This is a genomic window from Nocardioides xinjiangensis (assembly GCF_017916455.1).
Classification (GTDB): Bacteria; Actinomycetota; Actinomycetes; order Propionibacteriales; family Nocardioidaceae; genus Nocardioides; species Nocardioides xinjiangensis.
The window spans coordinates 223,782-280,512 of the sequence record NZ_JAFMSY010000003.1 but is presented as its reverse complement, the minus strand read 5'-3'; the positions used below and the strand labels follow the sequence as shown (position 1 = coordinate 280,512).

The 56,731-nt window shown below is 72.9% G+C and carries 51 protein-coding genes and 1 tRNA gene (2 of these 52 only partly in view); 19 read left to right on the top strand and 33 right to left on the bottom strand.

The annotated features are described in order from the left end of the window. The 4 genes from ybeY to J3P38_RS14805 form a co-directional block, all read right to left on the bottom strand. Positions 1-224, bottom strand: partial view of an rRNA maturation RNase YbeY gene (ybeY, locus tag J3P38_RS14820; RefSeq protein WP_210440519.1) — the start only. Its footprint begins 238 nt before the window's first position; the window shows 224 of its 462 coding nt (coding positions 1-224); its start codon is at positions 222-224; its stop codon lies beyond the left edge, outside the window. Next, positions 221-1,273, bottom strand: coding sequence for a PhoH family protein (locus J3P38_RS14815; protein WP_210440518.1), 1,053 nt, complete (start codon positions 1,271-1,273; stop codon positions 221-223). Before J3P38_RS14815 ends, ybeY begins: the two co-directional genes overlap by 4 nt. A 275-nt stretch (positions 1,274-1,548) precedes the next feature. Continuing rightward, positions 1,549-2,802, bottom strand: a complete 1,254-nt coding sequence (locus J3P38_RS14810; RefSeq protein ID WP_210504210.1) for a hypothetical protein — start codon at positions 2,800-2,802, stop codon at positions 1,549-1,551. 5 nt (positions 2,803-2,807) lie between these two features. Then, entirely contained in the window at positions 2,808-3,161 is a 354-nt protein-coding gene (locus J3P38_RS14805; RefSeq protein ID WP_210504209.1) for an HIT domain-containing protein, read from the bottom strand. Positions 3,162-3,236: 75 nt separating this feature from the next. Here J3P38_RS14805 and J3P38_RS14800 point away from each other — a divergent pair, with 75 nt between their 5' ends. After that, positions 3,237-4,226, top strand: coding sequence for a Gmad2 immunoglobulin-like domain-containing protein (locus J3P38_RS14800; protein ID WP_210504208.1), 990 nt, complete (start codon positions 3,237-3,239; stop codon positions 4,224-4,226). A 15-nt stretch (positions 4,227-4,241) separates the two neighbouring features. Here J3P38_RS14800 and J3P38_RS14795 read toward each other — a convergent pair whose 3' ends face one another. The 3 genes from J3P38_RS14795 to hrcA are packed head-to-tail and all read right to left on the bottom strand — an operon-like array spanning position 4,242 to position 7,180. After that, on the bottom strand, positions 4,242-4,982 hold the full coding sequence (locus J3P38_RS14795; RefSeq protein ID WP_210504207.1) for a 16S rRNA (uracil(1498)-N(3))-methyltransferase: 741 nt from the start codon (positions 4,980-4,982) through the stop codon (positions 4,242-4,244). Between the two features lie 3 nt (positions 4,983-4,985). Further along, positions 4,986-6,161: a molecular chaperone DnaJ gene (dnaJ, locus tag J3P38_RS14790; RefSeq protein ID WP_210504206.1), complete on the bottom strand. Its 1,176-nt coding sequence runs from the start codon at positions 6,159-6,161 to the stop codon at positions 4,986-4,988. After that, entirely contained in the window at positions 6,158-7,180 is a 1,023-nt protein-coding gene (gene hrcA / locus J3P38_RS14785) for a heat-inducible transcriptional repressor HrcA (protein ID WP_210504205.1), read from the bottom strand. The genes dnaJ and hrcA overlap by 4 nt, the downstream gene beginning before the upstream one ends. Positions 7,181-7,259: 79 nt before the next feature. Between hrcA and J3P38_RS14780 the strand changes: the two genes are divergently transcribed. The 4 genes from J3P38_RS14780 (at position 7,260) to J3P38_RS14765 (ending at position 10,217) form a co-directional block, all read left to right on the top strand. Beyond that, positions 7,260-8,123 carry an MBL fold metallo-hydrolase gene (locus J3P38_RS14780; RefSeq protein ID WP_210504204.1) on the top strand — a complete coding sequence of 288 codons (864 nt, stop codon included), beginning with the start codon at positions 7,260-7,262 and terminating at the stop codon, positions 8,121-8,123. A gap of 80 nt (positions 8,124-8,203) precedes the next feature. Further along, the gene (locus J3P38_RS14775; protein WP_210504203.1) at positions 8,204-8,887 is read left to right on the top strand and encodes a hypothetical protein; all 684 of its coding nucleotides are present in this window, start codon (positions 8,204-8,206) and stop codon (positions 8,885-8,887) included. A 74-nt stretch (positions 8,888-8,961) separates the two neighbouring features. Next, positions 8,962-9,288: a hypothetical protein gene (locus J3P38_RS14770; protein WP_210440509.1), complete on the top strand. Its 327-nt coding sequence runs from the start codon at positions 8,962-8,964 to the stop codon at positions 9,286-9,288. A gap of 80 nt (positions 9,289-9,368) precedes the next feature. Continuing rightward, positions 9,369-10,217 (top strand): DUF3097 domain-containing protein, encoded by an 849-nt coding sequence (locus J3P38_RS14765; RefSeq protein ID WP_210504202.1) that lies wholly within the window; start codon positions 9,369-9,371, stop codon positions 10,215-10,217. A 57-nt stretch (positions 10,218-10,274) separates the two neighbouring features. Here J3P38_RS14765 and hemW read toward each other — a convergent pair whose 3' ends face one another. The 5 genes from hemW to lepA all read right to left on the bottom strand — a co-directional run bounded on the left by hemW (position 10,275) and on the right by lepA (position 17,053). Continuing rightward, on the bottom strand, positions 10,275-11,492 hold the full coding sequence (hemW, locus tag J3P38_RS14760; protein ID WP_210504201.1) for a radical SAM family heme chaperone HemW: 1,218 nt from the start codon (positions 11,490-11,492) through the stop codon (positions 10,275-10,277). A 303-nt stretch (positions 11,493-11,795) separates the two neighbouring features. Then, entirely contained in the window at positions 11,796-13,616 is a 1,821-nt protein-coding gene (locus J3P38_RS14755; RefSeq protein ID WP_210440506.1) for an AMP-dependent synthetase/ligase, read from the bottom strand. Positions 13,617-13,762: 146 nt separating this feature from the next. Continuing rightward, entirely contained in the window at positions 13,763-14,695 is a 933-nt protein-coding gene (locus J3P38_RS14750; RefSeq protein WP_210504200.1) for an aminoglycoside phosphotransferase family protein, read from the bottom strand. 43 nt (positions 14,696-14,738) lie between these two features. After that, positions 14,739-15,179 (bottom strand): HutD family protein, encoded by a 441-nt coding sequence (locus tag J3P38_RS14745; RefSeq protein WP_210504199.1) that lies wholly within the window; start codon positions 15,177-15,179, stop codon positions 14,739-14,741. Next, positions 15,179-17,053, bottom strand: a complete 1,875-nt coding sequence (gene lepA / locus J3P38_RS14740; protein WP_210504198.1) for a translation elongation factor 4 — start codon at positions 17,051-17,053, stop codon at positions 15,179-15,181. Before lepA ends, J3P38_RS14745 begins: the two co-directional genes overlap by 1 nt. A 107-nt stretch (positions 17,054-17,160) precedes the next feature. On the opposite strand from lepA, the gene J3P38_RS18460 reads away from it, so the two are divergent. Next, positions 17,161-18,066 (top strand): DMT family transporter, encoded by a 906-nt coding sequence (locus J3P38_RS18460; RefSeq protein WP_210504197.1) that lies wholly within the window; start codon positions 17,161-17,163, stop codon positions 18,064-18,066. Positions 18,067-18,170: 104 nt separating this feature from the next. Here the strand turns inward: J3P38_RS18460 and J3P38_RS14730 are convergent, their stop codons facing one another. Next, positions 18,171-18,701, bottom strand: a complete 531-nt coding sequence (locus J3P38_RS14730; RefSeq protein ID WP_307807933.1) for a GNAT family N-acetyltransferase — start codon at positions 18,699-18,701, stop codon at positions 18,171-18,173. Positions 18,702-18,784: 83 nt separating this feature from the next. Between J3P38_RS14730 and J3P38_RS14725 the strand changes: the two genes are divergently transcribed. The 3 genes from J3P38_RS14725 (at position 18,785) to rpsT (ending at position 20,407) form a co-directional block, all read left to right on the top strand. Then, positions 18,785-19,744, top strand: a complete 960-nt coding sequence (locus J3P38_RS14725; RefSeq protein ID WP_210504196.1) for a phosphotransferase family protein — start codon at positions 18,785-18,787, stop codon at positions 19,742-19,744. Positions 19,745-19,778: 34 nt separating this feature from the next. Continuing rightward, complete coding sequence (locus J3P38_RS14720) at positions 19,779-19,949, top strand: hypothetical protein (RefSeq protein ID WP_210504195.1); 171 nt, start codon at positions 19,779-19,781, stop codon at positions 19,947-19,949. Positions 19,950-20,146: 197 nt separating this feature from the next. After that, positions 20,147-20,407 (top strand): 30S ribosomal protein S20, encoded by a 261-nt coding sequence (gene rpsT, locus J3P38_RS14715; RefSeq protein ID WP_210440499.1) that lies wholly within the window; start codon positions 20,147-20,149, stop codon positions 20,405-20,407. Between the two features lie 85 nt (positions 20,408-20,492). On the opposite strand, the gene holA is transcribed toward rpsT, so the two are convergent. The 6 genes from holA to J3P38_RS14685 form a co-directional block, all read right to left on the bottom strand. Continuing rightward, on the bottom strand, positions 20,493-21,479 hold the full coding sequence (holA, locus tag J3P38_RS14710) for a DNA polymerase III subunit delta (protein WP_210504194.1): 987 nt from the start codon (positions 21,477-21,479) through the stop codon (positions 20,493-20,495). 12 nt (positions 21,480-21,491) lie between these two features. Then, positions 21,492-23,759: a ComEC/Rec2 family competence protein gene (locus tag J3P38_RS14705; RefSeq protein WP_307807932.1), complete on the bottom strand. Its 2,268-nt coding sequence runs from the start codon at positions 23,757-23,759 to the stop codon at positions 21,492-21,494. A 20-nt stretch (positions 23,760-23,779) separates the two neighbouring features. Next, complete coding sequence (locus J3P38_RS14700; protein WP_246856259.1) at positions 23,780-24,598, bottom strand: ComEA family DNA-binding protein; 819 nt, start codon at positions 24,596-24,598, stop codon at positions 23,780-23,782. A 78-nt stretch (positions 24,599-24,676) separates the two neighbouring features. Continuing rightward, entirely contained in the window at positions 24,677-25,534 is an 858-nt protein-coding gene (locus J3P38_RS14695) for a DegV family protein (RefSeq protein WP_210504193.1), read from the bottom strand. 10 nt (positions 25,535-25,544) lie between these two features. Next, positions 25,545-28,046: a leucine--tRNA ligase gene (gene leuS / locus J3P38_RS14690; protein ID WP_210504192.1), complete on the bottom strand. Its 2,502-nt coding sequence runs from the start codon at positions 28,044-28,046 to the stop codon at positions 25,545-25,547. A 263-nt stretch (positions 28,047-28,309) separates the two neighbouring features. Next, positions 28,310-28,753, bottom strand: a complete 444-nt coding sequence (locus tag J3P38_RS14685) for a DUF4870 domain-containing protein (RefSeq protein ID WP_210440494.1) — start codon at positions 28,751-28,753, stop codon at positions 28,310-28,312. 285 nt (positions 28,754-29,038) lie between these two features. Here J3P38_RS14685 and J3P38_RS14680 point away from each other — a divergent pair, with 285 nt between their 5' ends. Genes J3P38_RS14680 through J3P38_RS14670 form a run of 3 tightly spaced genes read left to right on the top strand, consistent with a single transcriptional unit; the run spans position 29,039 to position 31,623 of the window. Further along, complete coding sequence (locus tag J3P38_RS14680; RefSeq protein ID WP_210504191.1) at positions 29,039-29,605, top strand: winged helix-turn-helix domain-containing protein; 567 nt, start codon at positions 29,039-29,041, stop codon at positions 29,603-29,605. Then, entirely contained in the window at positions 29,602-30,852 is a 1,251-nt protein-coding gene (locus tag J3P38_RS14675; protein ID WP_210504190.1) for an MFS transporter, read from the top strand. The genes J3P38_RS14680 and J3P38_RS14675 overlap by 4 nt, the downstream gene beginning before the upstream one ends. 9 nt (positions 30,853-30,861) lie before the next feature. Beyond that, a complete protein-coding gene (locus J3P38_RS14670; protein WP_210504189.1) occupies positions 30,862-31,623 on the top strand; it encodes an SDR family NAD(P)-dependent oxidoreductase in 762 nt (253 codons plus the stop codon). 22 nt (positions 31,624-31,645) lie between these two features. On the opposite strand, the gene rocD is transcribed toward J3P38_RS14670, so the two are convergent. The 11 genes from rocD to J3P38_RS14615 form a co-directional block, all read right to left on the bottom strand. After that, positions 31,646-32,884 carry an ornithine--oxo-acid transaminase gene (gene rocD / locus J3P38_RS14665; RefSeq protein ID WP_210504188.1) on the bottom strand — a complete coding sequence of 413 codons (1,239 nt, stop codon included), beginning with the start codon at positions 32,882-32,884 and terminating at the stop codon, positions 31,646-31,648. Between the two features lie 118 nt (positions 32,885-33,002). Then, a tRNA-Ala gene (locus tag J3P38_RS14660) sits at positions 33,003-33,075 on the bottom strand. A gap of 54 nt (positions 33,076-33,129) precedes the next feature. Further along, complete coding sequence (locus J3P38_RS14655; protein WP_210504187.1) at positions 33,130-33,756, bottom strand: histidine phosphatase family protein; 627 nt, start codon at positions 33,754-33,756, stop codon at positions 33,130-33,132. A 7-nt stretch (positions 33,757-33,763) separates the two neighbouring features. After that, positions 33,764-34,123: a ribosome silencing factor gene (gene rsfS, locus J3P38_RS14650; protein WP_210440488.1), complete on the bottom strand. Its 360-nt coding sequence runs from the start codon at positions 34,121-34,123 to the stop codon at positions 33,764-33,766. Further along, positions 34,120-34,812 carry a nicotinate-nucleotide adenylyltransferase gene (gene nadD, locus J3P38_RS14645; protein WP_307807931.1) on the bottom strand — a complete coding sequence of 231 codons (693 nt, stop codon included), beginning with the start codon at positions 34,810-34,812 and terminating at the stop codon, positions 34,120-34,122. Before nadD ends, rsfS begins: the two co-directional genes overlap by 4 nt. Before the next feature lie 16 nt (positions 34,813-34,828). Further along, positions 34,829-34,978, bottom strand: a complete 150-nt coding sequence (locus tag J3P38_RS14640; protein ID WP_210440487.1) for a hypothetical protein — start codon at positions 34,976-34,978, stop codon at positions 34,829-34,831. Positions 34,979-35,011: 33 nt separating this feature from the next. Then, positions 35,012-36,262 carry a glutamate-5-semialdehyde dehydrogenase gene (locus tag J3P38_RS14635; protein ID WP_210504186.1) on the bottom strand — a complete coding sequence of 417 codons (1,251 nt, stop codon included), beginning with the start codon at positions 36,260-36,262 and terminating at the stop codon, positions 35,012-35,014. A 166-nt stretch (positions 36,263-36,428) separates the two neighbouring features. Continuing rightward, complete coding sequence (locus tag J3P38_RS14630; protein WP_210504185.1) at positions 36,429-37,406, bottom strand: electron transfer flavoprotein subunit alpha/FixB family protein; 978 nt, start codon at positions 37,404-37,406, stop codon at positions 36,429-36,431. A gap of 25 nt (positions 37,407-37,431) precedes the next feature. Then, positions 37,432-38,214 carry an electron transfer flavoprotein subunit beta/FixA family protein gene (locus J3P38_RS14625; protein ID WP_307807930.1) on the bottom strand — a complete coding sequence of 261 codons (783 nt, stop codon included), beginning with the start codon at positions 38,212-38,214 and terminating at the stop codon, positions 37,432-37,434. A gap of 235 nt (positions 38,215-38,449) precedes the next feature. Continuing rightward, positions 38,450-38,752 carry a hypothetical protein gene (locus J3P38_RS14620; RefSeq protein ID WP_210440483.1) on the bottom strand — a complete coding sequence of 101 codons (303 nt, stop codon included), beginning with the start codon at positions 38,750-38,752 and terminating at the stop codon, positions 38,450-38,452. A 34-nt stretch (positions 38,753-38,786) separates the two neighbouring features. Beyond that, on the bottom strand, positions 38,787-39,563 hold the full coding sequence (locus tag J3P38_RS14615) for an enoyl-CoA hydratase/isomerase family protein (protein ID WP_210504184.1): 777 nt from the start codon (positions 39,561-39,563) through the stop codon (positions 38,787-38,789). Between the two features lie 114 nt (positions 39,564-39,677). On the opposite strand from J3P38_RS14615, the gene glgX reads away from it, so the two are divergent. Next, positions 39,678-41,858 (top strand): glycogen debranching protein GlgX, encoded by a 2,181-nt coding sequence (gene glgX / locus J3P38_RS14610; protein WP_307807929.1) that lies wholly within the window; start codon positions 39,678-39,680, stop codon positions 41,856-41,858. A 6-nt stretch (positions 41,859-41,864) separates the two neighbouring features. On the opposite strand, the gene J3P38_RS14605 is transcribed toward glgX, so the two are convergent. After that, a complete protein-coding gene (locus J3P38_RS14605; RefSeq protein WP_210504183.1) occupies positions 41,865-42,356 on the bottom strand; it encodes a MarR family winged helix-turn-helix transcriptional regulator in 492 nt (163 codons plus the stop codon). Between the two features lie 54 nt (positions 42,357-42,410). On the opposite strand from J3P38_RS14605, the gene J3P38_RS14600 reads away from it, so the two are divergent. After that, on the top strand, positions 42,411-42,779 hold the full coding sequence (locus J3P38_RS14600; protein ID WP_210504182.1) for a hypothetical protein: 369 nt from the start codon (positions 42,411-42,413) through the stop codon (positions 42,777-42,779). Positions 42,780-42,852: 73 nt separating this feature from the next. Here J3P38_RS14600 and glgP read toward each other — a convergent pair whose 3' ends face one another. Beyond that, the gene (gene glgP, locus J3P38_RS14595; RefSeq protein ID WP_210504181.1) at positions 42,853-45,435 is read right to left on the bottom strand and encodes an alpha-glucan family phosphorylase; all 2,583 of its coding nucleotides are present in this window, start codon (positions 45,433-45,435) and stop codon (positions 42,853-42,855) included. 151 nt (positions 45,436-45,586) lie between these two features. On the opposite strand from glgP, the gene J3P38_RS14590 reads away from it, so the two are divergent. The 5 genes from J3P38_RS14590 to glgB all read left to right on the top strand — a co-directional run bounded on the left by J3P38_RS14590 (position 45,587) and on the right by glgB (position 56,644). Beyond that, entirely contained in the window at positions 45,587-49,393 is a 3,807-nt protein-coding gene (locus J3P38_RS14590) for a M36 family metallopeptidase (RefSeq protein ID WP_210504180.1), read from the top strand. 105 nt (positions 49,394-49,498) lie between these two features. Then, positions 49,499-51,457, top strand: coding sequence for an alpha-1,4-glucan--maltose-1-phosphate maltosyltransferase (locus J3P38_RS14585; RefSeq protein WP_246850128.1), 1,959 nt, complete (start codon positions 49,499-49,501; stop codon positions 51,455-51,457). Between the two features lie 23 nt (positions 51,458-51,480). After that, positions 51,481-53,223: a maltose alpha-D-glucosyltransferase gene (gene treS, locus J3P38_RS14580; protein ID WP_210440830.1), complete on the top strand. Its 1,743-nt coding sequence runs from the start codon at positions 51,481-51,483 to the stop codon at positions 53,221-53,223. Then, positions 53,220-54,644 carry a maltokinase N-terminal cap-like domain-containing protein gene (locus J3P38_RS14575; RefSeq protein ID WP_210504179.1) on the top strand — a complete coding sequence of 475 codons (1,425 nt, stop codon included), beginning with the start codon at positions 53,220-53,222 and terminating at the stop codon, positions 54,642-54,644. Before treS ends, J3P38_RS14575 begins: the two co-directional genes overlap by 4 nt. A 155-nt stretch (positions 54,645-54,799) precedes the next feature. Then, on the top strand, positions 54,800-56,644 hold the full coding sequence (glgB, locus tag J3P38_RS14570; protein ID WP_374222619.1) for a 1,4-alpha-glucan branching protein GlgB: 1,845 nt from the start codon (positions 54,800-54,802) through the stop codon (positions 56,642-56,644). A 25-nt stretch (positions 56,645-56,669) separates the two neighbouring features. Here the strand turns inward: glgB and J3P38_RS14565 are convergent, their stop codons facing one another. Further along, positions 56,670-56,731 carry the 3' portion of a hypothetical protein gene (locus tag J3P38_RS14565; protein ID WP_210504177.1) on the bottom strand. It continues 817 nt past the right edge of the window, so the window shows 62 of its 879 coding nt (coding positions 818-879); its start codon lies off the right edge, out of view; the stop codon is at positions 56,670-56,672.

The following is a 56,731-nucleotide window of genomic DNA, read 5'->3' as shown; positions in this document are numbered from 1 at the left end:
TTGCCCGGGCGCAGCTCGTCCATCGGGAAGGCCAGCACGTCGGTCGGGCCCTCCTTCTCCATCCACTGCTCGTTGAGCTCGGCGATGGTCTCCTCGTCGACGGCCTTGATGCACAGCTCGGCCTGCGGGTGGACCCGCATCTGCTCCATCACGAAGCGCGCCAGGTGCGACAGCCGGCGTACGTCGAGCTCGAGGCCCGACTCGTTGAGGACCTCGATGCTCATCGCGGGCCCCGCGGCCGGTCGCGCTCGGCCTTCGCCACCTTGGACTTGGGGCGGCTGGCCTCGCGCTCGGCGTCGAAGACCTCGTAGGCCTCGACGATGCGACCGACCAGGCGGTGCCGGACGACGTCGGTGCCGGTCAGGCGGCAGAAGGTGATGTCGTCCACGCCCTCGAGGATGCCCTCGACGACCCGGAGGCCGGACTGGGTGCCTGACGGCAGGTCGACCTGGCTGGTGTCGCCGGTGACGACGATGCGCGAGCCGAAGCCGAGGCGGGTGAGGAACATCTTCATCTGCTCCGGCGTGGTGTTCTGCGCCTCGTCGAGGATGATGAAGGAGTCGTTGAGCGAGCGACCACGCAGGAACGCCAGCGGCGCCACCTCGATGGTGCCGGCCGACAGCAGCTTGGGGATCGTCTCGGGGTCGACCATGTCGTGCAGCGCGTCGTACAGCGGCCGCAGGTAGGGGTCGATCTTCTCGCTCAGGGTGCCGGGCAGGAAGCCCAGCCGCTCGCCCGCCTCGACGGCCGGCCGGCTCAGGATGATCCGGTTGACCTCCTTGGCCTGCAGCGCCTGCACCGCCTTCGCCATCGCGAGGTACGTCTTGCCCGTGCCGGCGGGCCCGATGCCGAAGGTGATGGTGCTCTTGTCGATGGCCTCGACGTAGCGCTTCTGGTTGACCGTCTTGGGCCGGATGGTGCGGCCGCGGTTGGACAGGATGTTGAGGCTCAGCACGTCGGCCGGCCGCTCCTGCGTCTCCGTGCGGAGCATCTGGATGATCCGCTCGACGGTCTCGGCGGTGACGCCCTGGCCGGTGCGGACGAGCGTGACGACCTCGTCGAGGAGGCGCTCGGCCATCGCGACCTCGGCGGACTCGCCGGCCAGGGTGATCCGGTTGCCCCGGACGTGGACGCTGGCCTCGAAGGCCCGCTCGATGAGGCGGAGGTGCTCGTCGCCCGGACCCAGGACCGAGACCATGTCGATGCTGTTGGGGACGACGACGGTGTGCGTCGGACGGTCCTGCGAGGAACCTGCGTGGTTGGTCTCAGTCATGATGCCCGGGTCGGGCGGCCTTCCCATCGGTGTCAGAGGCCCTCCATGCTACCGACCGGCCGGCGCGCGGCCCACCTGAATCGGGGTGACCCGTGCCGCCCCCCGTTCGCCGTTGCGGCCGCGCGGTCCCCCGCCGCGCCCCCCGTCCCCGGGTAACGCCACCACGTACGCGCTCCCGCCCCCGCCGGTGGGGGCGGGAGTGCACCTTCGGTGGCGTTGCCCGGAGTGCCGCGACCGCCGGTGGACGGGGCGAGCGGGCCGGCGGTCAGGGGCGGTCAGGGGCGGGTGACCTGCAGCATGCCGAGGCACATCTCGTCGGTGGTGCCCTCGCCCCACACGACGTAGCGGTCGGGCTGGCCCTCGAAGGCGGGCAGCCTGTCGCGCAGCCACTGGACGTGGCGGCAGGTGACCTCCACCTGCTGGAACGGCTCGAGGTGCACCGGCTCGATCGACCGGCTGCCCTGGTCGTCGAAGTCCCACACCGGGATGTCGAGGATGGTGCGCGCCCGGGGGGTGCCCGGGTCGACCTCGATCCGCAGCGACCGGCCGAGCAGGTGCATGTGGCCGGCGACCCCGTGGATCGTGATCGGCTCGCCGAGCGTGCGGACGCACGACTGCACCTCGCTGGCTCGCGGCTCGCCGCCGCACAGCAGGTGGAGCAGGTCGGCGGTGCTGCCCTCGGCGCCGAAGCGCTCCTTGACGTCCGCCACGGCCGCCGGCCGGTCGCACAGCGGGCTGTCGGAGTGCTTCGGCCGGCACGGCAGCTCGACCGGCGCCGGCAGCAGCATCGTGCTGAGCGCCTGGTAGTCCCGGCTGCCCGGGGCGAGCCGGAGCTGGGCCGCCGAGGTGTCGGGCGGCTGGCCCGCCAGCAGGTTGTAGTGGACCTGCATGACGATGCGGCTGCCCTCGGCGAGGCGTACGCCGAACCCCGCCTTGGTCACCGACTCGGTGCCGCCCGGTGCCCAGGCGCCGATCCACGACGACCGGTCGACGTCCTGGAACCGGTCGAGGCCGGTGCCGCCGAAGCAGGTCCAGCCCTCGTCCTCCTCGGCGGCGTCCTTGGCCTCGGCCGCGGCGACCTGCTCCGGCGGGACCTGGAAGAGGATCACGTGGTGGACCACGTCCGGGTTCCCCGGGAGCACCTGGGTGCCGGTGAGCCAGGTGTCGCGGTCCAGCCCGGGGTCGAGCAGGAAGCAGCGGTAGTCGTCGGTGCCGGTGCCGTAGGGGGCGGACGGCGTGTAGCTGCCCGGCATCGCGACGGTCGTCCGGCTCTCGCCCGCGCGCAGCGGCTTCGACCGGGCCGGCTCGGCGTGGTGGCCGCCGTGGCCGGCACCGTCCCCCCCGGCGTCCGCGCTCGCCCCGTCGTCGGACGCAGCGGCGGCACCGCCCCCGCCCTGCGCGTCGGGCTCGGTCGTGCCGGTCCCGGAGCCGGCGGACCGGGCGGCGCCGTCACCGCCGCAGGCCGACAGGGCCAGCAGCGCGGCGGCGAGGAGCGCCGCGGGGGCGGAGCGCGAGCGGGCGCGGCGCATGCCGCTCAGACCAGCGTCTCGGTCATGCTCGACGAGCCGCCCAGCACGTGCAGGTGCGTGTGGAAGACCGTCTGGCCGGCACCGGCGCCGGTGTTGGCGACGAGCCGGTAGTCCTCGTTGCCGGACGCCTTGGCCACCTCGTCGGCGAGCGTGACCAGGTGGCCGATGATCGCCGGGTCGGCGGCAGCGGACGCGGCGGCGTCCTCGTGGTGCTCGAGCGGCACGACCAGGGCGTGGAACGGTGCCTGCGGAGCGAGGTCGGCGAAGGCGATGGCGTGGTCGTTGCGGCCCAGCACGTCGGCGGGGATCTCGCCCGCGACGATCTTGCAGAAGACGCAGTCGTGCGACGTGGCGCTCATCGCGTCATCGTACGGCCCGTACGAGGCGGCGTGTGCGCGGATCCGCGGACGCCGGCTGGCCGTACGGTGGCGACCATGACGCTCCTTGCTTCCCCGACCCGACGGGTACGACGCCGGGCGGGCGCCGCCGCCGTGGTCGTGGCCGGTGCGCTCGCGCTGGGCGCGTGCAGCGCCGGAGACCAGGCGCCGGTGTCCGACCCGACCGGGCAGGAGACCGCGACCCCCGAGCCGGGCGGCGAGCCGAGCGAGCCGGAGCCGACGGACCCGACGGACCCGACGGGGACCTCCGAGACGCCGGGGACGTCGCCCGGGACCGACGCGCCGACCGACGGCGCGGCCGGCACCGCGGTGCCGGTCTACTTCGCCGGCGACGGGCCTGGCGGGCGCACCGTGCTGTTCCGGGAGTTCCACCGGGTCGAGGGCGACCCGCTGACGGAGGCCGCGAGGCTGGTGGCCGGCGGCGGGCAGCCCGACGACCCCGACTACCGGACGCTCTGGCCGGCCGTCGACATCGCGGCCGTCACCGCCACCGACGGCGTGCTGCTCGTCGAGGTCCCGACCGACGCCTTCACCGAGGCGCCGGACGGCATGTCGAGGCGGGAGGCCAGGCTGGCGCTGCAGCAGCTGGTCTACACGCTGCAGGGCGTGCAGCAGGACCGCGTCCCGGTGGTGGTCGAGCGCACCGACGCCCCGCCGCGCCTCTTCGGGCTGCCGACCGACGCCCCGTTCGAGGCGGCGCGAGCGCTGCGCACGCTGAACCTCGTCAGCATCACCTCTCCCGCAGAGGGCGACACCGTCAGCGGCGACGCGCTGGCGATCACCGGGGTGGCCAACTCGGTCGAGGCCTCGGGTCCGTGCCGGATCCTCCGCGGCCGCGAGGAGCTCGCCGCGGGCGGCTACCAGGCGGAGGCCTGGATGGGGAACCGGCTCTTCCCCTTCGAGGCCGAGCTGCCGCTCGACGGCATCACCGGCGAGGTGACGCTGCGCTGCGAGACCGACGACCCCAGCGGTGGCACGGAGGGCCCCGGACCGGCCGTCGACACCAAGACCATCACCGTGCGGTAGGCGACCTGACGCCGCTCAGGACCAGCGCGGCGTACGGGCCAGCAGCGCGGCCACCGCCACGACGCCGGCGGTGGAGGTGCGCAGCACCTCCGCGCCCAGACGTACGACGTGGGCGCCCGCGTCGGTGAGCGTGGCGAGCTCGTCGTCGGCGATGCCGCCCTCCGGGCCGACCACGACGACCACCCGACCGGAGGCCGGCACGTCGAGCGCGGCCAGGGGCACGTCGGCGTCCTCGTGGAGGACGACGGCCAGGTCGGCGGCCGCGACGACATCGGCGGCCTCGGCCGTCGACGCTAGCGGCGCGACGGTCGGCAGCCACGAACGCCGTGACTGCTTGGCGGCCTCGCGCGCCGTCGCCTGCCACTTGGCGTGCGACCTGGCGGCCCGCTCGCCCTTCCAGACGGCGACGGAGCGGGACGCCGCCCACGGCACGATGCGGTCCGCCCCCACCTCGGTGAGCACCTCGACCGCGAGCTCCCCGCGGTCGCCCTTCGGCAGGGCCTGCACCACCGTGATCGCCGGCGACGGCCGCTCCTCGAGCGCCACGGCGTCGACGGACACGGTGAGCACCCGCTTGCCGGTCGAGGCGACGGTGCCCGTGACGGAGGTCCCGAGGCCGTCGGTCAGCACCAGCCGCTCCCCCTCGCGCAGCCGGCGCACGGCGACGGCGTGGTGCGCCTCGTCGCCGGACACCTCGACCACCGCACCGGCGGCGACCCCCGCCAGCGACGGCACGAGGTGGACCGGGAGCGACACGCCTCAGCCCTGGAACGCGTCGCGCAGCCGGCCGAACATCGACCTGTGCGGGGCCTCGTTCTTGCCGTCGGGCTGCTCCTCGCCGCGGATCGCCGCCAGCTCGCGCATGAGCTCCTCCTGGCGCGCGTCGAGCCGGGTCGGCGTCTCCACGACGATGCTGACGACCAGGTCGCCGCGCCCGCCGCGCAGGCTGGGCACCCCGAAGCCGCGGATCACCTGCTCGCTGCCCGACTGGGTGCCGGGATGCACCTCGAGGTCGTAGGTCGTCGTGGTGCCGGCGTCGCCCGACTGCGTCTCCGAGCGCGGCAGGTCGGCCTCGAGCAGCGGCAGCGTGAGCCGGGTGCCGAGCGCCGCCGCCGTCATCGGCAGGGACACCGTGGTGTGGAGGTCGTTGCCGTGCCGGGTGAACGTCTTGTGCGGCTCCACGTGGATCTCGACGTAGAGGTCACCGGCCGGCCCGCCGCCGGGACCGACCTCGCCCTGGCCGGTGAGCTGCACCCGGGTGCCGTGGTCGACGCCTGCCGGGATCTTCACGGTCAGCGTGCGACGCGAGCGCACCCGGCCGTCGCCGGAGCACTCCCGGCACGGGTCGGGGATGATCGAGCCGTAGCCGCGGCACGCCGCGCACGGGCGCAGGGTGCGGATCTCGCCGAGGAACGAGCGCTGCACGACGGCGACCTCGCCCTGGCCGTGGCAGGTCTCGCAGGTGACCGGCGACGTGCCGGGCGCGGTGCCCTCGCCCGCGCACGCCTCGCAGCGCAGCGCGGTGTCGACCTTGATGTCGCGGGTGACGCCGAAGGCCGCCTCGGCCAGCTCGACGTCGAGGCGGATCAGCGCGTCCTGCCCGCGCCGGGCACGCGAGCGGGGCCCGCGCGTCTGCGCGCCGCCGGGGGCACCGCCGCCGAAGAACGCGTCCATGATGTCGGTGAAGCTGAAGCCCTGGCCGGCGCCGCCGAAGCCCTGGCTGAACGCGTCGCCGCCACGGTCGTACGCCGCGCGCTTGCCCGGGTCGCTCAGCACCTCGTAGGCGCGGGAGACGTCCTTGAACCGCTCCTGGGTCTCCGGGTCGGGGTTGACGTCGGGGTGGAGCTGCCGCGCGAGCTTGCGATAGGCCTTCTTGATCTCGTCCGCGCTGGCGTCGCGCGAGACGCCGAGGATCTCGTAGGGGTCCTGGGTCACTGGTTTCCTTCATCGAGGATCCGGGAGACGTAGCGCGCGACGGCACGCACGGCTGCCATGGATCCGGGGTAGTCCATCCGGGTCGGTCCCACCACGCCGAGGGATCCGAGGTGGAGCTCCTGCGGGCCGTAGCCGGTGGCCACGACGCTCGTGGCGGCGAGCTCGGAGTAGGGGCCTTCGTGCCCGATGCGCACCGTGAGCGCATCGACGCCCGACTCCCCCAGCAGCTTGAGCAGCACCACGTGCTCCTCCAGCGCCTCGAGCAGCGGGCGGACGGCGGTGTCGAAGTCGCCGTAGCGAGCCAGGTTCGCGGTGCCGCCGACGGCGACGCGCTCGTCGCTGCGGTGGTCGGACATCGCCTCGGTCAGCACCCCGACGATCGCCCGGGCGGAGTCCGCCTGGCCGGGGCGCACGTTCTCGGGCAGCGCGCCGAGGGCGGCGGCCGCCTCGGCGATCCGCACCCCGGCGGTGACCTGGTTGACCGAGACCCGCAGCTCGGCGAGGTCGGCGTCGACGACCGCCTCGTCGAGCTCGACGAGGCGCTGCTCCACGCGGCCGGTGCTCAGGATGAGGATCACGAGAATGCGGGTCGGCGTCAGCGCGACGAGCTCGACGTGGCGGACGGTGGAGCGCGAGAGCGTCGGGTACTGCACGATCGCGACCTGGCGGGTCAGCTGGCTCAGCAGCCGCACGGACCGCTGCACCACGTCGTCGAGGTCGACGGCCCCGTCGAGCAGCGTCGCGATCGCCCGGCGCTCGGCGGCGCTCATCGGCTTGAGCGTGGCGAGCTTGTCGACGAAGAGCCGGTAGCCCTTGTCGGTCGGCACGCGCCCGGCGCTGGTGTGGGGCTGGTGGATGTAGCCCTCGTCCTCGAGCGCGGCCATGTCGTTGCGGACGGTCGCGGGCGAGACCCCCAGGCCGTGCCGCTCGACCAGCGCCTTGGAGCCCACGGGCTCCTCGGTGGCGACGTAGTCCTCGACGATCGCGCGCAGCACGTCGAGCTTGCGGTCGTCGACCATGAGCCCTCCTTGCTGCTCGTGTGCTGGCACTCCTTCGTCCTGAGTGCCAACTCTACTAGGGAACCGTAGGCTCGTGGACATGCCCGACGACAGCGCCCGGTTCACCGAGGTGGCACCGCGCGTGTGGGTGGCCCACTACGACTGGATGCACGTCAACATCACGCTGGTCGGCGGCTCCGACGGCCTCCTCATGGTCGACACCCACGGCTCCGCGGCGCAGGCGCGACTCGTCGCCGACGACGTACGCCGCCTCGGCGCGGGACCGCTCACCGGGCTGGTCAACACCCACGAGCACTGGGACCACCACTTCGGCAACGCCACCATGGTCGAGCAGTTCGGCGACATGCCGATCCACGCCACCGAGTGGGCGCGCGACCACGTGCAGAAGTCCGCGCGGCACACGTTCGAGCAGTACGAGCGCGACACCGCCGACCCCCGGCGCGACGAGGTCCTGGCGACCACCGTGCGCCCGCCCACCCACACCTTCTCCTCGGCCGTGCAGCTCGACCTGGGCGACCGTGCCGTCGAGCTCGTCCATCCGGGCCGGGGCCACACGGCGGGCGACCTCGTCGTCCGGGTGCCGGACGCCGACGTGCTGCTCGGCGGCGACCTCGTCGAGGAGTCCGACCCGCCCTTCATCGGCGACGACTCGTGGCCGCTGGAGTGGCCGACGACGCTGGACCTGGTGCTGGGCCTGATGACCGACCGCACGGTCGTGGTGCCCGGGCACGGCCGGGTCGTCGACAAGTCGTTCGTCCAGGACCAGCGGGTGGACCTGGGCGTGATCGCGGAGGCCGTGCGCGACCTCGCCTCGCGCGGCGTGCCGCAGTCGGAGGCCCTCGCCCAGGGTGAGTGGCCCTGGGACCCCGCCCTGCTGGAGAGCGCGGTCCGCCGGGGCTACGAGCACCTCCCGCGCGCCCAGAGGCGACTCCCCCTGGTCTGACCCGTCCCGGACGAGGTGACCCGTCTGGCCCGGCGGGCGCGTCAGGGTTAGGGTTGCCTTACCTGATCCGTGGAGGCGCCATGACCCCGGCAGCTGCAGCCCTGATCGCACGCAGCGTCCTGTCGTGCCCGAGCGCGGTCACGCTCCGCGTCGACGGCGCCGACCCGGCCGTCGAGCACGACGGCTGCGAGGTGACGACCGACGTCCACGGCGTACCCGTCTTCGCCACCGCGCCGGGATCGGCGCTCGTCGCGGGCGCCGAGCACGGCCGAGGCGCGGTGGTCGAGGTCAGCAGCGGCCTGGGAGCCCCCGCCACGCGCGAGCGTGGGCTGCGCCTCGTCATGCGGGGCCGGCTGGGCCGGCGCGAGGCCGGCTGCCGGTGCTGCGCCGACGACCGCGCGCTCGTCGCGGTCGAGCTGGAGGCGGTCATGTTGCTGCGCGGGTCGCTGGCGGTCCCGGTGGACCTGCACGAGTTCCGCGACCGGCGCCACGTGCTGAACGAGGGCTACCTCCAGCGCACCGCCGAGCACGCCAACGAGGCGCACGAGCCCGAGCTGCGCACGGCCACGGCGGCCGCGCTCGGGCTGCCGGTGCGCACGCTCCTGGCCGCGGGCCTGCGGCGGGTCGACCCGGGCGGCGTGGAGGTCGCCTGGGTGGACGAGGCCGGCGCGCACACGCGGCGCCTCGAGTTCGTCCAGCCGGTCACCACCCCGCAGGAGCTCGACGCGGCGCTGCGCTCACGCCTGCACGCCGGCCTCTGCTGAGCGCGGCGCCTCGCGGCGCCGCCCACCCGGAGGGGGCTGGACCGGTGGTCGCCCGGCTCGGTAGGACTGGGGGCATGACCGACAACGAGTCCCAGCAGGACCCCGGCGAGACCCCCGAGGCAACGAGCGGCACGAGCCCGGCGGACTCCGACCACTCCGGCGACACGGCCTCGCCCTCCGAGGCGACCCTCGGCGGCATCTCCGACGACCAGCTTCCCGAGGACCTCCAGCCCGGCGAGGACAACCCGCTCGCCCAGCCGCTGGACCCCGACGACGAGGCGACCAAGAGCCGCGAGGAGCTCGAGATGGACGCCACGCAGGAGGAGGACGAGCGGATCGCCACCGGCGGGGGCGCCAACAGCGGCGAGGGCGCCGAGGGCGACGGCCTCGCCGAGGGCTGATCCGCCGCCCCGTCGCCCGGATCGTCGGGGCACGGCGTGCCACCACCAGTTGGGGGCGCCGGTGCGCCTACCGTGTGCCGGTGCCTGCTGATCGCTACGGAACCGACGTCCTCTCCGGTGACTGGAGGGCCCCGAGGAACGGCCGCGCCGTGGAGGTCCCGACGGAGCTCGGGATGGTCGTCGAGGAGGTCACCACCGACTGGTGCGGCGAGGTCGTCGCCGTCGACCGCGACATCGACACGCTGACGCTGGAGGACCGGCGCGGCAAGCGGCGCACGTTCCCGCTCGGCCCGGGGTTCCTCCTCGAGGGCCGGCCGGTCGTCCTGACCCGGCCGGTCCGCGGCGGGGCGCCCGCCGCCCCCGCGCGCACGGCTTCCGGCTCGGTCGCGGTGCCCAACGCCCGGGCTCGCGTGGCGCGGGCCAGCCGCATCTTCGTCGAGGGCCGCCACGACGCCGAGCTCGTCGAGAAGGTCTGGGGCGACGACCTGCGGATCGAGGGCGTCGTCGTGGAGTACCTCGGCGGCGTCGACGACCTCGCCGACCACCTGCGCGACTTCAGGCCGGGGCCGGAGCGCCGCGTCGGCGTGCTGGTCGACCACCTCGTCGCCGGGTCGAAGGAGGCCCGGATCGCGCAGGGCATCGCCCGCTCCCCCATCGGCAAGCACGTGCTGGTGGTCGGGCACCCGTTCATCGACATCTGGCAGGCCGTGAAGCCCGACCGCCTCGGCATCCCGCGCTGGCCGTCGGTCCCCAAGGGCATCGACTGGAAGACCGGGACCTGCCAGCAGCTCGGGTGGCCCCACCGCGACCAGGCCGACATCGCCCGCGCGTGGAAGCACATCCTCGGCCGGGTCTCCTCCTACGCCGACCTCGAGCCCGCCCTGCTGGGCCGGGTCGAGGAGCTCATCGACTTCACGACCCAGCCCTGACCGACCCAGACCTGACCGGCCCAACCCTGGCCGGCCCGGTCCCGACCGGCCCCGGGCTCAGTCCACGAGGTCGCGGACGACCGCGTCCGCGAGCAGGCGCCCGCGCTGGGTGAGCACCAGCCGCTCGGCGACGAGCTCGACGAGGCCGTCGGCGACGAGGCGGGCGACGTGGGAGCGTCCGGTGGCCTCGAGCGCGGTGACCGGGAGTCCCTCGACCAGGCGGACCTCGAGCAGGATCCGCTCGACGCGCTGGTCGTGGTAGCCGAGCACCTCGCGGGCCAGGGCGGGTGACACGCCGCGCGCCAGCCGGCCGGCGTACGCCGCGGGGTGCTTGACGTTCCACCAGCGGACCCCGCCCACGTGCGAGTGCGCACCGGGGCCGACGCCCCACCAGTGGCCGCCGGTCCAGTAGAGCAGGTTGTGGCGGCACCAGTGATCGGGTGAGGTGGCCCAATTGGACACCTCGTACCAGCTCATGCCGGCGGCCGACAGCTTCTCGTCGACGAGGTGGTACTTGTCGGCGAGGTCGTCCTCGTCGGGCATCGGCAGCTCGCCGCGGGCGACCTGGCGCGCCATCGCGGTGCCGTCCTCGACGATGAGGGAGTACGCCGAGACGTGGTCGGGCCGGCACTCGAGCGCCGCGTCGACGGACGTCTCCCAGTCGGCGAGCGACTCCCCCGGCGTGCCGTAGATGAGGTCGAGGCTGATGTCGTCGAAGCCGGCCTGCCGCGCCCACTCGACCGCCGCCGGCACCCGCAGGGGGTCGTGGGTGCGGTCGAGCGTGCGCAGGACGTGGTCGACGGCCGACTGCATGCCGAAGCTGATGCGGTTGAAGCCGGCCGTGCGCAGCTCCTCGAGGTCCCACGCCGCGACGCTGTCGGGGTTGGCCTCCGTGGTGATCTCGATGTCGTCGGCGAGGCCGAACTCGGCCGCCGCGCTCGCCACGATGGCGCCGAGGTCGGCCGGCTTCAGCAGCGTCGGGGTGCCCCCTCCGAAGAAGATCGTCTCGATCGGCACGTCACGGTGGCCCAGCACGTGGCGGGCGAAGCGGATCTCGCGGATCGCGGCCTCGGCGTACGACGCGCGGCTGGCGCCGACCTCGTCGCCGAGCTCCGGGGCGGTGTAGGTGTTGAAGTCGCAGTAGCCGCAGCGCACGGAGCAGAACGGCACGTGCACGTAGAGCCCGAACGGTCGGGTGCCGAACTCCGCCCACGCCTCGTCGGGCAGCAGGCCGTCCTCGGGGGCGGAGTCGCCGTCGGGTTGAGCGGGAGGCACGTCAGGTATCCAACCACGGGATCCCCCGCTCCCCAGATCGGCACGGTGAGCGTCGCGGTGCAGCCGGCGGCCACCGAGCCCAACATGTCGGCCATCTGCAGCGAGGGGCCGTCGCCGACGACGCCGTCGGAGTCCAGGGAGACGCCGTGGGGAGACGACGGATGGGTGCCAGTGGTCTCTCCCTGGCACCCATCCGACCGGCTCGTCCTGTGCACCGGCAGTGCGCAGCCTCGGCCCCCGCCCTGACCGGGCGCACCTGAGCGGGCGCACGCCGACAAGGCGTACCCGACCAGGCGTACCCGACTAGGCGTACATCGCCTCGATCAGGGCCTTGTGGTTCTGCTCGACGACGTTGCGCTTGACCTTCATGGAGGGGGTGAGCTCACCCGACTCGATCGTCAGGTCGTGGTCGAGGACCTGCCACTTCTTGATGGTCTCCCAGCGGTTGAGGTGGCTGTTGAGCTCGTCGATGTAGCCGCCGACCATCTTCTGCACCTCGTCGGAGCGGACGATCTCGGTGTAGGACTTCCCGCCCATGCCGTTCTCCTCGGCCCACGCGGCCATCGCGTCCGGGTCGAGGGTGACGAGCGCGACGCAGAAGTTGCGCTCGTCGCCGAAGACCATGAACTGGCTGGCGTAGGGGCACACGGCCTTGAACTTCGACTCGATCGCCGGCGGCGCGATGTACTTGCCCCCGGAGGTCTTGAAGAGCTCCTTGAGGCGTCCGGTGATGACGAGGTGCCCGTCCTCGTCGAGGGCGCCCTTGTCGCCGGTGTGGAGCCAGCCGTCGGCGGTGAGCGTGCGCGCGGTCTCCTCGGGGAGGTTGTGGTAGCCGTCCATCACGCCGGGGCCCTTGATGAGGATCTCGTCGTTCTCGCCGAGCTTGACCTCGCTGCCCGGGAAGACCGGCCCCACGGTGCCGAACTTGTTCTGGTCGGGGTGGTTGACGAAGGAGCCGGCCGAGGTCTCGGTGAGCCCGTAGCCCTCGAGGATCGTGATGCCGGCTGCACCGAACCACTCCGCGATGTCGCGGTTGAGGGCGGCGGCGCCGGAGATGAAGAAGCGCACGTTGCCGCCGAACCGGTCGCGGATCTTCGAGAACACCAGCTTGTCGAAGAGCCCGTGCTGCACCTTCAGTCCCAGCGGGACGGACTTGCCCTCGCGCTTGAGCCGCTCGACCTCGAGGCCGACCTCGAACGCCTTCTTGAAGATCTTCTCCTTGGCGCCACCCTCGGCGGCCTGCATGGTGACGATGCGGCCGTGCGCCTTCTCGAAGATGCGCGGTGCGGCCCCCATGAACGTCGGCTTCACCACGCCCAGGTTGTCGACGATCTTCTCGACGCGGCCGTCGATGGCGGCGGCGAAGCCGCACGCCATCTGCGTCGACATCAGCACCTTGCCGAACGAGTGGGCCATCGGCAGCCAGCGGAACTCGAGGTCGTCGGGCCCGAGGATGCCCTGCGCGCGGATCGCCTCGCCCTCGTAGACCCACGACGAATGGCGCAGGCGCACGCCCTTGGGGCGACCGGTCGTGCCGGAGGTGTAGATCAGGGTGGCGAGCTGGTCGGGGCGGATGGCCTGCGAGGTGGTCCGCACGACGTCGGGCTGCTCGGCGAGCCGCTTCGCGCCGAGCTCGGCGAGGTCGTCGAGGCTGATCACCCAGTCCCCGTCGGCCCTGCCCTCGAACGTGACGACCTTCATCACGTGCGGCAGCTCCGCGCGGTGCGCGGTGAGCTTGGCCAGCTGCTCGTCGTCCTCGGCGAACACGACCCGGCTCTCGGAGTCACCGAGGATGTAGACGGTGTCCTCGGCGTTGGTGGTGGGGTACACCGTGGTGGTGGCCCCGGCGGCGCACATGATCGCGAGGTCGGCGAGGATCCACTCGTAGCGGGTGCCGGACGCGATGCCGACGCGCTGCTCCGGCTCGACGCCCAGCACGATCAGGCCGGCGGCGAGGGCCTCGACCTTGTCCCCGGCCTGCTTCCAGGTGACGGACTCCCACGCCTCGCCGCGCGGGAAGCGGAACGCCTCGCTGTCGGGAGACGCGGCGACGCGCTCGAAGAACTGGACGGCCACGTTGGCCGGCATGGTGTCCAGGAAGGACGTGTCGGCGGTGATCGGCATGGATTACCTACAATCGTCGGAGCGTGGCGGTACGCGCCACACAGCGGGCTGGCTGCTGACTTGGCTGTAACCTAGATCACCGCCTTTACCCAGCGGTAGCGAACCGCCGCAATTGTCCGGTGACCGCACCTGGATCGGTCCTCGCCTCAGTCCTGCACCGCCTTGGTGATCGCCACGCACCGGGTGATCCACTCCTGCTCGTCGGCGGTGAGCCGGCGTCCCGCACGGCGGGCGTCCTGCACCGACCAGCCGGCGTTGAGGACGGTGCGGACCACGACCCAGTCGCGGGCCCGTGCCTCGTCGAGCCCGGCCGCGTCGACGAGGGCGTGGAAGCGCCGGCGCAGCCCCTCGCGCACCGACCCGACCGCCAGCGGACCGCTCAGCTCGTCCATGCGGTTCCACAGCATCGGCGCCGGCTCGTAGTGCGGGTCGCCGGCCATCGGCTTCGGGTCGATCGCGCGCCACTGCCCCGACGCGTCCGCCAGGACGTTGGCGTAGTGCAGGTCGCCGTGCACGACCACGGAGCCGCTGTCGTCCGCGACCAGGTCGGGACCGAGGGCGAGCGCCTGCTCGACGTACCTGCGCGGGACCGGCAGGTCGCGTCCGAGCTCCTCGAGGTCCCGCAGCCAGCGCTCGACGTACGACGCCACGCTCGCCAGCTGCGGCAGGGCGGGGATGTGCAGCTGCCGGTGGAGGTCGCCGACCACCTCGCACGCCTCGACGTCCCAGGCGTCAGCGAGGTCCGGCCCCGGCAGCCAGTCGAGCAGGAGCGCGCGCCGGCGCGGGTCGGCGCGCACCAGGCGTACGGCGCCGCGACCGCCCCAGTGCTGCAGCGCGAGGGCCTCGTGGCGGGACTCCTCGTCCCCGTCGAAGCCGATCTTGAGGGCGCGGGGTGCGCCGTCGGCGTCGGTCACCGGGACGAGCAGCGAGCAGCGGCCGTGCAGCGGCTCCTCGGTCGCGCGGAGCCGCCACTCGGCGAGCAGGTCGGCGCAGAGCCGCGGCAGCCGGTCGCGCCACCGCGCCCAGTCCGGTCCTCGTCCGCCCTGCGACGACAGGCCCTGCGGGATGGTGACGGGCATGCCCCGAGCCTAGGCTCCGCGCCGCGGGCACGGACGCGTGCGGTCAGCCGATCGGCTCGAGGGTGACCACGGCGACGGTGCACCGCCCGGCGACCTCGCCGGGGCCGCGAACCAGGGTGCGGGCGTCGCCGCCGGTGAGGACGTACGCCGCCTGGTCGCCGGCCAGCGGGAGCGTCGACGACCGGCCCAGCTCGAGGACGGTGACGAACGGCGAGACGGCCGCCGGGTCGACGACCACCTCGAGCGCGCGCACGGCGCCCTCCGGCACCGACGCCACCACCGCGGCGTCGGCGGGGACGGCGTACGGGCGGTGCGGCTCCACGACCGCGCTCTGACCGTCGACCTCGAGGCCGAGCACCGGACCGTCGACCACGGTGAGCAGCCGGGCGCGGCCCGGAGCGGCGGGCAGCGGTCCGTCGGCGGCGACCGCGAGCAGGCTGATCCGCCAGCTGTGGTCGTCGGCGCGTGCGAGCTCGCGGTCCACTACTTCTTGCCGGACTTCTCCGCCGGCTGCGTGGTGGACAGCGCGGCGACGAACGCCTCCGGCGGCACCTCGACCGAGCCGATGTTCTTCATCCGCTTCTTGCCCGCCTTCTGCTTCTCCAGCAGCTTCCGCTTGCGGCTGATGTCACCGCCGTAGCACTTGGCCAGCACGTCCTTGCGGATGGCGCGGATGGTCTCGCGGGCGATCACGCGGGCGCCGATCGCGGCCTGGATGGGCACCTCGAACTGCTGGCGCGGGATGAGGTCCTTGAGCTTCGACGCCATCATCACGCCGTAGGAGTAGGCGGCCTCGCGGTGCACGATCGCGCTGAACGCGTCGACCGGCTCGCCCTGGAGCAGGATGTCGACCTTCACCAGGTCGGCGGCCTGGTCGCCGGAGCGCTCGTAGTCGAGCGAGGCGTAGCCCTTCGTGCGCGACTTCAGCTGGTCGAAGAAGTCGAAGACGATCTCGCCCATCGGCAGGGTGTAGCGCATCTCGACACGGTCCTCGGAGAGGTAGTCCATGCCCTGCAGGTTGCCGCGCTTGAGCTGGCACAGCTCCATGATGGTGCCGATGAAGTCGGCCGGCGCGAGGATCGTCGCCTTCACGATCGGCTCACGGACCTCCGCGACCTTGCCGTCGGGGTACTCGCTGGGGTTGGTGACCTCGTGGTGGGTGCCGTCGTCCATGACCACCTCGTAGACCACGTTGGGCGCGGTCGAGATGAGGTCGAGGTTGAACTCGCGCTCGAGGCGGTCGCGGGTGATCTCCATGTGGAGCAGGCCGAGGAACCCGCAGCGGAACCCGAAGCCCAGGGCGCCGGACGTCTCCGGCTCGTAGGTCAGCGCGGCGTCGTTGAGCTGGAGCTTCTCCAGGGCGTCGCGCAGCGTCGGGTAGTCGTCGCCGTCGATCGGGTAGAGACCGGCGTAGACCATCGGGTTCGGGTGCTTGTAGCCGCCGAGCGGCTCCGTCGCGCCGTGGTGCTGGGAGGTGACCGTGTCGCCGACCCGTGACTGGCGCACGTCCTTCACGCCCGTGATCAGGTAGCCGACCTCGCCGACGCCGATCTCGCCGGCCTTCACCGGCTCCGGGCTGATCACCCCGACCTCGAGCATCTCGTGCACCGCGTTGGTCGACATCATCTTGATCCGGTCGCGGTGGCTCAGCTTGCCGTCGACCACGCGCACGTAGGTGACCACGCCGCGGTAGGTGTCGTAGACGGAGTCGAAGATCAGCGCGCGGGCCGGCTTGGTGGCGTCGCCGACCGGCGCCGGGGTCTGCCGCACGATCTCGTCGAGGAGCGCCTGGACGCCGACGCCCGTCTTGGCGCTGGTCAGCAGCACCTCCTCGGGCTCGCAGCCGACCAGGCCGGCGAGCTCGGCGGCGTACTTCTCCACGTTGGCGCTCGGCAGGTCGATCTTGTTGAGCACCGGGATGATGTGGAGGTCCGCGGCCATCGCGAGGTAGAGGTTCGCCAGCGTCTGCGCCTCGATGCCCTGGGCGGCGTCGACGAGCAGGATCGCGGCCTCGCACGCCTCGAGGCTGCGCGAGACCTCGTAGGTGAAGTCCACGTGGCCGGGGGTGTCGATCATGTTGAGGACGTAGGTCCCCGGCTCGGCGCCCGCGGCGTTGCCGGCCTCGACCGTCCACGGCATCCGCACGGCCTGCGACTTGATGGTGATGCCGCGCTCCCGCTCGATGTCCATCCGGTCGAGGTACTGCGCGCGCGCCGCCCGCTCGTCGACCACCCCGGTCAGCTGCAGCATCCGGTCGGCCAGGGTCGACTTGCCGTGGTCGATGTGCGCGATGATGCAGAAGTTGCGGATGATCGACGGGTCGGTCGAGCCAGGCTGCGGCGCGTTTGTGAGGCTCACGGACTGCTTTCAGGGGTACGACGGCGGGATCGCGTCATTCTTCCACGCGGGTCGTGCCCCACCGAACCGGCGGGCGCCCGCGCGAGGGCGGACGCTAGCGTGCTCGCGTGGCGCCGAGGACGAGTCCGGGACTCCCCCTCCTCCCGGCGGCGGCCTTCGTGCTCGTGTGGTCCTCCGGCTACATCTCGGGTCCGGCGGCCGTCCATGCCGCAGCGCCCGTCTCGGTGCTCGCGTGGCGCTTCGTCCTCGCCGCGCTGCTCGCGACCGGCCTCGCGCTCGCCCTGCGCCGGCCCACCCGGATGGACCGCGCCACGCTCGGCCGCGTGGCAGCCGTGGGACTGGTGATGAACGCGCTCCAGTTCGGCCTGATGTACGTCGCCTTCGACCTCGGGCTCGGGGCCACGCTGGCCTCGCTCTTCCACGCTCTCAGCCCGGTGCTCACCGCCCTCCTCGCGGCCGCGCTCCTCGGTGAGGCGGTCTCCCCGCTGCAGGTGGTCGGCTTCGTGGTCGGCGTGGCCGGCGTCCTGCTCGTGCTGGGGGCAGACCTCGGGCACGCCGGCGGCCCGGTCGCCGTGCTCATCGGCTCCCTCAGCATGCTGACGCTCAGCCTCGGCACCCTCGGCCAGCGGTGGATCGGCGCGCAGCCCGACCTGCTCTGGTCGGCGGCGGTCCAGTTCGCGGTGTCCGCTCCCCCGCTGCTCGTCCTGGGCTGGACGACCGAGGGCGCCTGGCCGGTCACGGACGGCCGGGAGGCGCTCGTCGCGGTCCTTTTCCTCGCGGTCGTGAACTCGATCCTCGGGCTGGTGCTGCTCTCGCTGCTCGTGCTGCGTGGCGGGTCCGGCGCAGCGGCGAGCCTGTTCTTCCTCAGCCCGCCGGTGACGGCGGTGCTCGCCTGGCTGCTGCTCGACGAGACGCTGTCGGCCGTCCAGCTCGTCGGCCTCGTGGTGGCGGTGGTCGGCGTCGGGGCGGCCACGCGCACCCGTCGTACGCCGGTCCCTCCCCCGCCCGCCTGACGCCCACCCGCCCGCCTGACGCCCGCCCGCCTGACGCCCGCCCCTCGGTAGTCCACCGGGAAGTGGCTGCCGGACCGCCCGCGGGACGACCAGAACCCGGTGGACTACCCCGAGGTGGGCACCCAGTACCGCCGCTTGGCCCCCCGCACGTCCTCCAGCTCGCCGCCCGCGGCCTCGATGACCCGGATCGAGCCGTGGTTGTCCACGTCGCAGGTCACCAGGGCCGGGTCGACGCCCAGCCCGGACGCCCAGGGCAGGGCCTGCCGCAGCATGGCGGTGGCATGTCCCTCGCGCCGTCGCGACGGACGTACGTCGTAGCCGATGTGCCCGCCCACCTCGAGCAGGAAGTCGTTGAGCACGTGCCGGATGGCGAGGCGGCCCAGGTAGTCATCGCCGTCCACCCACCACAGCGTCGTGCACGGCACGTGCCGCTCGGGCCGCGGCGTTGCGGGCAGGGCGTCGGCCCGAACCGCCTCGACGAAGGCCGCGAACGCCTGCGGCTCCTCCCACCTCGGCGCATGTCGCTCGATCCACGCCGCGGTCTGGGTGTGCTCGGCGCCCTCCGCGACGAACTCGTCCATCGCCGCGAGGAAGGACCGGTGGACCGACGTGGTCGGCAGGACGAGATCGGGCACGGCACCAGTCTCGCGGGAACGTCCGAGGCGGTGCCAGCGGATATCGGCTCGTGGCGCGCCGCCGGGTGGGGAAGGATGCCGCCATGTCCCGCGCGCCCCTCGCCCCCTATCCCGCCCCGCACGGGAGGACGGCCCGGCGCCTGGAGTGGGGCTTCCTGCCGCCGCACCTCCGGGCGTACATCGAGCGACGGTGCGGCTCCCCCGTCGCGTCCGCCACCTCGCAGACCACCGGCTTCACGCCCGGCTTCGCCTCGGTGCTGGTGTGCGAGGACGGCTCGCGCCACTTCGTGAAGGCGGCGTCGGTGAAGGCGCAGCGCATGTTCGCGGACTCCTACCGCGAGGAGGCGCGCAAGCTCGCCGCCCTGCCGGCCGGGGTCCCGGCCCCGCGGCTGCTGTGGCACCTCGACGACGACTGGGTGGTGCTGGGCATCGAGTACGTCGCCGGGCGCGCGCCGCACCGGCCGTGGCGCGCGGCCGACCTCGACGCGCTCCTGGACTCCCTAGAGGTCGCGGCCGACGCGCTCACCCCGCCCCCGGGGGAGCTCGCGCTGGACACGGCCGAGGCGGACTTCGCCCCGCTGGTCGCCGGCTGGACCGCCCTGCGGGAGCGCCGCACCGACCTGGGCCCGGCCCGCCTCGCCGAGGCCGAGGCACTGGCCCTGCGCTACGCCGACGTCGTGGGCGGCGAGACGCTCGTCCACACCGACATCCGCTCCGACAACGTCATCATCGACGCCGACGGTCGCGCCCTGGTCTGCGACTGGAACTGGCCGGTCCGCGGCGCCGCGTGGTTCGACTCCTTCGCCGCCCTCATCGGACCCCGCGGCGAGGGCATCGACGTCGACGCCGTGATCGCCTCGCGCCGCCTCCTGCGGCACGTCGACCCCGAGGCCTTCGACATCAACCTGGCGCTCTACGTCGGCTACTTCCTCACCCAGTGCGAGCTGCCCGTGCCGCCCACGTCCCCGCACCTGCGCGACCACCAGCGCTGGCAGGGCGAGGTGTGCTGGGACTGGCTCGCCGAGCGGCGCGGGTGGTCGTGACCCCACGTCGCCGCCGCTGCTGGAGGCAGGGGACGTGGTCGTCACCGCCTTCCTCGCCGGCTTCGGCGCGCACCTGGCCGTGCCGTCCGTCGTGGCGGTCGACGTGAACCTGCCGAGGCTCGAGGACTTCCGGATCACCGAGTCACGACGCATGCTGGGTGCCGTCGCGCGCCGCACCGGCCGCCCGGTCCCGGGCGGTGGGTGAGACGCTCGCCGGGCCCGATGGCCTGCACGGCGCACCTCCGCCTGCGCGATTTGGGCGGGTACGCGCCCTGCCGGTAGTGTTTCTCCCTGCATGTCCGGCACCCGACCCCCACGCTCCTCTCGGCTGGGGGGTTGCCAGGCAGCCGACAGGCACGAGACTTCCATTCCAGACCAGCTCTGACATCCGAGGATCACCACGTGGCGAACATCAAGTCCCAGATCAAGCGCAACAAGCAGAACGAGGTGCGCCGCCAGCGCAACCAGGCCGTGAAGTCGCGCCTGAAGACCGCCGTTCGCAAGTTCCGCGAGCTGGCCGAGGCGGGCGACAAGGACGCGGCCGTCGCCGCCGGTCGCGACGCCATGAAGGCCCTCGACAAGGCCGCCTCCAAGGGCGTCATTCACGCCAACCAGGCCGCCAACCGCAAGTCGTCGATCGCCAAGAAGGCCGCCGCGCTCTGACGCAGGCCCTCCTCGTCGGACACCCGCCCCTCGTGGCGGGTGTTTCGCATTTCCGGGGCGTCACCCCCGGGCGTCGGCGCCGCCCTCAGCGGGAGTCGCGCAGGCCGGCGACGGTGAGCACGAGCCGCTCGAGGGTGTACGACGCGTCGTGCGCCTGACCCTTGACGTCGGCGTCGGCGACGGCGACGGCGCGCACCGCCGCGGCGATGCCCTCCGGGCTCCACGAGCGGGACTGGTCCCGCACGGTGCGGACCTTCCACGGCGGCACGCCGAGGTCGCGGGCGAGGTCGGCGTCGCGCGCTCCGCGGGGGGCACCGAGGTAGCGCGCGAGGCTGCGGGCCGAGGCCGCCATCGCCGAGGTGACCAGCACGGGAGCGGTGCCCGAGTCGAGCGCCCAGCGCAGCTCCTCGAGCGCCACCGCGCGCTTGCCGGCGAAGGCCGCGTCGGCGACGGTGAAGGACTTCGCCTCTGCACGGCCGCCGAAGTATCGCTGCACCTTGTCGACCGTCAGCTGCTCGCCGTGGAAGTCGCTGGTGAGCTGGTCGGCCGCAGCCGCCAGCGAGCGCAGGTCGTTGCCGACGGCCTGGACGAGGAAGGCGGCGGCGTCGGGCACGATCCTGGCGCCGTGCGAGGCGACCTCCGAGGTCACGAAGGCCGCCATCTCGCTGGGCCGTACCTCCTCGGACCTCGCCTCCGTCACCCGCGGCAGCTTGCGCAGCTTGGTCAGCACGCCGCTGCCCTTCTGCCCTCCTGAGTGCACGAGCACCAGCGCGACGTCGTCGGCCGGCGCTGCGCAGTAGCCCAGCAGGCCGTCGACCGACTCGTCGGGGAGGTCCTCGAGCCCCCGCACGACCACGCACCGCACCGAGGAGAACAGCGACGGTGCGGACATCTCGCCGAGCGAGGCGAGGGTGAGCTCGGAGGCCATCGTCTCGGCGAGCTCCGCCTCGGCGTCGTGGGCGCGCACGGCCTCGCGCACCGACGCGACGGTGCGCGCGGAGAGGAACTCCTCCTTGCCCGTCACGAGGACGACGTGGCCGAGGACCTGCGCGGCGGAGGGGGTGCGTGCCATGGTGCGGCAACTCTATCCGCGAGCGACGACACCGAGTCCCTCGTCGCGCGCGACGACGGCCACGTCGCCGGAGAGGTCGGTGCGCCACACCCGCATCCCGGCGGAGGAGAGGGAGGACAGCAGGTCCGGCGCCGGGTGGCCGTAGTCGTTCTCCTCCCCGACCGACACCAGTGCTAGCCGCGCCCCGAGCGAGCCGAGCCAGTCGGTGTCCTGGTGCCGGCTGCCGTGGTGCGGCACCTTGAGCACGTCCACCCGGAGGTCGGACAGGTCGCGGGCGAGAGCGGCCTGCGCGGACGGCTCGACGTCGCCGGTCAGCAGGACGCGCACGCCCCCCACCTCGGCGACGAGCACGACACTCGCGTTGTTGGCCGCGCTCTCGCTCGGGTCGACCCCACTTTCGCCGGGGCGGGGCCACACCGTCTGGAGGGTGACCTCGCCGACCGTGCGGGTGAGCCCGTACGCCGCCTGCGCAGGGACGCGGCCGGCTACCGACTCGACGCCCCGGGCACCGGCCGCCGGCTCGACGAGGCCCGTCGCCTCGATGGCACCGACCTCACGCCCGTCCGCGACGCCGGCGACCCCGCCCACGTGGTCGGCGTGGAAGTGCGTCAGCACCAGCAGCGGCACGGAGGTGATCCCGAGCCGGTCGAGGCACGCGTCCATCGCCGCGGGCTCGGGACCCGCGTCGACGACCACCGCCTGACCGGGGCCGGCGCGCAGGGCGATCCCGTCGCCCTGGCCGACGTCGCACATCGCCAGCACCCAGCCGTCCGGAGGCCAGCCCGGCGTCGGCAGCCGCACGAGCATCGCCACCACGAGCAGGCCCGTGCAGGCCAGGGTCGACCCGGGCCGCCCGAGCAACCGCGGGGCCAGCGGCACAGCAGCGACGCACAGCAGGGTGAGCACGGCGAGCGGGACGGGACCGGTGCCCCAGTCGACCGCCGCCGTCGGCACGTCGGCACCCCGGCGCGCGACGGCGATGATCCACCCCGCGGACCACGCGGCCGGTGCCGCGACGGCGACCCCCAGGGGCGACCAGAGCAGGCCGAGCAGCCCGCCGGCCAGACCGAGCACGGTCGCCGGAGCGACGGCCGGCGCGGCCAGCAGGTTGGCGCCCACCGCGACGAGGCTGACCTGGCCGGAGAGGGCGGCCACGACCGGCGTGCAGGCGACCTGCGCCGCCAGCGGCACCGAGACCGCCTCGGCCACCCAGCGCGGCGTCCAGCGCATCAGCGCGTCGCGCCAGACCGGTGCGAGCAGCAGGATCCCGGCCGTCGCCAGCACCGACAGCGCGAAGCCGGCCGTCACGGCCAGCCGCGGCCACACCAGCAGGAGGCCGAGGACCGCCACTCCCAGGCCGCGGACGCCGCGGGACCTGCCGTTGCTGCCCATGCCGACCAGCGCCACGGTGCCCATCGCCGCGGCGCGCACGACGCTCGGCTCTGCCCGCGCGGTCAGGACGAAGCCCGCGATGCCGATCGCCCCCAGCAGGTGGAGCCAGCGTCCGCGCACGCCGAGCCACCGGCCGAGCACCAGAAGGGACCCCACGACCAGCGTGAGGTTGGTGCCGCTCACGGCGAGGAGGTGGGTGAGGCCGGTCGTGCGGAAGTCGTCGGCCAGGCGGGCGTCGAGGCCGCCGTCGTCGCCGACCACGAGCGCCGGCACCAGCTCGCGGGCGTCGGCGTCCCGCCCGGCCACAGCGGCTCGCACGGAGCGGCGCACCGCTGCGGCGGCGTCCCACCACGGGTCCGGTGGCGCCACGACCCGGGGCTCGCCCGTGGGCCGGACGAGCGCCGCCACGTCGCCGTCCGCGGGCACCAGCCGGGCGGTGGCGTCCAGCGAGGTGCCGAGGGGCAGCCGCGGCCACGCGGCGTCGGTCAGCACGACGACCGGCGCGTCGAGCAGCCACGTGCCGCCCCGGCCGTGGACGCGGGAGGCCTGCGCCCGCACGACGTGGAGGTCGCCGTGGCGCCCGGCGACGACGCGTACGTCGGAGGTGAGCTCGAGCCGCAGCGTCACGACCGCCTCCTGCTCGGCGAGCCCGGTCAGCGGCGAGGTGGCGATCACCGCCTGCTGGAGGGCGGCCACGCCGGCCACCGCGACGAGGGCGGCGACGGGCCCCAGCCAGCCGGCTGCCAGGCGGCGACGTACGACGAGGACGCCGGCGACGGCTGCCAGTGCGAGGACCGCGCCCAGGGCCACCCGCCCCGGGAGCAGCAGCACCAGCAAGGCACCGGCCCAGGCGCCGGCGCCCAGCACGACCGCGCGCAGGTCAGGCACCGGGCGTCTCGTCCGCGAGGTCAGATCGTCACGAGCGGGGCGAGGTCCTCGAGCGTCGCCGGCCCGATGCCGTCGACCTCGAGGAGCTCCTCGACCGAGCTGAACGCGCCGTTGGCCTCCCGCCAGGACAGGATGGCGTCGGCGGTGACCGGCCCGACGCCCGGCAGCGTGTCGAGGGTGGCTTGGTCGGCGGTGTTGAGGTTGACCAGCTGCTCGCCGCCGGGCACGGGCGCGTCGAGGGTGCCGGCCACCCCGGCCGCCGGCGCGACCCCCACCAGGATCTGCTCGCCGTCGACGACCGGCCGGGCCAGGTTGAGCGCCGTCAGGTCCACCCCGCGCCGGGCACCGCCCGCCGCCTCGAGCGCGTCGACCACCCGGGAGCCGGGTGGGAGGACGGCGATGCCGGGGCGCCGCACCTTGCCTGCCACGTCGACCACCAGGTCGCCGGCCGGCGTCCCGCTCGCGCTGATCGGGGCGAGCGGCTCGGGAGAGGCCGCCGGCGCGGACTCGTCGGGCGCGACCGGCACCACCTCCGCCTGGTCGCGCACGGCCCACCACGACGCCAGGCCCACCGCGAGCGCCGCCACCACCGCCACCACGGCGAGGTGGACCGGCCCCAGCCGGAGCGCACCGATCCGCATCCGTCGCGACGCGTGCCGGCCGGGCACGGGCAGCACGACGGGTGCCGGCACCTCCCCGGGACGCTCACGGACCCGCGTGTGCCCCTCGTTGGGCACGTCGCCTGCCGGCCCGCGGACGGCGGCGAGCTCCGCGCTCAGGGTCGCCAGCCGCCGCGACACCGCCTCGGCGTGCTCGGAGGAGGACTGGGACCGTCGCATGCCTCCACGCTAGGAAGGCCGTCGCCTCCTCCGACAGGTGCCGCGAGCGATCTGTGGACAGCCACCCGAGGCCGGGACTCAGGGGCGCGGCGCGACGCAGACGGCCACCATGCCGGGGCCCACGTGGGCACCGAGCACCGCCCCGAGCTCCCCGCACATGACCTCGCGGCCGTCGAGCCCCGGCGCGAGCCGCTCGGCCAGGGTCGTGGCGAGCTCCGCGGCGCGCTCGGCGTTGGCGAGGTGGGCGACGCAAACGTCCACGGGCTGCTCGCCCGCGGCCTCGACCGCGAGCTCGGCGAGCCGGGCGAGGGCACGGGAGGCCGTCCGGACCCGCTCGCGCGGGACCACCCGGCCCTCGGAGATCTCGAGCAACGGCTTGACCGACAGCGCGCTCCCGAACAGCGCGGCTGCGGCTCCCATGCGCCCGCCGCGGCGCAGGTACTCCAGCGTGTCGACGTAGAACAGCGACGAGGCCGACTCGCCCCGGGCGAGCGCGGCCCGGGCCGCCTCCTCGCCGCTGCCGCCCGCGTCGAGGACGTCGGCGGCGGTCAGCGCGGCGTACCCGGTCGCGATGCCGACCTGGCCGGAGTCGACGACGTGCACGGGGAGCCCCACCTCGAGGGTTGCGAGCTGGGCGGACTCGAACGTCCCGCTCATCTCGCCGGACAGGTGGACCGAGACGACCTCCTCGGCCCCTTCGGCCTCGAGCGTGCGGTAGAGCTCGGCGAACACCGCGGGCGCCGGTCGCGAGGTGCTCACCGGCACGAAGTCGCGCAGCGCCTGGGCGACGACGTCCGGGGTCGCGCCGTCGGGGCCCTCGTCGAGCACCTTCGCGCCGATGACGACCTGCAGCGGCACGACCCGGATGCCGCGGGCCTCCGCCAGGTCGGCGGGCAGGCTCGCGGTCGAGTCGGTGACGACCACCACACGCGGCATAGCGGTGACCCTAGACGACGATGTTCACCAGCTTGGGTGCGCGCACGATCACCTTGCGCACCGTCGCGCCGTCGATCGCCCGCTGCACCCCCGCGTCGGCGAGGGCGGCGGCCTCCAGGTCGGCCTCGGTGATGTCCGGGGCGACCTCGAGCCGGGCCTTGACCTTGCCCTTGACCTGCACGACCGCGGTGACGGTGTCCTCGACCAGCAGCGCCTCGTCGACGGCCGGCCAGCCGGCGCGGGCGACGGTGGGCTCGTGGCCGAGTCGCTCCCACATCTCCTCGGCCGTGTAGGGCGCCACCAGCGACAGCAGGACCGCCACGGCCTCGGTGGCCTCGCGCACCGCGGGGTCCTCCGGGCCGCAGCCGGAGTCGATGGCCTTGCGGGTGGCGTTGACCAGCTCCATCACGCGGGCGACGAGCACGTTGAAGCGGTAGGACTCCACCAGCTCCGCGGCGTCGTGGACGGTGCGCGCGGTCGCGCGACGCAGCGCGAGGTCGCCGGCCGTCACGTCCGCCCCCGGGGCGGAGGCGACGTCACCGGACAGCCGCCAGGCGCGCTGCAGGAAGCGCACCGAGCCCTCGGGCGACATGTTCGCCCAGTCGATGTCGTCCTCCGGCGGCCCCGCGAAGACCAGGGTCAGCCGCACCGCGTCGACGCCGAAGTCCGCCAGCTGCTCGCCGAGGTTGACGCCGTTGCCCAGGGACTTGCTCATCTTCTTGCCCTGGTTGATCACGAAGCCCTGGTTCAGCTGCGCCGACCACGGCTCCCGGAAGCCCACCAGGCCCATGTCGTTGAGGACCTTGGTGAAGAACCGGCCGTAGAGCAGGTGCAGCACGGCGTGCTCGACGCCGCCGACGTAGAGGTTGCACGGCATCCACGCGTCGACCTTCGCGCTGTCGAACGGCGCCTCGGTCTCGTGGGGCGAGCAGTAGCGGAACATGTACCAGGACGAGTCCACGAAGGTGTCCATGGTGTCGGTGTCGCGGGTGGCCGGGCCCCCACACGTGGGGCAGGTGACCTCGACCCAGTCGGTGGCCCCGCCCAGGGGCGAGGTGCCCTTCGGCTTCAGGTCGGCACCCCTGAGCACGGGCAGGGTGACGGGCAGCTGGTCCTCGGGCACCGGCACCTCGCCGTCCACCGGGCAGTGGATGATGGGGATCGGCGCGCCCCAGTAGCGCTGGCGGCTCAGCAGCCAGTCGCGCAGGCGGTAGTTCACCGCCCCGGAGCCGCGGCCGTCGGCCTCCAGCCGCTCGATGATCGCGCGGATGCCCGACGCCTTGTCGCTCAGCCCGTCCAGGCTGAAGCCGTCGGGGCTGGCGGAGTTGACGTACGCCCCGTCCCCGGACGTCGCGACGCCCGTCTCCTCGGGGTCGCCCTCGCCCGGTACGTCGATGACACGCCGCACCGGCAGGCCCATCGCCCGGGCGAAGTCCAGGTCGCGCTGGTCGTGCGCGGGGACGGCCATGATCGCGCCGGTGCCGTAGTCGGCCAGGACGTAGTCGCTCGCCCAGACCGGGATCTCCTCGCCGGAGACCGGGTTGGTCGCGGTGATGCCCAGGTCAACGCCGGTCTTGGGCCGGTCGGTCGCCAGCCGGTCGATGTCGGAGGCCTTGCGCACCTCGACCAGGTAGTCCTCCAGCGCCTGCGCGCGGTCGGGGTGCACGATCTCCCCCGCCAGCGCCGCGTCGGCCGCGACCACCATGAAGGTCGCGCCGTACAGCGTGTCGGGACGTGTCGTGTAGACCTCGATGTCACGCTCGCCGCCGGCGGTGTGGAGCGTGAACGTGACGTGCGCGCCCTCCGAGCGGCCGATCCAGTTGCGCTGCGCGGTGACGACGCGGTCGGGCCAGGTGCTCTCCAGCTCGTCCAGGCCGTCGAGCAGCTCCTGGGCGTAGTCGGTGATCTTGAAGTACCACTGCGTCAGCTCCTTCTTGGTCACCTCCGCCCCGCACCGCTCGCACATGCCGGCGACGACCTGCTCGTTGGCCAGCACGGTCTGGTCCTGGGGGCACCAGTTGACCGGGCTGTTCTTCCGGTAGGCCAGGCCGCGCTCGTAGAACTTCAGGAACAGCCACTGCGTCCAGCGGTAGTACTCCGGGTCGCTGGTGTTGAACGTGCGCGACCAGTCGAACGACGCGGCGTACTTGCGGCAGGACTCGATCGAGCGCGCGATGTTGGCGCGCGTGTAGGTGTCGGGGTGCTCGTCGTTGCGGATCGCGGCGTTCTCCGCGGGCAGGCCGAAGGAGTCGAAGCCCATCGGGTTCAGCACCTCGTAGCCGCGCTGCCACCAGTAGCGCGCCACCACGTCGTGGAGCGCGAACACCTCGGCGTGACCCATGTGCAGGTCGCCGCTCGGGTAGGGGAACATCGTCAGCGCGTAGCGCTTCTCGCGCGGGCTGTCGTCGTCGGCCCGGAAGGGCTGGAGGTCCTCCCAGACGCCCTGCCACTTCGTCTCCGTGGCCTGGATGTCGTACGTCGTCTCGCCGTGGGTGCTCTGCTCGGGGTTCATCTCTCTCGCTCCTGGTGGGTCCCGCTCCCGACATGAAAAAACCCCTCACGCATGGAGGGGTGGCCGCGATGACTTCCTGGACGGTGAGTCAGCGCGGCTGTCGAAGGAGCAGGAGCTGCGACCGCATGCTGCCATCGTAGCGCCCTGCGGGGCCCGGGCTCACCCCGTGCCCGGTGCGGGCGGCGTACGCGCCGCCGCCGGGCCGGTCGCGAGGGTCCGGGCCCGGGCGGCGTCCGCGTGGCAGGACGGGCCGCCGGCCCGCCTCACCTGACGAAGCGCGGCGTCAGCGGCGGGTTCCACCACTCGCCCTGGTAGGCCTTGACAGCCCCGATGACGTGCAGCAGCCCCGCGACGAACGGTGCGGCGACAAGGGTCAGCAGGCCCAGCCCGAGCAGCAGGATGAGCGGGAACGAGATCACGATCCAGATGAACATGGTGATCTGCACGTTGATGGAGTTGGCCGCGTGCGAGCGGACGAACGGGCCGCGGTCCTTGTACATCATGAAGACGACCACGGAGGCGACGAACCCCAGGAAGCCGGCCGAGCAGATCATCGCCACCAGTGCGCCGCCGTGGCTGATCGCTCCCCAGGTGCGCTCGTCCTGAGGAGACATGGTCGCGGGCCCCGCGCGGTAGGCGTCGGGCTGCGGTCCGTAGCCGGGCTGCTGGCCGGACGGGTCGTACGGGCTCTGGTGCTGGTCGGACATCTCACTCACTCCTCGGCGGGCCGGGTGCTCGCGCTCTCGGGGACAGCCAAGCACGCCGCGCGCACGCAGGCACGTCCTCTCGGGGTCGAGCCAGGGTGTCGTCCGGGTCGGTCGCGGGTCCTCTCCCTCCCCTCCCCGGGGTAGTCCACCGGCCAATGGCTGTCTTCAGCCCGCGCTGGCCGCCACTTCCCGGTGGACTACCGCGAAGGGGGACTGCCCAAGAAGTGTTTGACAGTCGTGGGAGAGGTGCCCGACACTACTGCCCAAGAACCATTGGAGGGTGACATGGACGAGACCGACCCCGAGGCGGTGGCGCGGTTGCGCGCTACCGCACACCCGCTGCGGCTGCGGCTGATGTCGCTGCTGACCGGCGAGGCGATGAGCGCCGCGGAGGTGGCCCGGACGCTCGGGATCACCCACGCCAACGCGTCGTACCACCTGCGCGTGCTCCACGACATCGGCGCGCTGGTGGTCGAGGGCGAGGAGAAGATCCGCGGCGGGGTGGCCAAGCGCTACCGGTACGACGCGACGCGCGAGACCCCGACCCGCGCGAGCACGGTCGACGACCGCATCGCCTACGCCAGGGCGAACGCCCTGGAGGTCGAGCGGCGACTGCTCGACGCGGCACCGGGCACCGCCTCGTCCAGCGATCTCGAGGCATGGGTGCCCGTCGACGCGTGGCGCCGCGCGCTGGACCTCCTGCACGAGGCCTCCCACCTGCTCCACGCCGCCGCCCGCCCCGCCGGTACGCCGGGCACGGTGCACGTCTCCGCCACCACCCACGCCTTCACGATGACCGGCGGCCTCACCGGCGACGCCGCCCGTTGGACGCCCGAGGAGGAGCGCCGATGACCTGGTCCGCCGCACTGGCCCCCCTGCGCAACCGCGACTTCGCGTGGTACTTCGCCTCCCGGTTCGTCAACACGCTCGGCAACATGATGGCGAGCATCGCGCTGGCCTTCGCCGTCCTCGACATCACCGACTCCCCCACCGCCCTGGGTCAGGTGCTCGCCGCGCACACGATCCCGATGGTCGCGCTGCTGCTGTACGGCGGCGTGATCGCGGACCGGTTCCCCCGCACGCTCGTGCTGCAGTTCTCCAACCTCGCCTCCGCCGTCAGCCAGGGCGCGATCGCCGTGCTGGTGCTCGTCGGGGAGGCCGAGGTCTGGATGCTCCTCGTGCTGAGCGTCGTGCACGGGGCGGTCTCCGGCATCGGCTTCCCCGCGATGTCCAGCGTGCTGCCCCAGCTCGTGCTCCGCTCCGACCTGCAGCCGGCCAATGCGCTGGTGTCGCTGACCCGGAACGGGCTCATGGTGCTGGGTCCCACCATCGGCGCCCTGCTGGTCGTGACGGTCGGCTCGGGCTGGGCGCTGGCGATCGACGCCCTGACCTGGCTGCTCGCGGCGCTCCTCCTCGTGCCGGTGTCGCTCCCGTCCAGGGAGGCCGGAGGCGCGGCCCCCGACACGCTCCGCGAGCTCCGCGAGGGGTGGACGTTCTTCCGGTCCACCCCGTGGCTCTGGGCGGTGGTCGTGGGGTTCGGCTTCCTGAACCTCATCCACGCCGGGGCGTGGGTCACCCTCGGCCCGGCGATCGCGGACGACACCATCGGCCGCCAGGGCTGGGGCTACGTGCTCTCCGCCGAGGCCGCGGGCCTGCTCGTGACCACGGTGGTGCTGCTGCGCGTGCGCCTCGAGCGGCCCCTGCTGCTGGGCATGCTCGGCGTGGCGATGGTGGCGCCGCCGATGCTGATCCTGGGGGTGTCGCCCCACCTGGTGGCGCTCGTCGTGGCCGCGTTCGCCGCCGGCGCCGGCATGGAGGTCTTCGGCATGGGCTGGAACCTGGCGATGCAGGAGAACATCGAGGACGCGATGCTCTCCCGCGCCTACTCCTACGACGCGCTCGGCTCCTTCCTGGCGATCCCCGTCGGACAGCTGGCCTTCGGCCCCCTCGCCGCGGTCTTCGGGTTCCGGCCCGTCCTCGTGGCCTCGGCCGTCGCGTACGTCACCGTCTGCGCGCTGGTGCTCTGCGCACGCTCGGTGCGCGACCTGCCGCGCGCACCGGCGACCCCTGCGGAGCAAACCCCCACCCCGACGCCCTAGGGTCCCGGCATGGGAGTCATGGACATGTTCCGCCTGGACGGCAAGGTCGTCATCGTCACCGGCGCCTCGAGCGGCCTGGGCGTCGCGTTCGCACACTGCTTCGCCGAGGCCGGCGCCGACGTGGTGCTCGGCGCGCGCCGGGTCGAGAAGCTGGAGCGCGTCGCGGACTCCGTGCGCTCCACCGGCCGCCGCGTGCGCACGGTGGCCACCGACGTGGCCGATCCCGAGCAGTGCCAGCGGCTCGTCGACGAGGCGATGGCGACGTTCGGCCGCGTCGACGTGCTGGTCAACAACGCCGGCGTGGGCACGGCCGTCCCGGCCACCCGCGAGACGCCCGAGCAGTTCCGCTCGGTCATCGACGTCAACCTCAACGGCTGCTACTGGATGGCCCAGGCGTGCGGCCGCGTCATGCAGCCGGGGTCGAGCGTCATCAACATCTCCTCGATCCTCGGCCTCACCACCGGCGGCCTGCCGCAGGCGGCGTACTCCGCGTCGAAGGCCGGTCTCGGCGGTCTCACCCGGGACCTCGCCCAGCAGTGGACGGGCCGCAAGGGCATCCGCGTCAACGCGCTGGCTCCGGGGTTCTTCGCCTCGGAGATGACCGCCACCTACCCCGACGGCTACCTCAACCTGGCCCTGCAGCGGGTCCCGGCCGGCCGCAAGGGCGACCCGCACGAGCTGGCCGCGACCGCCGTGTGGCTCGCCTCGGACGCCGCGGGGTACGTCACCGGGCAGATGATCCCGGTCGACGGGGGCCTGACGATCGCCTGACGCCGCGCTCGCGCGGGGCGCGTCAGCGCGCGGTGACGATCTCGGTGACCGCGGCCACGAGCCCCGCGATGTCCTCGTCGCTGGCCACCAGCGGCGGCGCGAAGCGCACCGTCGAGCCGTGAGTGTCCTTGGCGAGGATGCCGCGCGCCATCAGCGCCTCCGACATCTGGCGGCCGCTCATCAGCGTCGGGTCGATGTCGATGCCGGCCCAGGCGCCACGCACCCGGACGTCGGACAGCCCCCGACCGACCAGCGGGCGGAACCCCGCCTCGAGGAGCTCACCGATCTCCGCCGAGCGGGCCTGGAACGTGCCCTCCTCGAGCATCGCCACGACCTCGGTGCCGATGGCCGCCGCCAGGGGGTTGCCGCCGAAGGTCGACCCGTGCGAGCCGGGGGTGATGACGTCCATGACGTCGCGGTCGGCCGCGATCGCGGAGACGGGGTAGAGCCCGCCGCCGAGGGCCTTGCCCATGATGTAGATGTCGGGCACGACGTCCTCGTGGTCGCACGCGAAGGTCCGGCCCGAGCGAGCGAGGCCGGACTGGATCTCGTCGGCCACCATCAGCACGTTGCGCTCGCTGCACAGGGCGCGCAGGTCGCGCAGGAAGCCCTCCGGCGGCATCACCACGCCGCCCTCCCCCTGGATCGGCTCGAAGAGCACGGCGACCGTCGTGTCGTCGATGGCGGCGGCGATGGACGCGATGTCGCCGTACTTGACGCTGCGGAAGCCGGTCGTGAACGGGGCGTAGCCGGAGGTCGCGACGTCGTCGTCGGAGAAGCTCACGATCGTCGTGGTGCGACCGTGGAAGTTGCCCTCCATGGTGATGATCGTGGCCTGCCCGGCCGGCACGCCCTTCACCTCGTAGCCCCACTTGCGGCTGACCTTGATCGCCGTCTCGACGGCCTCCGCGCCGGAGTTCATCGGCAGGATCATGTCCTTGCCGGTGAGCCGGGCCAGGGCGACGGCGAACCCGCTGAGCTTGTCGTTGAAGAACGCGCGGCTGGTCAGCGTCAGCTTGCCGAGCTGCTCGCGAGCGACCGCGACGAGGCGCTCGTTGGTGTGGCCGAAGTTGAGCGCCGAGTAGCCCGCGAGGCAGTCGAGGTAGCGCTTGCCGTCGACGTCGGTGACCCAGGCGCCGTCGCCCTCGGCGAGCACCACCGGCAGCGGGTGGTAGTTGTGGGCGGCGTAGCGCTCGGTGGCCTCGATGTGGGCGTCGGTGCCCTCGAGGATGGTGCTGGTGGAGACGTCGATCGCGGTCATGCCCGCATGGTGCCACCCGCCCGCCGTTCCGCCAACACGCCGACGCACCGGCCTGCCAGGGGCCCGGCCGGGACGCAGAAGAGGCCGGATCCAGGTGGATCCGGCCTCCTCCGATCGGTGGAGCTGAGGGGACTCGAACCCCTGACCCTCTGCATGCCATGCAGATGCGCTACCAGCTGCGCCACAGCCCCAACAGCCGAGAACACTAGCCGACACCCGACCGGCAGGTGAAATCGGGGTCCCCCTCAGGCCACGACGCGGTTCCAGGCCATGAGCCGCCACCGCTCGGCGCCCCCGGTCCACGTCGACGCGGCGTGCTCGAGCTCGACCCACCCGCAGTTGGCGAGCACGCCCAGCGCGTCCGCCGGGCCGTCGCCCCAACCCAGGAACGCCGGCACGGCGACACGCAGCGCGGCGCCGTGCGACACGACGACGGCGGTCTCGCCGTCGCCCAGCGCGTCGGCGTACGACGTCAGGGCCGGCAGGAACCGCGCCAGCACGTCGTTCCGGGTCTCGCGCCCGGGGATGCTGGCGAGGTCGCCCGCCAGCAGGGCGGCGTGCTCCTCGGGATGGGCGGCGGCGTACTGCTCGATCGTCAGGCCGGTCCGGTGCGGGCCGACGTCGAACTCCCGCAGCCGCGGGTCGAGGGCCGGCTCCAGGCCGGCCTGGGCGGCCACCTGCGCGGCCGTCTGCGCGGCGCGCGAGAGGTCGGAGCTCCACACCGCGACGGGCGCGAGCGCGGCGAGGACCGGCGCGACGGCCTTGGCCTGCGCCTCGCCCAGGTCGTCCAGCGGCACGTCGGCGTGTCCTTGCGCCCGGCCCGCGTCGTTCCACGCGGTGCGGCCGTGCCGCAGGAGGACCAGGCGCCTCACGCGCGCCTCACGTGAGCGTGAGCGGGATGAGCGGGCAGTCGCTCCAGAGGCGCTCGAGGGCGTAGAACGACCGCTCCTCCTCGTGCTGGACGTGCACCACGATCTCGCCGTAGTCGAGCAGCACCCAGCGGCCCTCCCTGTGCCCCTCCCGGCGGATCGGCTTGGCGCCCGCCTCGCGCAGCTTGTCCTCGACCTCGTCGACGATCGCGCCGACCGCACGCTCGTTGCCGGCACTGGCCAGCAGGAAGGCGTCGGTGATCGCGAGCTGGTCGCTGACGTCGAAGGCCAGCACCTGGTCGGCCTTCTTGTCGTGGGCGGCCTGGGCCGCGACGGCGACGAGCTCGAGGGCGTGGTCGGTGGCTGTCATGCAGGTTCCTTGCTGGAGCGGGAGCTGGATCGGGTCTCGGAGCTGGTGCCGGCGCTGGTGCCGGTGCCGGTGCTCGCCTCGGGCGAGGCGTAGAGGTCGTGCTTGGCGATGTACTGCACGACGCCGTCCGGCACGAGGTACCAGACGGGCTCGCCGCGGCGCTTGCGCTCGCGGCAGTCGGTGGAGGAGATGGCGAGCGCCGGGATCTCGACCATCGTGACGCGCTCGGACGGGATCCGGGCCAGCGCCTCGGGGTCCATCTCGTAGCCGGGCCGGGTGCAGCCGACGAAGTTGGCCAGCGAGAACAGCTCCTCGGCGTCGCGCCAGGTGAAGATGTCGGCCAGCGCGTCGGCGCCGGTGATGAAGAACAGCTCGGCGTCGGGCATCTCGGCCTTGAGGTCGCGCAGCGTGTCGATGGTGTACGTCTTGCCGCCGCGCTCGATGTCGACGCGCGAGACGTTGAAGCGCGGGTTGGCGGCCGTGGCCACCACCGTCATCAGGTAGCGGTGCTCGGCGCCGGTGACGAGGCGGTCGCTCTTCTGCCAGGGGTCGCCGGTGGGGACGAAGACGACCTCGTCGAGGTCGAACCACGCCTGCACCTCCGACGCCGCCACGAGGTGCCCGTGGTGGATGGGGTCGAACGTGCCGCCCATCACCCCGACGCGACGTGTCGCGACCCGGTCCGTCACGGGATCAGCCGCCGGCTCAGCTGTGCTCGCGACCGCCGCCGAAGGAGACCACCGCCAGGAGCAGCGCGAGGAGGAGGCCGAGGGCGATGGCGCCGACGACGTACGGGCTGACCGAGGGGGCGCCGTGGCCGGGTTCGGCAGCGAGGATGCCCAGGACGTTCACCATGAGGGGGATCCTATCGCCTGGGCCGGACGCGGCTCACCGCACGTGCCCGTCGCCGACGACGACGTACTTGCTGGAGGTCATCTCCGGCAGTCCCATCGGCCCGCGCGCGTGCAGCTTCTGGGTCGAGATGCCGATCTCCGCGCCGAACCCGAGCTCGCCGCCGTCGGTGAACCTGGTCGAGGCGTTGACCATGACCGCGGCCGAGTCGACGGCGGCGACGAAGCGACGGATCGTCGCCTGGTCGCGCGCGAGGATCGCCTCGGTGTGGCCGGAGGACCAGCGGCGGATGTGCTCGATCGCCCCCTCCACGTCCGCGACCACGGCGGCGGAGATCTCCAGCGCCAGGTACTCCGCGGCGTGGTCCTCGTCGGTGGCGGGCACCACGTCGTCGTACTCGGCGAACGCGGGGTCGCCGTGGATGGTCACCCCGGCCGCCTGCAGCGCCTCGACGACCACCGGCAGGAACTCGTCGGCCACGTCGGCGTGGACCAGCAGCGACTCGGCGGCGTTGCACACGCTGGTGCGCTGCGTCTTCGCGTTGAGCACGATCGCGAGCGCCTGGTCGAGGTCCGCCGAGGCGTCGACGTAGACGTGGCAGTTGCCGACCCCGGTCTCGATGACGGGAACGGTCGACTCCTCGACCACGCTGCGGATGAGTCCCGCGCCGCCGCGCGGGATGAGCACGTCGACCAGGCCGCGGGCGCGCATCAGGGCCTTGACGGAGTCGTGGGTGTCGCCGGGGACCAGCTGTACGGCGTCCTCCGGCAGGCCGCACCCTGGCAGGGCACCGCGCATCGTCGTGACGACGGCCGCGTTGCTGGACCGCGCGCTGGACGAGCCGCGCAGCAGGACGGCGTTGCCGGCCTTGAGGCAGATGCCGGCGGCGTCCGCGGTCACGTTGGGGCGGGCCTCGTAGATCACGCCGACGACGCCGAAGGGCACCCGCACCTGGCGCAGCTCGAGGCCGTTGGCGAGCGTGCTGCCGCGCAGCACCTCGCCGACCGGGTCGGGCAGGCCGGCGACGTCGCGCAGGCCCTGCGCCATCGCCGCCAGGCGGTCCTCGTCGAGGCGGAGCCGGTCCACGACGTTGGCGGCCGTCCCGGACGCCTCCGCGCGCGCGACGTCCTCGGCGTTGGCCGCCAGGATCGCCGGCGCGGACGCGAGGAGGGCGTCGGCCATCGCCCGGAGGGCGGCGTCCTTCGTGGCCCGCGTGGCGGTGGCGAGCTCGTGGCTCGCGGCCCGGGCCCGGCCCGCCACCTCCCGGACGGCTTCCTCGCTGCTCATGTCGACGAGCGTAGGGCCGCTGCGGCCAGTCCACCGCCCGCGTCTCGCATCCCGACGTACGTCGTCCACCGTGGCGACCGCGGCAGCCGTCGGGGCCGGTGACGGGCCACGGACAGCGAGACGCCCCCGACCGAGCGGTCGGGGGCGTCCGGTGCGCCGGGGGCGGTCAGCCCTTGCGAGCGGTGATCTGCTCGGTGGCGGCGGGCAGGACCGTGTGGAGGTCACCCACCACACCGAAGTCGACGAGCTCGAAGATCGGCGCCTCGGGGTCCTTGTTGACCGCGACGATGGTCTTCGAGGTCTGCATGCCGGCGCGGTGCTGGATCGCGCCGGAGATGCCGTTGGCGACGTAGAGCTGCGGCGACACGGTCTTGCCGGTCTGGCCGACCTGGAACGCGTGCGGCATCCAGCCCGAGTCGACCGCCGCGCGCGAGGCGCCCACGGCGGCGCCGAGGCTGTCGGCGAAGCCCTCGATGGGGTCGAAGTTCCCGCCGGTCCCGCGTCCGCCGGAGACGACGATTGCGGCCTCGGTGAGCTCGGGACGCCCGGTGGACTGCCGCGGCTGCGTCGCGACGACCTGCGCGCCCTTCGCGGCGTCGGAGACGGTCGCGGCGAAGGCCTCGACCGTCGCGGCGCCCTCGGCCTGCTCGGGGGCGGCGGAGTTCGGCTTCACCGTGATGATCGGCGTGCCGTGGGTGACCCGCGCCTGGGCGGTGTAGCTGCCGGCGAAGACCGACTGCGTGGTGACGGCTCCGCCGTCCGAGCCCGCCTGCACGTCGACCGCGTCGGTGATCAGCCCCGAGTCGAGCTTGATCGCGAGGCGGCCGGCCACCTCCTTGTACTCGAAGGTCGAGGGCAGCAGGATCGCGGCCAGCACGCCGCTCGAGCGCACCTTCTCGGCCAGCTGCTGCAGCGCCTCCGCCTTCGGGGCGACGAGGAAGCCCTTGATCTGCGCGTCGTCGACGACGTAGACCTTGGCGGCGCCGTAGGCCTTGGCCTTCTCGGCCACGGCGTCGGCCTTGTCGGGCGAGCCGAAGAACACCGCGGACGGCTCGCCGAGGCGGCGGGCGATGGTGAGCAGCTCGTAGGTGGGCTTCTTGACCTCGCCGTCGGCGTGGTCGATGACAACCAGGACGTCAGACATGTCTATCTCTCCTCGACCGGCCGGCTCAGATGAACTTCTTGGACGCGAGGAACTCGACCAGCGCGCCAGCGCCCGAGCCGTCCTCGTCGGTGACGATCTCGCCGGCGGTGCGCGGCGGGCGGGCCGTGGTCTGCTCGACCTGTGTGTAGGCCACGGAGAGGCCGACCTGCTCGGCGTCGAGGCCGAGGTCGGTGAGCGACCAGGTCGCCAGCGGCTTCTTCTTCGCCGCCATGATGCCCTTGAACGACGGGTAGCGGGCCTCGCCGGACTGGTCGGTCACGCTCAGCACGATCGGCAGCCGCGCGCCGATGACCTCGGTCGAGCCCTCGTTGTCGCGCTTGATCCGCACCTGGTCGCCCTGCGACTCCACGACGGAGGCCAGCGTCACCTGCGGCATGCCGAGCCGCTCGGCCAGCATGGCCGGCACGACCGAGCCGGCGGCGTCTGTCGAGGCCATGCCGCACACGACCAGGTCGGCGCCGGACTCGGCCCGGATCTTCTCGACCGCCTTGGCCAGCACCAGCGACGTGCCGAGGTAGTCGGACCCGGCGATGGCGTCGTCGACGACGTGGACGCCCGCGTCGGCACCCATCTGCAGCGCCTTGCGGACGGCGTCGACCGCCTTCTCGGGGCCGACGGTCAGCGCGGTCACGGTGATGTCCTCACCCTCGCGCTTCTCGCGGAACTGCAGCGCCTGCTCCACGGCGTACTCGTCGAGCTCGGACAGCAGGCCGTCGACGCCGACGCGGTCGACGGTGAAGTCGTCCTCGAACCTGCGGTCGGCCGTCGCGTCGGGCACGTACTTCACACAGACAACAATGTTCATGGTGGTGTGGCCTCGCGGCCCCTCCTGTGCAGTGGGATGTGCTCGTGAGGTTACAAGTCGCTCACCCCGGACGGAACGGAGATCCGGGTGTGGTCGCTCACAGTGACACTGTCACGGTCAGCTCGCGCGGAACGCACAGGTGCCTCGTCGCCGAGCGCGCCTGCGGCGGGCACCCGCGACCTCGCCGACCTGCCCCCGGCCCGTGCCGGGGCGGGACTCAGGGCTTGATGACCCGGTCGAGGATCCGACCCACGACGAGCCACGCGACGGCGCCGAGCCCCCAGTTGAACAGCGCGTTCTTCACCCTCGCCCCCTCGCCGCGGAAGTCCTTGATGCCGTCCGAGCGGGAGAAGACGTCGAGGTCGGCGAAGTCGGCCGCCCGGAGGACGACGTCCACGAGGTCGTTGGACTCGTTGGCGTCCAGCGCGATGAGCAGCGCCCCGAGCGCCAGCACCAGCGCGGCGAGCGCGCACACCAGCCAGACCACCTGCGCGAGCCTCGTCCGGATCGTCGTTGCCACAGTTCCCTCTTCCTCTCGAGCTTCTGGTCGGCCGTCAGCGACCCACGAACGTGGCCCGGCCCGGCCCGTCCTCAACGAACGAGGTGATGCCGCGGGTACGGTCCTCGGTCGCGAAGACGGCGGCGAACTGCTGGCGCTCGATCTCCAGGCCGGTGTCGAGGTCCACCTCGCTGCCCCGGTCGATGCACTCCTTCGCCGCGCGGATGGCCAGCGCGGCGGCGCCCGTGAACTGCGCGGCGTACGCCACCGCCTCCTCGAGCACCCTGTCGGCCGGGACGACCCGGTCGACGAGGCCGATGCGCAGCGCCTCGTCGGCCTTGACGAACCGGCCGGTGAAGATCAGGTCCTTCGCCCTCGCGGCGCCGACCAGGCGGGTCAGCCGCTGGGTGCCCCCGGCGCCGGGGATGATCCCGAGCAGCACCTCGGGCTGTCCGAGGACGGCGTCCTCGGCGGCGAAGCGGAGGTCGGCGGCGAGAGCGAGCTCGCAGCCACCGCCCAGGGCGTAGCCGTTGACGGCGGCCACCACGGGCTTGGGGATGCGCGCGATCGCCGTGGTCGCCGAGCTGGTGGAGGCGGAGACCTTGACCATGTCGGCGTAGGAGAAGTCGGCCATCTCCTTGACGTCGTTGCCGGCGGCGAAGACCCGCTCACCGCCCCACAGCACCACGGCGCGCACGTCGTCGCGCTCGGTGAGCTCGGCCGCGGCCTCGCGCAGGTCCGCCTGCACCTGGACGCTGATCGCGTTCATCTTCGGGCGGTCCAGCCGCAGGACGGCGACCCCGTCGGTCACGTCGATCGAGACGAACTCCATGGTGGCTCCCCTTCGGTTGCTGGTGGTGTCGCCGTCCCCGGTGTGCGGGGTGCACCCTCGCACGGCGCGTGCCGCATTGTGCCGTGCGCCGCGACCTCCACCACAATGACCCGCGTGACACCGCCGCCCGAGACGACCACCGCCTGGAAGCACGACGGCGAGACCATGCAGGTCTGGCCCGGGAGCCACTACCCGCTGGGGGCGACGTGGTCCACGGAGTCGACGAACTTCGCGGTCTACGCACCCGCCGCCGAGGCGGTGTGGGTGTGCCTGTTCGACGAGGACGGCACCGAGGTGCGGCACCGGCTCACCGAGCACTCGCTCGGCGTGTGGCACGGCGCGATCCCGGACGTCCCGCGCGGCTCCCGCTACGGCTACCGCGCGGACGGCCCCTGGGACCCGGACGCCGGCCTCCGGTTCAACCCGGCCAAGCTGCTGCTCGACCCCTACGGCAGGGCGGTCGCGGGCGACCTGGTCGTCCACGACGCGATCTTCGGCCACGACGTGGAGGACCCCGCGGCGACCAGCACCCTCGACTCCGCGCCGTACGTCCCGCGCAGCGTCGTGGTGCACGACGAGTTCGACTGGGGCGCGGACGCCTCGCCGCGGCGGCGCTGGCGCGACACCGTGATCTACGAGATGCACGTCAAGGGCATGACGGCGCTGCACGACCGCGTCCCGGAGGAGCTGCGCGGCACGTACGCCGGCCTCGCGACGCCGGCGGTGACCGACTACCTGCGCGACCTCGGGGTCACCGCGGTCGAGCTGCTGCCGGTGCACCAGTTCTTCTCCGAGCCGGCGCTCGCCGGACGGGGCCTGGTGAACTACTGGGGCTACAACTCCATGTGCTTCTTCGCCCCGCACAACGCGTACTCCTCCTCCGGCGACCGCGGCCAGCAGGTCACGGAGTTCAAGCAGATGGTCAAGGCCTTCCACGCCGCCGGGCTCGAGGTGATCCTCGACGTGGTCTACAACCACACCGCCGAGGCGGGGCCGCTCGGGCCGACGCTGAGCTTCCGCGGGCTCGACGACCTCGGCTACTACCAGCGCGTGGCGCCGGTCGAGCCGATCGGCGTGGCCGACGAGCCGGCGCGCGACACGTACTGGGACGTGACGGGGTGCGGCAACACCGTCGACGCCACCCACACCCAGAGCCTGCGGCTGATCCTCGACTCGCTGCGCTACTGGGTCACCGAGATGCACGTCGACGGCTTCCGGTTCGACCTGATGAGCGCGTTGACCCGCACCGACCAGGTCGTCGACATGGGCAGCCACCTGATCACCGCGATCGGCCAGGACCCGGTGCTGCGCCACGTCAAGCTCGTCGCCGAGCCGTGGGACGCCTCCATGGACGGCTACCGCGTCGGCCAGTTCCCGCCGCCGTGGGTGGAGTGGAACGACCAGTACCGCGACACCATGCGCGACTTCTGGCGCGGCCGGTCCGGCGGCGTCCGCACCGTCGCGACCCGCCTGGCCGGCTCGAGCGACCTGTACGCCGACGACGGCCGCTCGCCGTACGCCTCGATCAACTTCGTCACCGCCCACGACGGGTTCACGCTGCGCGACCTGGTCTCCTACGACCGCAAGCACAACGAGGCCAACGGCGAGGACAACCGCGACGGCACCGACAACAACCGGTCGTGGAACTGCGGCGTCGAGGGCGAGACCGACGACCCGGCCGTCGTCGCCGTACGCCGCCGGCAGGCCGCGAACCTGATGGCCACCCTGTGCTTCTCCAGCGGCGTCCCGATGCTGACCGCCGGCGACGAGCGGGGGCGCACCCAGCGCGGCAACAACAACGCCTACGCGCAGGACAACGAGGTGTCCTGGATCGACTGGCGCGCCGACGACGCGTGGCTCGACGTCTACGAGGTCACCAAGGCCGCGCTCCGGCTGCGCCGGGAGCACCCGGTGCTGCGCCAGCGGCACTGGTTCGAGGGACGACCCACCATCGAGGGCGGGATCAAGGACCTGCTGTGGGTGCACCCGAGCGGCCGCGAGATGTCGACCGCCGACTGGAACGACGACTCGTGCCGCACGGTCGGGATGTTCCTCAACGGATCGCCCCTCCGCTCCCCCGGCCCGCGCGGTGAGCAGGTGCGCGACAAGTCGTTCATGATCTGGCTCAACGCCGGCCCCGACGACGTCGAGCTGGTGCTGCCGGAGAACAAGTGGGTGCACCACGGCGAGGTCGTGCTGTCGACCAACGCCGACGTCGCCGTGGGCACCCCGGTCGAGGCCGGTGGCACGCTCGGCCTGCAGGCGCGGTCGGTGCTGGTGCTGCGCCAGACCTGAGTCGGGTCAGGCGGGCCGCACCTCGGCACCGGCCTCGGCACCGGCCTCGGCGGCGGCCTTGGCCGCCGCGATGACGTCCGTGAGGCGGTCGCGCAGGTCCAGCAGGTCGTCGACGTCCATGCCGAGCCGCTCCAGGATCGTGCCCGGCACCTCGAGCGCCCGTCCGCGCAGCTCCCGCCCGCGCGGCGTCAGCGCGACGGCCAGGCTTCGCTCGTCCGCACGGTTGCGGTCGCGGCGCACCAGACCGGCGGCCTCGAGGCGCTTGAGCAGCCGGGACAGGGTGCCGGCATCGAGGTCGAGCCTGCGGCTGAGCTCCGTCAGGGACAGCGGCTCCGCGCCCCACAGCGCCAGCATCACGAGGTACTGCGGGTGGGTGAGCCCCATCGGCTCCAGCACCGGGCGGTAGACCGAGACCACGGTGCGCGAGGCGACGGCCAGCGCGAAGCAGACCTGCCGCTCGAGCGCGAGGGGGTCGTCGGTTGGGGCGGTGTCCAGCATCTTGTTAGCCTAGCAACTGTTGTCGCAGCAACTGACCCGTCGAGAGGACCGTTCGTGCCCAGCAGCGTCCCCGCCCGCCGCCAGGAGAAGGGCCGCCGGCACCTGCTCGACCTCGACGCTCCGCGCCAGGTCGTCAAGGACCCCGAGCAGGACGCGCGCGACCTCGCCCGCGTGCAGCGATGGGTGATGTCGACCCTGGCCGTCACCACGGTCCTGCACCTCGTCGTCGGCCTCGTCCTGGCGGCCGTCATGCTCGACGACTCCCCCGCCTCCTCGAAGGTCGGGCTCAACGTGATCGCCGGCATCTTCGGCGCGATCGCCGTCGCGATCGCCCGCGCCATCCACGGCAGGCGCATCGCCTCGCCGTGGCTGCTGCTCGGGGTGGTCCCGACCGCGATCGGGCTGTGGCTGACGTTCTCCTGAGCTGCCCGGCCCGGGCCGCGACCGCCGCTCGCGGGTGGCCGTTCGGGCCGGGCTGCGGCACCGCAGCGAGCGGTCAGGCCGGCTGTGCCACCAGCCCGAGCTCGGCGACCGAGGCGAGCGCCTCGTTGCGCGGCACCACGCGGACCGTGTAGCCGAAGGCGCCCGACTGGTCGAGCGAGACCGTGGCGTCGAAGCGGTGACGGTTGCCGTCGTAGGACTCCCCGACCTCCATCGGCGTCGTCGAGGTGGCGGTCAGCTCGTCGTCCGAGCCGATCCGGCCGTGGACGACCTGCACCGAGACGTCGGAGGCCGACAGCGAGCCCAGCGCCACCCACGCGCGCACGGCGAGCGTCGCGCCCACCTCGGCCTGGTCGCCGACCCCCTCCGAGTCGACGTGCTCGACCCGGACGCCGTGCCAGGCCGCGCGGACGTCGGCCTTCCAGCTCGACAGGTTCCGGGCCCCCTCGTAGTCGGAGTTGAGGGTGCGCGCCGTGCGCGCCGCGGGGGCGTACAGCTCGCGGACGTAGTCGCGGACCTGGCGGGTGGCCAGCACCTTGGGGCCGAGCGACTTGAGGGTGTGGCGCACCATCTCCAGCCACCGCGGAGGGACGCCCTCGTCGTTGGTCTCGTAGAAGCGCGGCACGACCTCGTTCTCGATGAGGTCGTAGAGCGCGGCGGCCTCGAGGTCGTCACGCCGGTCGGGGTCGTCGATGCCGTCGGCCGACGGGATCGCCCAGCCGTTGTTGCCGTCGTACCACTCGTCCCACCAGCCGTCGAGGATCGAGAGGTTGAGGCCGCCGTTGAGCGCGGCCTTCATGCCGGAGGTGCCGCACGCCTCGTAGGGGCGCAGCGGGTTGTTGAGCCACACGTCGCAGCCGGGGTAGAGCGGCTGCGCCATCGCGATGTCGTAGTTGGGCAGGAACGCGATGCGGTGGCGGATCTCCGGGTCGTCGGCGAAGCGCACCATCTCCTGGATGAGCCGCTTGCCGGTCTCGTCGGCGGGGTGCGCCTTGCCGGCGATGACCAGCTGGACCGGGCGCTCGGGGTCGAGCAGCAGCTTCCTGAGCCGCGCCGGGTCGCGCAGCATGAGCGTGAGCCGCTTGTACGTCGGCACCCGGCGCGCGAAGCCGATGGTCAGGACGTCGGGGTCGAGCGCGCTGTCGATCCACGTCGTCTCCGCCGGCGCGAAGCCGCGACTCGCGGCCGACCGGCGCATCCGGTCGCGGGCGTCGTCGACGAACCGCGTGCGGAGGGTCCGCTTGAGGTCCCAGATCTCGCGGTCGCCGATCTGGTCGACCAGCGGCCACAGGGCGTCGGTGTCGTCCCCGTCGACGTCAGCGCCGCGGCTCGCCGCCAGCTCGATGACCTCGCGCGCGATCCAGGTCGGGCCGTGGACGCCGTTGGTGATCGAGGTGATGGGCACCTCGGCCTCGTCGAAGGCCGGCCACAGGCCGTTGAACATCCCGCGCGACACGTGGCCGTGCAGCTCGGAGACGCCGTTGGCGCGCTGGGCGAGCCGGAAGCCCATCACGGCCATGTTGAAGACGCCCGCGTCGCCGCCCTCGTAGTCCTCGGCACCGAGGGCGAGCACCCGGTCCACGGGCACGCCCGGGGTGGGCGAGTTGCCGCCGAAGTACTGCGAGACGAGCTCGCGCGGGAAGCGGTCGATGCCGGCGGGGACCGGCGTGTGCGTCGTGAACACGGTGCCGGCCCGGGAGACCTCGAGCGCGGTGTCGAAGTCCAGGTGCGGGCCGTCCTCGCCCACGGTGAGCTCGCGGATCCGCTCGATGCCGAGGAACCCGGCGTGCCCCTCGTTGGTGTGGAACACCTCGGGAGCCGGCGCCCCGGTGATGCGCGACCACACCCGCAGGGCGCGCACGCCGCCGACGCCGAGCAGCAGCTCCTGGCGCAGCCGGTGCTCGGAGTTGCCGCCGTAGAGCCGGTCGGTGACGTCGCGGTAGTGGGCGCTGTTGTCCTCGATGTCGGTGTCGAGCAGCAGCAGCGGCACCCGTCCGACGTGGGCGACGAGGATGCGGGCGACGAGGTCGGGGCCGTCGGGCAGCGCGATCGAGACGGTGGCGCGGCTGCCGTCCGCCTCGCGCAGCTGCGTCAGCGGCAGCTCGTCGGGGTCGAGGACCGGGTAGCTCTCCTGCTGCCAGCCGTCGCGGTCGAGCGCCTGCTTGAAGTAGCCGTGGCGGTAGAACAGCCCCACGCCGGTGAGCGGGATGCCGAGGTCGGAGGAGGCCTTCAGGTGGTCGCCGGCGAGGATGCCGAGGCCGCCGGAGTACTGCGGCAGCACCGAGGTGATGCCGAACTCGGGCGAGAAGTACGCGATCGCCCGGGGCGCGTCGTCGCCCGCCTTGCGGGCGTACCAGCGGTCCTCGGACAGGTAGCGCTGGAGGTCCGCGTGCGCGGCGTCGAGCCGGTTGCGGAAGTCGCCGTCGTCGACGAGCTCCTCGAGCCGCTCCCGGCCCACGGCACCGAGGAAGCGGACCGGGTCACCGGCCACCTCGTGCCACAGCCGCGGGTCGATCGAGGCGAACACGTCCTGGGTCGGTGGGTGCCAGGACCAGCGCAGGTTGCCGGCCAGGACGGACAGCGCACCCAGCGGCTCGGGCAGGACGGGACGGACGGTGAATCGACGGAACGCTCGCACGATCCAGCACGGTAGGGCATTTCTTGGATCGATCCAACCGGCGCCCGGTCGGCAGCGCCGGACGGGCCCCAGCCCACGGCCGGGTGGAGAGGGACGACACCCCCCGGATCGGCACGCATAACCCGCGGCCCGCTGCGGCGTTGTCGCGGGCATGACGCACCCCCGCCCCCGCTTCGGCCGCACCGCCCTCGCGGCCGTGTCGCTGCTCGCGATCTCCACCATCGCCACGATCCCCGCGCCGGCCACCGCCGAGCCCGAGACGATCACGCCGGGCCCGACCCCGCGCGACGTCCGCACGCTCGGCGACCCCGTCGCCGGCCCCGCCGACCTGGACGCCCGCGGCACCGCGGCGCCCTCCGCCCTGCAGCGCCAGGCCGTGCGGGCCCTCGGCGACGTCACGGTGCGCTGGGGCTCCCTCGGCACCCCCTCCTCGATCCTGCCCGCCGACGGCAGCCTGGGCGCGGCCCCGGGCAGCCCGGTCGACGGCGCCCGGGCGTGGCTGCGTGCACACGCCGCCGCCTTCGCGATGACCGCCGCCGACGTCGACGACCTGGTGCTGGTGAGCTCGCAGGCGTTCTCCGGCTCCGCCGCGCGGGCGGTGCTGTTCCGGCAGGACCTCGACGGACTCGCCCCGGCGCTCGGCGGGCTCGTCACGGTCGGCGTCGCCGACGGCGAGGTCGCGCACGTCTCCTCGTCCCTCGCCCGCCCGACGGGCACGGTGCCCGCGCCCGCGCTCACGCCGCTGCAGGGCTGGCTCCGCGCCGCCACGAACCTGTCCGTGGGCGTGCCCGCCGGCCAGGTCGCCGACATCACCCGGACCGTCGCGAAGGGCTGGACCCGACTCACGGTGCCGGGCTTCGCCCAGGAGCAGCAGGTACGCCTCCGCGCCCTGCCGCTGGCGGACGGGTCGGTCCGCCCGGTGCTCGAGGCCAACGTCGTCGACGTCACCGGCGGCGCCGCGCTCGCCTTCACCTCGCTGGTCGACGCGGTGACCGGCGAGGTCCTCGTCCGCCACAACAAGGTCGAGAACTTCGCCTACAACGACGTCTTCACCGGCGCGATCACGCCCACCCAGTGCGGCCCCAAGCACCCCTTCGACCTCGAGGACGCGCTGACGAGGTCGATCACCGCCGTCGCGACCGGGCTGCCCGTCGACGACTTCGTGGTGAAGATCTTCCGCGGCGACACCCTGCTCGTGGCCGGCGACCTGGCCACCAACCCGGAGGTGGCGACGTACTCCGCGGCGTCCATCCCCAGCGGCACCTACTCCGTGCAGGTGTGCCCCTTCGACGCCGCCTCGGTCATCGTCGGGCAGTACGCCGTCGCCGTGACGACCAGCGACACCGCCGCTCCCGGCACCGGCGACCTCGAGGTCAACCCGCGCTGGCGGCTGTTCCCCGCCAACCCGACCCTCGACTCCCCCGACGAGACGCCGAGCAACTCGGTCGTCGCGTGCTGGAGGCGGGACACGAGCGAGTGCGCCACGGCCCCCAGCCCGCTGGCCAACGTCGCCGCGTTCGGGCCGTGGGACACCATCGGCGCGCTGCCGACGTTCACCACGGTCGGCAACAACGCCAACACCCACGAGGCGTGGGCCAGCCCGCTGACCCCGGGCGGCCTCCTCCAGGCGCCGGTCTCCGCCGAGCGCCGCTACACCGCGGAGTTCACCGACGCCTGGAACAACAGCCGGTGCGACGTGACGCAGCTGCGGCCCGGCGGCAACGACATCGACGCCTCGGTCGGCAACCTGTTCGCCGCGCACAACCGGATGCACGACTACTCCTACTACCTCGGCTTCACCGAGGAGAACTACAACCTGCAGCTCGACAACGGCGGGCGCGGCGGGATCGGCGGCGACCAGGAGATCGGCAACGCCCAGGCCGGCGCCATCACCGGCGGCAGCCCGAGCTTCCTCGGCCGTGACAACGCCAACCAGATCACCCTCCAGGACGGCACGCCCGGCATCACCAACCAGTACCTGTTCGAGCCGATCGCGGGATCGTTCTACGCCCCCTGCACCGACGGCGGCCTCGACATGGGCATCGTCGGGCACGAGTACACCCACGCCATCACCAACCGGATGGTCGGCGGGCCCGACGAGGGGCTCACGTCCGAGCACGGCGGGGCGATGGGCGAGTCGTGGAGCGACCTCATCGCCGGCGAGTACCAGTTCTCGCACGGCTACAGCAACGGCGGCAACGTCTGGGCGGTCGGCGCCTACGCCACCGGGAACACTGAGACGGCGATCCGCGACTACTCGATCGACGACAACCCGCTGAACTTCTCCGACTACGGCTTCGACAGCACCGGTCCGGAGGTCCATGCGGACGGCGAGATCTGGAACGGCACGATGTGGGAGGTCCGTCAGGCGCTCGTCGAGAAGTACGACGCCCGCTTCCCGTACGACGACGAGGCCCTGCAGCTGGCGTGCGCGCAGGCCACGCCGAGCACCACGCCGCGCGCGGTGGAGACCTGCCCGGGCAACCGTCGGTGGGTGCAGCTGATGTTCGACTCGTTCCTGCTGCAGCAGGGCGCCACGTCGATGCTCGACGCCCGTGACGCGTTGATCGCGGCCGACCAGATGCGCTTCGGCGGGGCGAACCGAGACGTCCTCTGGGGTGCGTTCGCCCGTCGCGGCCTGGGCGTGGACGCCTCGGTGGTCGACGCCGACGACCACGAGCCGGTGCCGAGCTTCGCGTCGCCGAGCGGCCCGGTGTCGACCATCACGTTCGCGACGACTGGCCGGGCGAGGGTCTACGTCGGCGACTACGAGGCCCGGGTGACCCCCGTGGCCGACACCGACCCGAGCACCGACCTCGGCGCGAGCGCCCGCTTCGTCCCCGGCACGTACGACATGCTCGCGGTCTCGCCCGACCGCGGGTTCACCCGCTGGACGATGACGGTCCTCGCGGACGGCCGGGCCCGCACCGAGACCGTCGGCGACGTGGTCAACCTCGCCGCCTCGGCGGCGGGCGCGTCGGTCATCGGCGCCACCGACGGCTCCCTCAACGCCGAGGCGCTGATCGACGGCACCGAGGCCACGAACTGGGGCGGGGTGACCGAGGCGCAGGTCGACGAGTCGAACCCGTCGGTCGCCGTCGACCTCGCCGGCGGGCTCAGCACGGTGGACCGGGTGCAGGTCAGCGCCCACCTCACGCCCGCCCCGGAGTCCGGCACGGCGCTCCCGCTCGCCCAGGAGGACCCCGACTCGGGCTCGCGCTTCACCGCACTGCGCCAGTTCGCGCTCGAGGCGTGCACCTCCGGCTGCGGCGCGGCGGACGCCACCTGGCGGCGCTTCTACACCTCCCCCGCCGACGCCTTCCCGAGCGGGCTGCCCCGGCCGACGGCCCCGACGCTCACCATGCGGTCCTTCGACGTGCCCGACACGGAGGCGGCCGCCGTCCGGCTGGTGACGCTGGAGAACCAGTGCACCGGCCAGGAGGCCTACGCCGGGCAGCAGACCGCGAGCGCGACCGTGCCCACCGACTGCAAGTCGGGGTCGGACCGCGGCACGATCGTCCACGCCGCCGAGCTGCAGGTCTTCGGCGAGGACGCCACGCTGCCGCCGCAGCCGACCGCGCCCGGCACCGGGGGCGCGGGCGGCTCGACGGGCACCCCGGGCACCCCGGGCACCCCGGGCGCGCCCGGCACGGCGGCGGCGACGCGGCTGCGGATGATCGTCAAGCGCGCCTACCAGACCGCGCGGAAGCCGGCGCCCGTGCTGTTCCTCACCGTGCGCTCCGGCGCCGAGAAGGAGGCCGGCAGGCTCGTCGTGCGGCTCAACGGGCGCAGGTGGCGCAGCGTGGCCACCGCGGACGGCACGGCCCGCGTGCGGGTGGCGAAGAAGCACCTGCGTCCGGGTCGCAACCGCGTGCGCGTGCGGTTCGTCCCGGCCGACCCGGCGGCGTTCGCGCCCTCGCGGACCCGGCCGAGGCGGATCACCGTCGCCGAGCGCTGAGCCGCCGCGGCCGGGGCCGTCCCAAGGGGTGGCCTCGGCCGTGGCTGGCTTGCGTACGGCATGCGGGTTCGCAAGTGTGGTGCCATGGTTGGACGGATACCCGTGATGGACGTCTCCCCGGTCGTCGACCTGGGCCGCCAGGCGGCGAAGGCCACCGTCGGAGAGCCGATGCCCGTACGGGCGACGGTGTTCCGCGAGGGGCACGACCAGCTCGGCGCCGAGGTGGTCGCCACCGACCCGTCGGGCCGGAAACGCGACCCGGTGCGGATGCGTCTCGAGGGCGAGGAGCCCAACCGCTACGTCGCCCACGTCACGCCCGACGTCCCCGGCGAGTGGACCTTCGAGATCCACTCCTGGTCGGACCCGCTGGCGACCTGGCAGCACGACGCCGGCATCAAGATCCCCGCCGGCGTGGACGTCGAGCTGATGTTCACGGAGGCCCGGCTGCTGCTCGAGCGGGTCGCCGCCGGCACCGGGAGCGCCGAGCTCGACAAGGCCTCGGACGCCGTCGTCCGCAGCGCCCTGGCGGCCGCCGCCGACACGGAGCGGCCGGTGGCCGCGCGCCTGTCGGCCCTGCAGGACCCCGACCTCGACGCCATCCTGCTCGCGCACCCGCTGCGCGAGCTGCTGACGGTGACCGGGCCGTTCTCCTTCCGCGCCGACCGCACGCGCGCGCTCTACGGCTCGTGGTACGAGTTCTTCCCGCGCTCGGAGGGCGCGACGCGGGACGAGAGGACCGGCAAGGTCACCAGCGGCACGTTCCGCACCGCAGCGCAGCGCCTCGACCGCGTCGCCGAGATGGGCTTCGACGTGATCTACCTGCCGCCCATCCACCCCATCGGCGAGGTGAACCGCAAGGGCCCCAACAACACCCTCACCCCCGGCCCGGACGACACCGGCTCCCCCTGGGCGATCGGCAGCAAGGACGGCGGGCACGACGCCATCCACCCCGACCTCGGCACCTTCGAGGACTTCGACGCCTTCGTGGCGCGCGCCGGCGAGCTCGGCCTCGAGGTGGCCCTCGACCTGGCCCTGCAGGCGGCGCCCGACCACCCCTGGGTCACCACGCACCCGCAGTTCTTCACCACCCGCGCCGACGGCACGATCGCGTACGCCGAGAACCCGCCGAAGAAGTACCAGGACATCTACCCGATCAACTTCGACAACGACCCGGCCGGCATCTGCCGCGAGGTGCTGCGCATCGTCAAGCTGTGGATGTCGCACGGGGTGCGGATCTTCCGCGTGGACAACCCGCATACCAAGCCGCTGGCGTTCTGGGAGTGGCTGCTGGCGGAGGTGCGGCGCACCGACCCCGACGTGGTCTTCCTGTCGGAGGCCTTCACCAAGCCGGCGATGATGCACGCCCTCGGCGCGGTCGGCTTCCACCAGAGCTACACCTACTTCACCTGGCGCACTGCCAAGCGCGAGATCGAGGAGTACCTGGTGGAGGTCTCCTCGCAGTCCGACCACCTGATGCGGCCGAACTTCTTCGTCAACACCCCCGACATCCTGCACGCCTACCTGCAGTACGGCGGACCGGCGGCGTTCAAGGTCCGCGCGGCGCTGGCCGCGACCGGGTCGCCGAGCTGGGGCGTCTACGCCGGCTACGAGCTCTTCGAGCACGTCGCGGTGAAGCCGGGGTCGGAGGAGTACCTGGACTCCGAGAAGTACCAGATCCGCATCCGCGACTGGGCCCGGCGTGACGCCGAGGGCACCACGCTGGCGCCCTACCTCACCCGGCTCAACGAGATCCGGCGGCAGCACCCGGCGCTCCAGCTGCTGCGCAACGTCACCATCCACTGGTCCGACGACGACCAGGTGCTGGTGTTCTCGAAGAGGCACGAGGACGACGTCGTCATCACCGTCATCAACCTCGACCCGCACGGCACCCGCGAGACGATGGTCCACCTCGACATGCGGGCCCTCGGGCTCGGCGACCTCGACTCCTTCGTCGCCCACGACGAGATCACCGGGGAGGACTGGAGCTGGTCGCAGCACAACTACGTCCGCCTCGACCCCGGCCACGAGCCCGCCCACGTCATCACGGTCAGGAGGACCCGTTGACCGACCATCCCACGTCCGGTCAGATGCCCGCCGATGCAGGAGCCGCGACAGCGGTGCTCAACGCCGAGCCCGAGTGGTTCCGAACGGCGGTCTTCTACGAGGTGCTGGTGAGGTCGTTCCGGGACTCCAACGGTGACGGCACGGGCGACTTCAAGGGGCTCATCGAGAAGCTCGACTACCTCGAGTGGCTCGGTGTCGACTGCCTGTGGATCCCGCCGTTCTTCACCTCGCCGCTGCGCGACGGCGGCTACGACGTCGCCGACTACAACAACATCCTCCCCGAGTGCGGGACCGTCGACGACTTCCACGAGTTCATCGACGCCTGCCACCAGCGCGGCATCCGCGTGATCATCGACTTCGTCATGAACCACACCAGCGACGCGCACCCGTGGTTCCAGGCCAGCCGCAGCGACCCGGACGGGCCCTACGGCGACTTCTACGTGTGGTCCGACACCGACGAGCTCTACGAGGAGGCCCGTGTCATCTTCGTGGACACCGAGCCGTCGAACTGGACGTGGGACCCGGTGCGCCAGCAGTACTTCTGGCACCGGTTCTTCCACCACCAGCCGGACCTGAACTTCGACAACCCCAAGGTCCACGACGCGATGCTCGAGTCGATGGCCTTCTGGCTCGACATGGGCCTCGACGGCTTCCGCCTCGACGCCGTGCCCTACCTCTACGAGCGTCCCGGCACCAACGGCGAGAACCTCAAGGAGACGCACGACTTCCTGAAGAAGGTCCGCCGGTTCGTCGACGACAACTACCCGGGCCGGGTGCTGCTCTGCGAGGCCAACCAGTGGCCCGCCGACGTGGTCGAGTACTTCGGCCCGGAGCAGACCGCCGACGGCCGCTGGGTCGGCACCGAGTGCCACATGGCGTTCCACTTCCCGGTCATGCCGCGCATCTTCATGGCCGTCCGCCGCGAGTCCCGGTTCCCGATCTCGGAGATCCTCGAGCAGACGCCCGCCATCCCCGAGGGCTGCCAGTGGGGCATCTTCCTGCGCAACCACGACGAGCTCACCCTCGAGATGGTCACCGACGAGGACCGCGACTACATGTGGTCGGAGTACGCCCACGACCCCCGGATGAAGGCGAACATCGGCATCCGCCGCCGCCTGGCCCCGCTGCTGGACAACGACGTCAACCGGATGGAGCTGTTCACCGCGCTCCTGCTGTCGCTGCCCGGGTCGCCGGTGCTCTACTACGGCGACGAGATCGGCATGGGCGACAACATCTGGCTCGGTGACCGCGACGGCGTGCGCACGCCGATGCAGTGGACGCCCGACCGCAACGCGGGCTTCTCCTCCGCCACCCCGGGCAAGCTGCACCTGCCCGCGATCCAGGACCCGGTCTACGGCTACCAGTCCGTCAACGTCGAGGCCCAGCTGGAGAACACCTCCTCGCTGCTGCACTGGACGCGGCGGCTCGTGCACGCACGACGCCGCCACCCGGCGTTCGGCCTCGGCGAGTTCACCGACCTCGGCGGCTCGAACCCCAGCGTGCTGTCCTACATCCGCGAGCACTCGCCCGCGGGAGGCGGGGCCGAGGGACGCGACGTGATCCTCTGCGTCAACAACCTGTCCCGCTTCCCCCAGCCGGTCGAGCTCGACCTGCGGCACTGGGAGGGCATGGTCCCCGTCGAGCTCCTCGGCGGGGTGCCGTTCCCCAAGGTCGGCGAGCTGCCCTACCTGCTGACGCTCGGCGGCTACGGGTTCCTCTGGCTCCGGCTGACCGACCCGACGACGACGACGGGGGTGGAGGGATGAGCGCCCCGACCGAGGTGCTGACCCAGTGGATCGGCGAGGCCCGCTGGTTCGGCGGCAAGGGCCGTGAGTGGACGCTCGCCGGCGTCCGCCGGGTCGGCGAGCTGCCCGACGCCCCGCCGGGTGTCCGCGTCGTGGTGGAGCTCGCCGAGGTGGCCTACGCCCCGAGTGGCGAGGACCAGGCGGCGGAGTCCGAGCTCTACCAGCTTCCGCTCGCCTACTACGCCGAGCCGCAGGAGCGGCTCGCGCACGCCCTCGTCGGCGAGTGGGACGACGAGGACTTCGGGCACGCGTTCGTCTACGACGCCGTCCACGACCGCGAGTCGATGGCGCTGTGGCTGCGGGCCTTCGCCGCTCCCCCGACCAGCACCGCGCGCGGGTTGCTCCACTTCCACCGCCTGCCCGGGCACGAGCTCGACCTGGAGGCCCACTCGACCCTCTTCAGCGGCGAGCAGTCGAACTCCTCGGTCGCCTTCGGCGAGGACGCGCTGATGAAGGTGTTCCGCAAGGTGACCCCCGGCGTGAACCCCGACATCGCGATCCACCAGGTCCTCACCGAGGCGGAGTCCACCCACGTCGCCTCGCTCTACGGCTGGCTCGACCTCGTCGACGACGAGCTCGGAGGGACGGACTCCACGATCCAGCTCGCCATGCTGCAGCAGTTCCTGCGCACCGCCAGCGACGGCTGGGACCTGGCGCTGGCCAGCGTCCGGAACCTCTTCGCCGAGGCCGACCTCCACGCCGACGAGGTCGGCGGGGACTTCGCGGGCGAGGCGGCGCGGCTCGGCGTGGCCCTGGCGGAGGTGCACGCCGACCTCGCGGCCCACTTCCCGGTCGAGCGGCGCGATGCCGCCGCCGTCGCCGGTCTCGCCTCCGCCATGGAGCAGCGGCTGAGCGAGGCGCTCGAGGTGGTGCCGGACCTCGCCGCGCACGAGGCGCGGCTGCGCGAGACGTACGCCCGGCTACGGGCGCTCGACGCGATCGAGGTGCAGCAGGTGCACGGTGACCTGCACCTCGGCCAGACCCTGCGGACCTCCAAGGGCTGGAAGATCGTCGACTTCGAGGGCGAGCCGGCCAAGCCGCTGGCCGAGCGGCTGAGGCCCGACTCCGTGTGGCGCGACGTCGCCGGGATGATCCGCTCCTTCGACTACGCGCCGCGCGTCGTCGCGCTGACCGGGGGCGGCGTCGACAGCGGTGGCGAGGCCGAGCAGCGCGCCTACCGCGCCGGCGAGTGGTCGGCGCGCAACCGCGCCGCCTTCCTCGACGCCTACACCACGCAACGCGGCTGGGACCTCGACCGCACGGCCGCCACGCTGCTCGACGCCTACGTCGCGGACAAGGTCGTCTACGAAGCCGTCTACGAAGCGCGCAACCGGCCGGGATGGCTCTCCATCCCGCTGGCCGCCCTGAAAGGGACCCAGTGACTGAGAAGAAGCACAGGAAGGGGCGGCGCACCGCCACCGTCCAGCAGGCGCCCGTCCAGCAGGCGCCCGTCGAGCAGGCAGCCGTGGAGCAGGCGCCCGTCGAGCAGGCGCCCGTCCAGCAGGCACCGGTCGCGCACGCACCGGGCGAGCTCGACCTGCACCTCATCGGCGAGGGACGCCACGAGCTCCTCTGGACGGTGCTCGGCTCCCAGGTCGCCCCCGACGGCACGTCGTTCCGCGTGTGGGCCCCCAATGCGATGGAGGTGCAGGTCGCCGGCGAGTGGGCCGGCTGGGACGGCTCGGCGCACCCGATGACGCGCCTGGACGGCTCCGGGGTGTGGCACGCCTGGGTCGAGGGCGCCGGCGTCGGCGCGCAGTACAAGTACCGCATCCGCGGCGCGGACGGCCAGTGGGTCGACCGTGCCGACCCGCTGGCGCAGTACACCGAGAAGGCGCCCAGCTCGGCCTCGGTCGTGTGGCAGTCCCAGCACGAGTGGGGCGACGACGCCTGGCTCGAGGCGCGCCGGACCCGGCAGCCGGTCGACGAGGCGATGTCGATCTACGAGGTGCACCTCGCCTCGTGGCGCAAGCACTACTCCGGCGACCTCTACTCCTGGGACGAGATCGCCGACGCGCTGGTCCCCTACGTCTCCGACCTCGGCTTCACCCACGTGGAGTTCATGCCGGTCATGCAGCACCCGTTCGGCGGCTCGTGGGGCTACCACGTGACGTCGTACTTCGCCACGGACGCCCGGTTCGGCGACCCCGACGGGCTCAAGCGGCTCATCGACCGGCTCCACCAGGCCGGCATCGGCGTGATCCTCGACTGGGTGCCCGGGCACTTCGCCACCGACGAGTGGGCGCTGGCGCGCTTCGACGGCACCCCGCTCTACGAGGACCCCAACCCCCAGCGCGGCTGGCACAAGGAGTGGGGTTCGCACATCTTCAACTTCGGGCGCAACGAGGTGCGCAACTTCCTCTACGCGAACGCCGTGTTCTGGCTCGAGGAGTTCCACGCCGACGGCCTGCGGGTCGACGGCGTCGCCTCGATGCTCTACCTCGACTACGCCCGCGAGCACGGCGAGTGGTCGCCCAACAAGTACGGCGGACGGGAGAACCTCGAGGCGGTGCAGTTCCTCCAGGAGATGAACGCCACCGTCTACAAGCGGGTCCCCGGCATCGTCACGATCGCGGAGGAGTCGACGGCGTGGCCCGGCGTCACCGGCCCCACCCGCGACGGCGGCCTCGGCTTCGGCTTCAAGTGGAACATGGGCTGGATGCACGACTCGCTGAACTACGTCGCCAAGGACCCGCTCTACCGCAGCCACCACCACGGGCAGATGACCTTCTCGCTGGTCTACGCCTTCGCGGAGAACTACGTCCTGCCCATCAGCCACGACGAGGTGGTCCACGGCAAGGGCTCGCTGCTGCGCAAGATGCCGGGCGACCGGTGGCAGCAGCTGGCCAACCTCCGCGCCTACCTCGCCTACATGTGGGCGCACCCGGGCAAGCAGCTGCTCTTCATGGGGTGCGAGCTGGGCCAGGAGTCGGAGTGGGCCGAGAGCCGCGAGCTCGACTGGTGGCTGCTCGAGCACCCCGAGCACGCCGGGGTGCACGCGATGGTCCGGGACATGAACGCCGCGTACAAGGCGACCGGCGCCCTGTGGGGCCGCGACAACGACCCCGAGGGCTTCCAGTGGATCGACGCCAACGACGCCGGCCGCAACACCTTCTCGTTCGTCCGGCGCGCGCACGGCGAGCCCGACCTGGTGTGCGTCAGCAACTTCGCCGGCACCCCCCACGAGGGCTACCGCCTCGGCCTGCCGTCGGCGGGCACCTGGACGGAGATCCTCAACACCGACGCTGACGTCTACCACGGCTCCGGCGTCGGCAACCTCGGCTCCATCCGCGCCGTCGACGGCGAGCACCACGGGCAGCCGGCACACGCCGACATCGTCGTGCCTCCGCTGGCGACCGTGTGGTTCCGGGCCGCCGACTGACGCGGCCCGGAACCGGTTCCGCCGGCTAGGTGAGGTTGATCATCCGCAGCATCCCCATGAGGGCGTGCGGCATGCCCTGCATCTCGG

Excerpts from the sequence above, each read along its gene's own strand:
- treS (WP_210440830.1), top strand. The coding sequence starts at position 51,481 with ATGCCCGCCGATGCAGGAGCCGCGACAGCGGTGCTCAACGCCGAGCCC.
- J3P38_RS14770 (WP_210440509.1), top strand. The coding sequence starts at position 8,962 with ATGACCGACAACGAGTCCCAGCAGGACCCCGGCGAGACCCCCGAGGCA.
- J3P38_RS14590 (WP_210504180.1), top strand. The coding sequence starts at position 45,587 with ATGACGCACCCCCGCCCCCGCTTCGGCCGCACCGCCCTCGCGGCCGTG.
- J3P38_RS14725 (WP_210504196.1), top strand. The coding sequence starts at position 18,785 with ATGTCCCGCGCGCCCCTCGCCCCCTATCCCGCCCCGCACGGGAGGACG.
- J3P38_RS14780 (WP_210504204.1), top strand. The coding sequence starts at position 7,260 with ATGCCCGACGACAGCGCCCGGTTCACCGAGGTGGCACCGCGCGTGTGG.
- J3P38_RS14700 (WP_246856259.1), bottom strand. The coding sequence starts at position 24,598 with ATGCGACGGTCCCAGTCCTCCTCCGAGCACGCCGAGGCGGTGTCGCGG.
- J3P38_RS14680 (WP_210504191.1), top strand. The coding sequence starts at position 29,039 with ATGGACGAGACCGACCCCGAGGCGGTGGCGCGGTTGCGCGCTACCGCA.
- J3P38_RS14635 (WP_210504186.1), bottom strand. The coding sequence starts at position 36,262 with ATGAGCAGCGAGGAAGCCGTCCGGGAGGTGGCGGGCCGGGCCCGGGCC.
- J3P38_RS14750 (WP_210504200.1), bottom strand. The coding sequence starts at position 14,695 with ATGCCCGTCACCATCCCGCAGGGCCTGTCGTCGCAGGGCGGACGAGGA.
- J3P38_RS14575 (WP_210504179.1), top strand. The coding sequence starts at position 53,220 with ATGAGCGCCCCGACCGAGGTGCTGACCCAGTGGATCGGCGAGGCCCGC.
- J3P38_RS14815 (WP_210440518.1), bottom strand. The coding sequence starts at position 1,273 with ATGACTGAGACCAACCACGCAGGTTCCTCGCAGGACCGTCCGACGCAC.
- rocD (WP_210504188.1), bottom strand. The coding sequence starts at position 32,884 with ATGACCGCGATCGACGTCTCCACCAGCACCATCCTCGAGGGCACCGAC.
- J3P38_RS14675 (WP_210504190.1), top strand. The coding sequence starts at position 29,602 with ATGACCTGGTCCGCCGCACTGGCCCCCCTGCGCAACCGCGACTTCGCG.
- J3P38_RS14615 (WP_210504184.1), bottom strand. The coding sequence starts at position 39,563 with ATGGAGTTCGTCTCGATCGACGTGACCGACGGGGTCGCCGTCCTGCGG.
- J3P38_RS14805 (WP_210504209.1), bottom strand. The coding sequence starts at position 3,161 with ATGAGCGCCACGTCGCACGACTGCGTCTTCTGCAAGATCGTCGCGGGC.
- J3P38_RS14605 (WP_210504183.1), bottom strand. The coding sequence starts at position 42,356 with ATGCTGGACACCGCCCCAACCGACGACCCCCTCGCGCTCGAGCGGCAG.
- J3P38_RS14670 (WP_210504189.1), top strand. The coding sequence starts at position 30,862 with ATGGGAGTCATGGACATGTTCCGCCTGGACGGCAAGGTCGTCATCGTC.
- rsfS (WP_210440488.1), bottom strand. The coding sequence starts at position 34,123 with ATGACAGCCACCGACCACGCCCTCGAGCTCGTCGCCGTCGCGGCCCAG.
- hrcA (WP_210504205.1), bottom strand. The coding sequence starts at position 7,180 with ATGGTCGACGACCGCAAGCTCGACGTGCTGCGCGCGATCGTCGAGGAC.
- J3P38_RS14695 (WP_210504193.1), bottom strand. The coding sequence starts at position 25,534 with ATGCCGCGTGTGGTGGTCGTCACCGACTCGACCGCGAGCCTGCCCGCC.
- J3P38_RS14775 (WP_210504203.1), top strand. The coding sequence starts at position 8,204 with ATGACCCCGGCAGCTGCAGCCCTGATCGCACGCAGCGTCCTGTCGTGC.
- J3P38_RS14640 (WP_210440487.1), bottom strand. The coding sequence starts at position 34,978 with ATGGTGAACGTCCTGGGCATCCTCGCTGCCGAACCCGGCCACGGCGCC.
- J3P38_RS14810 (WP_210504210.1), bottom strand. The coding sequence starts at position 2,802 with ATGCGCCGCGCCCGCTCGCGCTCCGCCCCCGCGGCGCTCCTCGCCGCC.
- holA (WP_210504194.1), bottom strand. The coding sequence starts at position 21,479 with ATGGCACGCACCCCCTCCGCCGCGCAGGTCCTCGGCCACGTCGTCCTC.
- J3P38_RS14685 (WP_210440494.1), bottom strand. The coding sequence starts at position 28,753 with ATGTCCGACCAGCACCAGAGCCCGTACGACCCGTCCGGCCAGCAGCCC.
- J3P38_RS14630 (WP_210504185.1), bottom strand. The coding sequence starts at position 37,406 with ATGTCTGACGTCCTGGTTGTCATCGACCACGCCGACGGCGAGGTCAAG.
- J3P38_RS14755 (WP_210440506.1), bottom strand. The coding sequence starts at position 13,616 with ATGCCGATCACCGCCGACACGTCCTTCCTGGACACCATGCCGGCCAAC.
- J3P38_RS14800 (WP_210504208.1), top strand. The coding sequence starts at position 3,237 with ATGACGCTCCTTGCTTCCCCGACCCGACGGGTACGACGCCGGGCGGGC.
- leuS (WP_210504192.1), bottom strand. The coding sequence starts at position 28,046 with ATGAACCCCGAGCAGAGCACCCACGGCGAGACGACGTACGACATCCAG.
- J3P38_RS14585 (WP_246850128.1), top strand. The coding sequence starts at position 49,499 with ATGGACGTCTCCCCGGTCGTCGACCTGGGCCGCCAGGCGGCGAAGGCC.